The organism is Gemmata palustris (assembly GCF_017939745.1).
GTDB classification, from domain to species: Bacteria; Planctomycetota; Planctomycetia; order Gemmatales; family Gemmataceae; genus Gemmata; species Gemmata palustris.
The window spans coordinates 230,542-287,090 of record NZ_JAGKQQ010000001.1 but is presented as its reverse complement, the minus strand read 5'-3'; the positions used below and the strand labels follow the sequence as shown (position 1 = coordinate 287,090).

50 protein-coding genes and 1 pseudogene (2 of these 51 only partly in view) are annotated in these 56,549 nt (G+C 65.0%); 33 read left to right on the top strand and 18 right to left on the bottom strand.

What is annotated here, in order from left to right:
• Together J8F10_RS01255 and J8F10_RS01250 are read right to left on the bottom strand one after the other, a co-directional pair.
• Positions 1-1,886, bottom strand: the 5' portion of a protein-coding gene (locus J8F10_RS01255) for an efflux RND transporter permease subunit (protein ID WP_210651917.1). The gene continues 1,513 nt to the left of window position 1, outside the view; only the first 1,886 of its 3,399 coding nucleotides appear in the window; it begins with the start codon at positions 1,884-1,886; its stop codon lies beyond the left edge, outside the window.
• 307 nt (positions 1,887-2,193) lie between these two features.
• Positions 2,194-3,510, bottom strand: a complete 1,317-nt coding sequence (locus J8F10_RS01250) for an efflux RND transporter periplasmic adaptor subunit (RefSeq protein ID WP_315854055.1) — start codon at positions 3,508-3,510, stop codon at positions 2,194-2,196.
• 427 nt (positions 3,511-3,937) lie between these two features.
• Here J8F10_RS01250 and J8F10_RS01245 point away from each other — a divergent pair, with 427 nt between their 5' ends.
• The 3 genes from J8F10_RS01245 (at position 3,938) to J8F10_RS01235 (ending at position 5,564) form a co-directional block, all read left to right on the top strand.
• Positions 3,938-4,756 carry an MBOAT family protein gene (locus tag J8F10_RS01245; RefSeq protein ID WP_210651913.1) on the top strand — a complete coding sequence of 273 codons (819 nt, stop codon included), beginning with the start codon at positions 3,938-3,940 and terminating at the stop codon, positions 4,754-4,756.
• A 10-nt stretch (positions 4,757-4,766) separates the two neighbouring features.
• Positions 4,767-5,174, top strand: a complete 408-nt coding sequence (locus tag J8F10_RS01240) for a hypothetical protein (RefSeq protein ID WP_210651912.1) — start codon at positions 4,767-4,769, stop codon at positions 5,172-5,174.
• A gap of 111 nt (positions 5,175-5,285) precedes the next feature.
• Complete coding sequence (locus J8F10_RS01235) at positions 5,286-5,564, top strand: GlsB/YeaQ/YmgE family stress response membrane protein (RefSeq protein WP_210651911.1); 279 nt, start codon at positions 5,286-5,288, stop codon at positions 5,562-5,564.
• Positions 5,565-5,604: 40 nt separating this feature from the next.
• On the opposite strand, the gene J8F10_RS01230 is transcribed toward J8F10_RS01235, so the two are convergent.
• Positions 5,605-6,543, bottom strand: a complete 939-nt coding sequence (locus J8F10_RS01230; protein ID WP_210651910.1) for a hypothetical protein — start codon at positions 6,541-6,543, stop codon at positions 5,605-5,607.
• Positions 6,544-6,895: 352 nt separating this feature from the next.
• On the opposite strand from J8F10_RS01230, the gene J8F10_RS01225 reads away from it, so the two are divergent.
• Entirely contained in the window at positions 6,896-8,269 is a 1,374-nt protein-coding gene (locus J8F10_RS01225; RefSeq protein WP_210651907.1) for a DUF1501 domain-containing protein, read from the top strand.
• Between the two features lie 188 nt (positions 8,270-8,457).
• Positions 8,458-8,922 carry a hypothetical protein gene (locus J8F10_RS01220; protein ID WP_210651901.1) on the top strand — a complete coding sequence of 155 codons (465 nt, stop codon included), beginning with the start codon at positions 8,458-8,460 and terminating at the stop codon, positions 8,920-8,922.
• A gap of 2 nt (positions 8,923-8,924) precedes the next feature.
• On the opposite strand, the gene J8F10_RS01215 is transcribed toward J8F10_RS01220, so the two are convergent.
• Positions 8,925-9,728, bottom strand: a complete 804-nt coding sequence (locus tag J8F10_RS01215; protein WP_210651899.1) for a PhzF family phenazine biosynthesis protein — start codon at positions 9,726-9,728, stop codon at positions 8,925-8,927.
• Positions 9,729-9,795: 67 nt separating this feature from the next.
• On the opposite strand from J8F10_RS01215, the gene J8F10_RS01210 reads away from it, so the two are divergent.
• Positions 9,796-12,843: a PQQ-dependent sugar dehydrogenase gene (locus tag J8F10_RS01210; protein WP_210651897.1), complete on the top strand. Its 3,048-nt coding sequence runs from the start codon at positions 9,796-9,798 to the stop codon at positions 12,841-12,843.
• Positions 12,844-12,975: 132 nt separating this feature from the next.
• Here the strand turns inward: J8F10_RS01210 and J8F10_RS01205 are convergent, their stop codons facing one another.
• Positions 12,976-14,043: a TlpA disulfide reductase family protein gene (locus tag J8F10_RS01205; protein ID WP_210651895.1), complete on the bottom strand. Its 1,068-nt coding sequence runs from the start codon at positions 14,041-14,043 to the stop codon at positions 12,976-12,978.
• A 437-nt stretch (positions 14,044-14,480) separates the two neighbouring features.
• On the opposite strand from J8F10_RS01205, the gene J8F10_RS01200 reads away from it, so the two are divergent.
• The 3 genes from J8F10_RS01200 (at position 14,481) to J8F10_RS01190 (ending at position 17,837) form a co-directional block, all read left to right on the top strand.
• Complete coding sequence (locus J8F10_RS01200) at positions 14,481-16,916, top strand: sigma-70 family RNA polymerase sigma factor (RefSeq protein ID WP_210651893.1); 2,436 nt, start codon at positions 14,481-14,483, stop codon at positions 16,914-16,916.
• A gap of 139 nt (positions 16,917-17,055) precedes the next feature.
• Entirely contained in the window at positions 17,056-17,538 is a 483-nt protein-coding gene (locus tag J8F10_RS01195) for a GNAT family N-acetyltransferase (RefSeq protein WP_210651892.1), read from the top strand.
• The gene (locus J8F10_RS01190; protein WP_210651891.1) at positions 17,535-17,837 is read left to right on the top strand and encodes a hypothetical protein; all 303 of its coding nucleotides are present in this window, start codon (positions 17,535-17,537) and stop codon (positions 17,835-17,837) included. The genes J8F10_RS01195 and J8F10_RS01190 overlap by 4 nt, the downstream gene beginning before the upstream one ends.
• On the opposite strand, the gene J8F10_RS01185 is transcribed toward J8F10_RS01190, so the two are convergent.
• Positions 17,826-18,584 carry a HisA/HisF-related TIM barrel protein gene (locus J8F10_RS01185; RefSeq protein ID WP_210651890.1) on the bottom strand — a complete coding sequence of 253 codons (759 nt, stop codon included), beginning with the start codon at positions 18,582-18,584 and terminating at the stop codon, positions 17,826-17,828. The genes J8F10_RS01190 and J8F10_RS01185 overlap by 12 nt on opposite strands.
• Positions 18,585-18,796: 212 nt before the next feature.
• Between J8F10_RS01185 and rpsB the strand changes: the two genes are divergently transcribed.
• The 3 genes from rpsB to rpsT all read left to right on the top strand — a co-directional run bounded on the left by rpsB (position 18,797) and on the right by rpsT (position 21,058).
• A complete protein-coding gene (gene rpsB, locus J8F10_RS01180; RefSeq protein ID WP_210651889.1) occupies positions 18,797-19,690 on the top strand; it encodes a 30S ribosomal protein S2 in 894 nt (297 codons plus the stop codon).
• 137 nt (positions 19,691-19,827) lie between these two features.
• Positions 19,828-20,685 (top strand): translation elongation factor Ts, encoded by an 858-nt coding sequence (gene tsf / locus J8F10_RS01175; protein WP_210651883.1) that lies wholly within the window; start codon positions 19,828-19,830, stop codon positions 20,683-20,685.
• 82 nt (positions 20,686-20,767) lie between these two features.
• Positions 20,768-21,058: a 30S ribosomal protein S20 gene (gene rpsT, locus J8F10_RS01170; protein ID WP_210651881.1), complete on the top strand. Its 291-nt coding sequence runs from the start codon at positions 20,768-20,770 to the stop codon at positions 21,056-21,058.
• A 109-nt stretch (positions 21,059-21,167) separates the two neighbouring features.
• On the opposite strand, the gene J8F10_RS01165 is transcribed toward rpsT, so the two are convergent.
• Entirely contained in the window at positions 21,168-22,790 is a 1,623-nt protein-coding gene (locus J8F10_RS01165; RefSeq protein WP_246522744.1) for a sigma-54-dependent Fis family transcriptional regulator, read from the bottom strand.
• A 209-nt stretch (positions 22,791-22,999) separates the two neighbouring features.
• Between J8F10_RS01165 and J8F10_RS01160 the strand changes: the two genes are divergently transcribed.
• The 5 genes from J8F10_RS01160 (at position 23,000) to J8F10_RS01140 (ending at position 26,526) form a co-directional block, all read left to right on the top strand.
• The gene (locus J8F10_RS01160) at positions 23,000-23,569 is read left to right on the top strand and encodes a carboxymuconolactone decarboxylase family protein (protein ID WP_210651878.1); all 570 of its coding nucleotides are present in this window, start codon (positions 23,000-23,002) and stop codon (positions 23,567-23,569) included.
• Between the two features lie 64 nt (positions 23,570-23,633).
• On the top strand, positions 23,634-24,107 hold the full coding sequence (locus J8F10_RS01155) for a nuclear transport factor 2 family protein (protein WP_210651876.1): 474 nt from the start codon (positions 23,634-23,636) through the stop codon (positions 24,105-24,107).
• A 46-nt stretch (positions 24,108-24,153) separates the two neighbouring features.
• Positions 24,154-24,747 carry a DUF417 family protein gene (locus J8F10_RS01150; RefSeq protein WP_210651874.1) on the top strand — a complete coding sequence of 198 codons (594 nt, stop codon included), beginning with the start codon at positions 24,154-24,156 and terminating at the stop codon, positions 24,745-24,747.
• 171 nt (positions 24,748-24,918) lie between these two features.
• On the top strand, positions 24,919-25,884 hold the full coding sequence (locus J8F10_RS01145) for an alpha/beta fold hydrolase (protein WP_210651873.1): 966 nt from the start codon (positions 24,919-24,921) through the stop codon (positions 25,882-25,884).
• 18 nt (positions 25,885-25,902) lie between these two features.
• Positions 25,903-26,526, top strand: a complete 624-nt coding sequence (locus J8F10_RS01140) for a pyridoxamine 5'-phosphate oxidase family protein (RefSeq protein ID WP_210651868.1) — start codon at positions 25,903-25,905, stop codon at positions 26,524-26,526.
• A 25-nt stretch (positions 26,527-26,551) separates the two neighbouring features.
• On the opposite strand, the gene J8F10_RS01135 is transcribed toward J8F10_RS01140, so the two are convergent.
• Positions 26,552-27,091, bottom strand: a complete 540-nt coding sequence (locus J8F10_RS01135) for an MgtC/SapB family protein (protein ID WP_246523781.1) — start codon at positions 27,089-27,091, stop codon at positions 26,552-26,554.
• A gap of 246 nt (positions 27,092-27,337) precedes the next feature.
• Here J8F10_RS01135 and J8F10_RS01130 point away from each other — a divergent pair, with 246 nt between their 5' ends.
• Positions 27,338-28,273, top strand: coding sequence for a catalase family peroxidase (locus J8F10_RS01130; RefSeq protein ID WP_210651849.1), 936 nt, complete (start codon positions 27,338-27,340; stop codon positions 28,271-28,273).
• A 203-nt stretch (positions 28,274-28,476) separates the two neighbouring features.
• Here J8F10_RS01130 and J8F10_RS01125 read toward each other — a convergent pair whose 3' ends face one another.
• Positions 28,477-29,982 carry a leucine-rich repeat domain-containing protein gene (locus J8F10_RS01125; RefSeq protein ID WP_210651848.1) on the bottom strand — a complete coding sequence of 502 codons (1,506 nt, stop codon included), beginning with the start codon at positions 29,980-29,982 and terminating at the stop codon, positions 28,477-28,479.
• 222 nt (positions 29,983-30,204) lie between these two features.
• Positions 30,205-31,743 (bottom strand): HEAT repeat domain-containing protein, encoded by a 1,539-nt coding sequence (locus J8F10_RS01120; protein WP_210651847.1) that lies wholly within the window; start codon positions 31,741-31,743, stop codon positions 30,205-30,207.
• Positions 31,744-32,146: 403 nt separating this feature from the next.
• Between J8F10_RS01120 and rplC the strand changes: the two genes are divergently transcribed.
• A complete protein-coding gene (gene rplC, locus J8F10_RS01115) occupies positions 32,147-33,067 on the top strand; it encodes a 50S ribosomal protein L3 (protein WP_210651846.1) in 921 nt (306 codons plus the stop codon).
• Between the two features lie 101 nt (positions 33,068-33,168).
• Here the strand turns inward: rplC and J8F10_RS01110 are convergent, their stop codons facing one another.
• Complete coding sequence (locus tag J8F10_RS01110; protein ID WP_210651844.1) at positions 33,169-33,756, bottom strand: ankyrin repeat domain-containing protein; 588 nt, start codon at positions 33,754-33,756, stop codon at positions 33,169-33,171.
• Positions 33,757-33,825: 69 nt separating this feature from the next.
• On the bottom strand, positions 33,826-35,412 hold the full coding sequence (locus J8F10_RS01105; protein ID WP_210651842.1) for a catalase: 1,587 nt from the start codon (positions 35,410-35,412) through the stop codon (positions 33,826-33,828).
• A 400-nt stretch (positions 35,413-35,812) separates the two neighbouring features.
• Between J8F10_RS01105 and J8F10_RS01100 the strand changes: the two genes are divergently transcribed.
• From J8F10_RS01100 to J8F10_RS01085, 4 genes are all read left to right on the top strand, one after another.
• A complete protein-coding gene (locus J8F10_RS01100; RefSeq protein WP_210651840.1) occupies positions 35,813-36,199 on the top strand; it encodes a DUF4288 domain-containing protein in 387 nt (128 codons plus the stop codon).
• 366 nt (positions 36,200-36,565) lie between these two features.
• Entirely contained in the window at positions 36,566-37,543 is a 978-nt protein-coding gene (locus J8F10_RS01095) for a glycoside hydrolase family 16 protein (RefSeq protein WP_210651838.1), read from the top strand.
• 64 nt (positions 37,544-37,607) lie between these two features.
• Positions 37,608-38,105, top strand: a complete 498-nt coding sequence (locus J8F10_RS01090; protein ID WP_210651836.1) for a TIGR02996 domain-containing protein — start codon at positions 37,608-37,610, stop codon at positions 38,103-38,105.
• On the top strand, positions 38,054-38,512 hold the full coding sequence (locus J8F10_RS01085; RefSeq protein WP_210651834.1) for a hypothetical protein: 459 nt from the start codon (positions 38,054-38,056) through the stop codon (positions 38,510-38,512). The genes J8F10_RS01090 and J8F10_RS01085 overlap by 52 nt, the downstream gene beginning before the upstream one ends.
• A 21-nt stretch (positions 38,513-38,533) precedes the next feature.
• On the opposite strand, the gene J8F10_RS01080 is transcribed toward J8F10_RS01085, so the two are convergent.
• Positions 38,534-39,949 carry a redoxin domain-containing protein gene (locus J8F10_RS01080; RefSeq protein WP_210651833.1) on the bottom strand — a complete coding sequence of 472 codons (1,416 nt, stop codon included), beginning with the start codon at positions 39,947-39,949 and terminating at the stop codon, positions 38,534-38,536.
• 256 nt (positions 39,950-40,205) lie between these two features.
• Between J8F10_RS01080 and lspA the strand changes: the two genes are divergently transcribed.
• The gene (lspA, locus tag J8F10_RS01075) at positions 40,206-40,856 is read left to right on the top strand and encodes a signal peptidase II (RefSeq protein WP_210651830.1); all 651 of its coding nucleotides are present in this window, start codon (positions 40,206-40,208) and stop codon (positions 40,854-40,856) included.
• Positions 40,857-40,999: 143 nt separating this feature from the next.
• Here lspA and pfp read toward each other — a convergent pair whose 3' ends face one another.
• Positions 41,000-42,286: a diphosphate--fructose-6-phosphate 1-phosphotransferase gene (gene pfp, locus J8F10_RS01070; RefSeq protein ID WP_210651829.1), complete on the bottom strand. Its 1,287-nt coding sequence runs from the start codon at positions 42,284-42,286 to the stop codon at positions 41,000-41,002.
• A 157-nt stretch (positions 42,287-42,443) separates the two neighbouring features.
• On the opposite strand from pfp, the gene J8F10_RS01065 reads away from it, so the two are divergent.
• Positions 42,444-43,208: a two-component system sensor histidine kinase NtrB gene (locus J8F10_RS01065; protein ID WP_210651827.1), complete on the top strand. Its 765-nt coding sequence runs from the start codon at positions 42,444-42,446 to the stop codon at positions 43,206-43,208.
• A gap of 263 nt (positions 43,209-43,471) precedes the next feature.
• Positions 43,472-43,912 carry an Hsp20/alpha crystallin family protein gene (locus J8F10_RS01060; protein ID WP_210651825.1) on the top strand — a complete coding sequence of 147 codons (441 nt, stop codon included), beginning with the start codon at positions 43,472-43,474 and terminating at the stop codon, positions 43,910-43,912.
• Positions 43,913-43,987: 75 nt separating this feature from the next.
• Here J8F10_RS01060 and J8F10_RS01055 read toward each other — a convergent pair whose 3' ends face one another.
• A complete protein-coding gene (locus J8F10_RS01055; RefSeq protein ID WP_210651824.1) occupies positions 43,988-44,722 on the bottom strand; it encodes a hypothetical protein in 735 nt (244 codons plus the stop codon).
• Positions 44,723-44,889: 167 nt separating this feature from the next.
• Positions 44,890-45,894: a hypothetical protein gene (locus tag J8F10_RS01050; protein ID WP_210651823.1), complete on the bottom strand. Its 1,005-nt coding sequence runs from the start codon at positions 45,892-45,894 to the stop codon at positions 44,890-44,892.
• A 127-nt stretch (positions 45,895-46,021) separates the two neighbouring features.
• Here J8F10_RS01050 and J8F10_RS01045 point away from each other — a divergent pair, with 127 nt between their 5' ends.
• From J8F10_RS01045 to J8F10_RS01030, 4 genes and pseudogenes are all read left to right on the top strand, one after another.
• A complete protein-coding gene (locus J8F10_RS01045) occupies positions 46,022-46,582 on the top strand; it encodes an inorganic diphosphatase (RefSeq protein ID WP_246522742.1) in 561 nt (186 codons plus the stop codon).
• Positions 46,583-46,894: 312 nt separating this feature from the next.
• On the top strand, positions 46,895-47,311 hold the full coding sequence (locus J8F10_RS01040) for an organic hydroperoxide resistance protein (protein WP_210651822.1): 417 nt from the start codon (positions 46,895-46,897) through the stop codon (positions 47,309-47,311).
• A gap of 64 nt (positions 47,312-47,375) precedes the next feature.
• Entirely contained in the window at positions 47,376-48,089 is a 714-nt protein-coding gene (locus tag J8F10_RS01035; protein WP_210651820.1) for an SDR family NAD(P)-dependent oxidoreductase, read from the top strand.
• 21 nt (positions 48,090-48,110) lie between these two features.
• A pseudogene (locus tag J8F10_RS01030) lies at positions 48,111-48,322 on the top strand (tautomerase family protein).
• Between the two features lie 46 nt (positions 48,323-48,368).
• Here the strand turns inward: J8F10_RS01030 and J8F10_RS01025 are convergent.
• Complete coding sequence (locus J8F10_RS01025; RefSeq protein ID WP_210651816.1) at positions 48,369-48,830, bottom strand: NADAR family protein; 462 nt, start codon at positions 48,828-48,830, stop codon at positions 48,369-48,371.
• A gap of 88 nt (positions 48,831-48,918) precedes the next feature.
• Positions 48,919-51,243 carry a sigma-70 family RNA polymerase sigma factor gene (locus J8F10_RS01020; protein ID WP_210651814.1) on the bottom strand — a complete coding sequence of 775 codons (2,325 nt, stop codon included), beginning with the start codon at positions 51,241-51,243 and terminating at the stop codon, positions 48,919-48,921.
• Positions 51,244-51,539: 296 nt separating this feature from the next.
• Between J8F10_RS01020 and J8F10_RS01015 the strand changes: the two genes are divergently transcribed.
• The 3 genes from J8F10_RS01015 to trhA form a co-directional block, all read left to right on the top strand.
• Entirely contained in the window at positions 51,540-52,217 is a 678-nt protein-coding gene (locus J8F10_RS01015) for an ABC transporter ATP-binding protein (RefSeq protein WP_210651812.1), read from the top strand.
• A gap of 24 nt (positions 52,218-52,241) precedes the next feature.
• Positions 52,242-55,736: an ABC transporter permease gene (locus J8F10_RS01010; RefSeq protein WP_210651810.1), complete on the top strand. Its 3,495-nt coding sequence runs from the start codon at positions 52,242-52,244 to the stop codon at positions 55,734-55,736.
• A gap of 250 nt (positions 55,737-55,986) precedes the next feature.
• Positions 55,987-56,549, top strand: the 5' portion of a protein-coding gene (trhA, locus tag J8F10_RS01005; RefSeq protein ID WP_246523779.1) for a PAQR family membrane homeostasis protein TrhA. Its footprint extends 175 nt past the window's final position; 563 of the gene's 738 nt are visible here — the first part of the coding sequence; its start codon is at positions 55,987-55,989; the stop codon falls past the right edge of the window.

Sequence of the window (56,549 nt, the reverse complement as noted above, 5' to 3'; positions counted from 1 at the left end):
AACTCGCTGATGACCAGTTCGGTGTCGCCCCCGACCCTCGCCTTCACGTACTTCTCGACCGCTTCGATGTACCCCTCGGTCACCTCGATCCGCGTGCCCGAGTTGGCCCGGACGTAGATCTCGAACGCCCCCGCGTCCACTTCCGGGAAGAACTCGCGCCGCAAGTGCGGGCCGATCAGCACCACCACCGCGGCCAGGAGCGCGAACGAGCCGCCGATGACTAGTCCGCGCGCCCGCAGGACCACGCCGAGTAGTCGGGCGTACCCCTTGAAGACCGAATCGAGTAGCGATTCCCATTTCTCGAACAGCGCGCCGATCGGCCCGCGCGGGGCCGGGGCCTCGTGCTCGTTGCGGTGGCTGTAATCCGGCGCGTGCGCTTCGATCGGGTTTGCGTGGGCGTGGTGCCGCATCCACGCCGCGCACCGCGCCGGGACGAACGTGAGCGACACGAGGTACGCGACCAGCATCGCGAACGCGACCGCCAGGAACATGGGCTTGAAGAGGAACGCCCCCAGCCCGGGGATGAGGGCCAGCGGCGCCAGCACCAGGAGCGTGCAGAGCGTCGCGGCCAGGGCCGGCATCGCGACCTCGCTCGCCCCCAGGAACGCGGCCTCCCGCGGCCGCGCGCCCAACCCGAGGTGGCGGTGCGTGTTCTCCAGCACCACGATCGCGTTGTCCACGAGCGGCCCGATCGCGAGCGCGAGGCCCGCGAGCGTCATCACGTTGATGGTCTGCGACGCGCCGAAGAGGGCCGCGACCGCGCCGAGCACGGCGATCGGGACCGTCAGGACCGCGATCACCGTCATACGCCACTCGCCGAGGAAGAGCAGGATCACGAGCGAGCACAGGATCGCGCCCAGCACGCCCTCGTTCCGCAGGCTCTCGATGGAACTCTTGACGTACACCGACTGGTCCATCACCAGCTTCAGGTCCACGTCCGGGGTGGTGAGCCGGTCCTTCATTTCGGGCAGCTCGGTCCGCAAATTGTTCACCACGCCGAGCGTGCTCGCCCCCTGCTGCCGGTACACCGGGATGTACACCTGCCGGCGCCCGTCCACGCGCACGACGTTCGTCTGAATCAGGTTCGCGTCGCGGGGCGTGGCCACGTCGCGCAGGAACACCATCGTGCCGTCTTTGCCGGTCTTGATGGGCATATCGCCCATGCGCTCGATCAGGTCGTACATCGAGTTCGAGTCGAGCGCGTAGTCCACACCACCAAGTTTGGCCCCGCCCGCCGGGAGGAACACGTTGGACCGGTCGAGGGCCTCCATCACGTCGAGCGGCGAGAGCCCGCGGACCTGGAGCTCGTTTCGATTGAGGTACGCGAGCACGGTGCGGATCTTCCCGCCGTACACGACCGGGGCGTTCGCACCGGGGGACGCCATAATCATGCTCCGAACCTGATAGCGGCCGGTATCGAACAGCACCGATTCGCCCTGCGTTTTGCTGTTCAGCGCCACGATCGCGACGGGCGTGGAGGAAGTCGGATCGTAGGGCAAAATCACGGGCGGGAGCGTGCCGGGTGGGAGACTCGGGATGGCCGCTGTGGAGAGCGAATTGACCTGGGTGAGTGCGGCGCTCGGGTCCGTGTCGTCGGAGTAGTAGTTGCGGATGATGCTCGCGCCGATGATCGAGCGCGACTCCTGGTACCGGGTGCCGGCCGACTGGCCCACCCAGCGCTCCATGCGCGCGGTGATGTCGGCCTCCACGTTGGTGGCGGACATCCCGCCGTAGAACGTGAGCACCTGCACCGCGGGCGACTTGTACACCGGGAGGATGTCGGCCGGGATGCTCCCGAGTGCGGCCCCGCCGCCGATGGCGATGGTCAGCATCAGAACGGTGATCGCGCGCGGGTTGCCGAGGGAAAAGCGGATCAGCAGGTTCATGAAGCGGATCTCGGAAAGCAGCAAGGTGAACGGGGCGCCGCAACGCGAATTCGATCGTGCTCAGGAGAGTGTTGTCACATTGGACCGAGCCGCACCCCCCAGCAAACGAGCCGCGACCGCAAGGGAGCGGGCTGCGGCTCCCGTGAGGAATTGCACCTCTACATGGGGTCCGTTGTGCCCCCGCTCCCTTGCGGTCGCGGCTCGTTTGCCGAGTGCGGAATGACGCCTACGCGGGTCCGTTGTGCCCCCCGCTCCCTTGCGGTCGCGGCTCGTTTGTCGAGGGGCACCGCGATTTCCGCCCTCGTTCCTAGTGTCCGACGGGGGCCTGCTTCGCGCCGGACACGGCCACAACGGACCCGTCGTCCACCGGGTTACTGACACGGAGTACGACCCGGTCGTCGGCCGTCAGGCCGGTGAGCACTTCGATCTCGATGCCGTTGTCCGCGCCGAGAGTGACGGGAACAGTTTGGATGCGGTCGCCGCGCACCACGCGGACCGATCCCTTGCCCGCGCTGCGCCCGGTGACCGCGGCCGTGGGGACGCGCACCGCGGTCGGCGCCCCCGCTTGGAGCGTGAGCCGGGCGTGCCCGTATGCGCCGGAGAACAGGACGCCGTCCGGGTGGCCCGCGGTCGGCGGGTTGTCCACGTCCATCTCGACCCGCATCATGCGCGTCGAGGGATCTTGGTACTTCGCCAACCGGGAGATCCCGCGCGTCGGAAACACTACGCGCGTGTCGGAGGCGACCTCGAACACGGCCGGGTCACCGAGGCTGACGTAGGGCACGTCCCGGTCGGGCACCTGCACCACCACCCGCATCACGTCCGTCCGCGCGACCGCCAGGAGCGGCTGCGTCGCGCCCTGGTCCGCGGACTTGATGAAGGCGCCGATGTTGTACGTGCGGCGCGTGACGACCCCGGTGTACGGGGACGTGATGACCGCGTAGTCGAGGAACACTTGCGACCGCTCCAGGTCCGCCGTGGCGACCCCGACTTCCGCCTTGGCCTGTTCCACGTCCGCCCGCGCTTGAACGATCTTGGCTTTTGCCGCCGCCACCCGCTCGATGGCCGCACGGACCGCTTCCTTGGCCTCGTTCTCGCCCTCGAACGCCGACAGGTAGTAGTCCTCTTGCTCGTCCACCACGCGCTGCTCGATGGCCTTTTGGTCCGCCAGTTCGCGGAACCGGTTGAGCTGCTTCTCGCGGTACTGGCGGTACGCTTTCTTGGCCCGCACGAGCACGTTCGCCAGCGCGACCGACGCCTCGGCCGATTTCGCCTCGGACTCGGCGGCCGTTACGTGGGCCTCCATCTGCTGCACCTTCGCGCCCGCGGCCTTGACGCGCGCCCGGTCGCGCTCGACCTGCTTCTGGTACTCGGGTACCGCGATCCGCGCGAGCACGTCGCCCTTCTTCACCGCGCTGCCGATGTCTACCGTTTGCTCGGCCAGGAACCCGGACACCTTGGCGAACAGGTCCGCGGCCTCGAGCGGCTCGACGGTCCCCGGCTGGATGCACATGCGATCGATCCCGCCCGAGCGGGGGGAGACGACCTCGGCCGTGATTTGCGGTGCGGACTTCGACTCCTCGGAGTGCGGCGCTTCCTCGAACAACGGTTTCCCGCGCGCCACAGCGAACCACCCGCCTGCAGCGACGCCCGCAACGGCTAAAGCGAGGAGAGCGAGCCGGGACCAGCGGAAACGGGGGGGAGTGCGTGTCATGGCAGCGGGGGTGGCGTGAGTTCGGGGAGCGCAGCGTCGCTTATTAACGCCGATTGCAAGTCGCGTGCCGGGTGTTCGGGGCGAAAAATCGCCTGGGAAATGCCGAATTTGAGCAAGTGTAGAACAGTTAGCGGCCGGAAGTCCGAATGTGACGGTGAAACTTTTCGCAGAGCGGGCAACCGTTCACCGTGAAGTTCTTTCTGGGACAACTGCGGAAGGCGTGTGTCCCGGGTTCCGAACTCGCACCGCAGTAAACACCCCACCGGCCGAGATCGAATCGCGGTCCACATCTGTTGCTTACTCCCACTGCCTCGCGGTTGTTTAGACGGAGGGACCAATGTCGCTCGCCGCTCTCAATTCATGGCCGCCGTGGATCGTCATGTGGGCGGTCGCGGTGGTCATCTTTGTCGCGTGCAAGTTGCTTTCGTGGTGGCGAGCACTGCACGCCCCCGCGTGGCGGCACGTCGCGTACCTCGTCGCGTGGCCCGGGTTGGACGCGAAAGCGTTCCTCGACCCGCGCCCGCTCCCGCGCGACCAACGCCCGCGGGTCGGTGAATGGGGCTTCGCGTTCGCGAAACTCGGCCTCGGGATCGCGCTACTTTGGGGCGCGGTGCCGCTCATCCCGTCCGACTTACTGCTCCTACGCGGATGGGTCGGGATGGTGGGAGTGATCTTCGTTTTGCACTTCGGCGCGTTTCACGTGCTGAGTTGTGCTTGGCGCACAGCGTGCGTGAACGCAAAACCGCTGATGGTGTGGCCCGTGCTCTCGGGGAGCGTGAGCGAGTTTTGGGGGAAGCGGTGGAACACCGCGTTCCGCGATCTCACGCACCGGTTCCTGTTCCGCCCGCTGGCGGCGCACCTCGGGGCACGAGCGGGCGTCGCGGCCGGATTTTTGTTCAGTGGGGTCGTTCACGATCTGGTGATCTCGGTTCCCGTTCGCGGCGGCTACGGGTGGCCGACGCTGTACTTCGTCGTGCAGGGATTGGGGCTGCTCGCGGAGAAGTCGGAAGCGGGCAAGCGGCTCGGATTGGGACGCGGATGGCGCGGGCGCCTGTTCACGGCGTGCGTCGTGATCGGCCCCGCGTTCGGGCTGTTCCACCCGCCGTTCGTACTCGGTGTGGTCGTGCCGTTTCTCAACGCCATTGGCGCTGCGTGAGGGAACTTCAATGGAACTCGCTCTTGCGGACCTGATCCGAATCGCGGGCGCAGCTCAGTTGTCCGTGCTGATCGCATCGTCGCTGGTGCCGTTCAAACTGAACTGGAAGCGCGACCTCGCCTCGCTCCCCGCACTACACCGCCAGATGTACTGGACTTACGGCGGGTATGTTGTGCTGGGAATCGTCGCGCTGGGGCTAATGAGTCTCGTCTGTGCGGACGAACTCGCGTCCGGGGCACGATTGGGCCGAGCCGTGTGTGTTTATGGCGCGGTCTTTTGGGGCGTGCGACTGATGTTGCAAGCGGTCTTCGATGTGAAACCGCACCTCACCGTGTGGTGGTTGGCGGTGGGATACCACACGCTCACCGTGTTGTTCCTGTTCTTCGCGCTGGTGTACGGCTACGCGGCTCTCCGGTAACGCCCGAAACGGCACGCCAATTGCGAATAGCGATGGGTATCTGGTGACCCCAGTAATCGGGGCACTGATTACACATATTCGCCCGCGTGCGGGTGCTGAAAGGATCGAGTCATGTTGTCGCTGTTGAGCTGGGTGATTACGGGCTTGTTTGTGGGCCTCATCGCGCGTGCAATGGTGCCGGGCAAGCAGTCGCTGGGGCTCATTCTCACGATCGCTCTGGGCGTGGTCGGCGCGGCCGTAGGTGGCCTGATCTCTTCGACCATCTGGCCGACGTGGACGAACGACCCGAACGTGGACCAGATGTGGCCGGGGTGGATCATGTCCGTGATCGGCGCGATGATCGTGCTGTGGGGCTACATCGCCCTGACGCGCCAGAGCGAACGGGCCTGATCGGTGTTCGGAAGGCCGCAACTCAATCCGGGGAAGCGAACTACTGAGTTCGCTTCCCCGGGTCATTTTCGTTTCGCGCCGCGCTCACAGTTTCACGGCTGTCGCGTGCCGCAATTGCGTTGCGCACGATCCGATCCGCGACTGCGGGATGGGCTTTGAAGTGCTCGCGAAGAAACTGGGTAACGCCCGATGCCACAATACCCTCGACTTCGGGATTGTCCAGTTGGATTCGCGCCGCGCCCATAAACATTGCATCCGCCAGACGTACCGAAACAACGGCTGCTAATCCGGTACGAGCATCATCGCCTTTCACAACGCGCTCACCATGAATTCGTTCTCGAATAAAGCTATTGACCGCTTTGGTCACACCCGCGCGCATCCCATAAACGTGTGTACCACCCTCCGGCAGCCGGCGGTCGTTCGCAAACGACACTGTGACGTCGTCTCCCTCGCACCATTGCAGACCGACTTCGTAGCGGACGCCAGCCTCTTCTCCACGAATCACGATCACATCCGGGTGAATTGGCGTGCGGTCGGCGTTCAGCCACGCCACGTAAGCCCGGATGCCGTCGGCGAACTCGAACTCGTCGTGCGCACCGTCTGACTCATCGGTGAATGAGATGCGCACGCCACTGTGCAGGAACGCGCACTGCCGGAGCCGGTCGCGGATCGTTTCGCTGTCGAAACGCACATCGCCAAAGATGAGCGAATCGGGCCGAAAGCGGATCGTCAGTCCGCGGTCGTTTGGCGCGCCGCCGCTTTGCAGCACCGCGTGCGTGACGCCGCGCCGGAACGTGTGTTGGTAAACGCTCCCGTCGGTTCGCACGCGGACGGTCAGTTCCGCGGACAGTGCGTTCGCGGCCAGGTAAGTTCCCCAGTACCGCCCGTCCGCGCCGGGGCCGAGTCCGTGCCACTGAGTGAAGACGGATTCGAGCGAAAGTTCTCCGAAAACCGGGCTTCTGTCGTCGACGACTTCCACGGAGTGATCTGCGCGAAGGGTGACACTCAAAGCGTGTCCGCTCACTCGCATCATCTCGTCGAGCGAATCCGTGACTAGGCCGAAAAGGAGCTCATGCAACCCGCGCGAATCGACGCCGCCACTGTACATCTGGGGGCGTCGGCGGACCGTCTCAACGTCAGTGACGACGCGAATGTGTTCTTCCGTGTATTCCGCAGGGATTCGTTCCGGGCACATTATGAAGCTTCCATGAGGAGGCGTGAACGTGCTTTACGCTGATTCTGCTGGACACCGAGCGTGAATTCGGCGAAAAGTATTATACCTGCCTGCTCGTTGACTCCCACCGCATTGTGTCGCGTTGAAGGTGCTGCCTATGCTTTCTCTTTTCGGCGACCCGCACGCACGCGGCGGGTTCTGTGACGGCCTCAACCGGCGCGACTTCCTCACGGCCGGTGGGACGCTGTTCGGCGGGTGCCTCGCGCTGCCGCACCTGCTCGCGGCCGGGGCCAAGAGCGGCACGAAGACCTCGCACAAGTCGATCATCAACATTTACCTGCCCGGCGGCCCGCCGCACCAGGATATGTGGGACTTGAAGCCGGACGCGCCGAAAGAGGTGCGCGGCGAGTTCAACCCGATCCAGACCAAAGTGACCGGCATCCAGATCTGCGAGTTGTTCCCGCGCATCGCGCAGATGATGGACAAGTTCACGATCATCCGCTCGCTCGTCGGTAGCGCCGGCGACCACGACGCCTACCAGTGCATGACGGGCCGCCCGCGGACCCCGGCGAACCTCGGGCACTGGCCGTCGTTCGGGTCGTGGGTGTCGAAATCCCAGGGGCCGGCCGACCCCGCGGTGCCGGCGAACGTGTCGCTCATGTACCCGTGCGGCGAGAAGCGCTGGGGGTACCACGGCGACGGCGGGTTCCTCGGGATTCAGCACGCGCCGTTCCACCTGGTCGGGGGCCGCGACACCGGCATGAAGTCGGACAGCCTCACACTCAAGGGCGTGAGCCTCGACCGGCTCAACGACCGCATGAGCTTACTCAAGGGGTTCGACGACCTCGACCGCAAGATCGACGCGAAGGGCACGATGGACGGGATGGACTCGTTCAACCGGCAGGCGCTCGACATCCTCACGTCGTCGAAACTGAAGGACGCGGTGGACCTCTCGAAAGAGAACCCCAAGGTGCTGGAGCGCTACGGCGTGGACGACCCGGCCTTCGAGCGCGACGGCGCCCCGCGCATGGTGCGGAACTTCTGCGTCGCCCGGCGTCTCGTGGAAGCGGGCGCCCGCGTGGTGACGATGAACTTCACGCGGTGGGACTGGCACGGACCGGACGGCAAGAACTTCGTGCAAGCGCGTAAGGACTTCCCGCTCCTCGACCGCGCCGTCACGACGCTGATCGAAGACCTGCACGACCGCGGAATGGACCAGGACGTGTCGGTGATCGTGTGGGGCGAGTTCGGCCGCACGCCGAAGATCAACAACATGGCCAGCCGCGACCACTGGCCGCAGCTCAGTTGCGCGCTTCTCGCCGGCGGCGGGATGAAGATGGGCCAAGTGATCGGTTCGTCGAACCGGCTAGCGGAGCGCGCCGCGTCGCGCCCGGTGACGCACCAGGAGATCTTCGCGACGCTGTACAAGAACCTGGGCCTGGACCCGAACGCGGTGCGCGAGTACGACGCGAACGGCCGACCGCACTTCCCCATCGACGCCGACGCGCAGCCGATTCGCGAACTGGTGTGATGTCTTTTCCTGGGACCGCGGGCGTCTCGCCCGCCGGTCCCAGCGACGAATCGCTTCACGTTTAATCTGGAAGCCGAACACCCTGGTAGAAGCGGGCGGAACGCCCGCAGTCCCAGGAATAGGTTCCGGCCCTCGATTTGCTCAATTCTCCCGTAGCCCGTCGCCACTGTTCGTGTAAGAGGCTCGTCATGTCAGTCCGCAGAACCTTCATCTCTCTTGCGACGCTCACCCTTCTTGCGCCCGTTGCGAGCGCCCAACCCAGTCGCGTCGGGGCGCCGCCACCCGCGCCACTGTTCTTACCGCCCCCGGTCGTCCACCCGCAGGGGCTCGGTAGCATGAGTAGCCCGATTACCCCGCGGCCACTCGGGTACCACGTCGCACCTTACGGCGGCTTGGGCTACGGTCCGCTCGGTGATCGGACCGGCTACCCGGGGACCATCTACAACACGTATCGCGGATCGTACCTCACGGTTCCGACCGTTCCGCAACTCAAGCTGGAAACGCCGAGTAACATCCCCCTCAAAGCGGGAAAACTTCCTCCACTCGACGTGCTGTTCCCGAGCGTCCCCCCAATGGCAGAGCCGGCCGTTCCGCGCATGCCGGACCCGGTCCCGCCCGGACCCGTGGTGCCGGTCGGTGAAAAAGGTAAGTGAGCTTACATCGGAAGAGCAAGGAGCTGGCCGCGCGAGATCGTAATCGCGCGGCCGATGAGTTTGACGCGATCACCGGCCCTAACCACACGAACCACCCCGCCCCGTGTGCTCGCCTGATAGCCCGTCATTTCCACCTTGTTGAGCTTGTTTCCCCACCACACGGCCAAACAACAGTGCGCGGAGCCGGTCACCGGGTCTTCATCAATGCCGGATTGCGGTGCGAAGAACCGCGACACGAAATCGTAGCGCGCATCATCGGATTTCGCGGTGACGATCACCCCGCGGCACTCGATTCGCGCGAGCCGCGTGAGGTCCGGCGTCAGCGCACGTACTTCGGCTTCGGTGGCCACTTCCACGAGGTAATCGGACTCGTTGCGCGCGACCGCGATTGCATTCGCGCCGAGTGATTCGAGCAACCCCGCTGGTGTCGCACACGGAGTCGCGGGTTGGGCCGGGAAATCCAGTTCGATCTCGCCCGATGGGAGTCGGCGCGCGGTGAGAATGCCGCTTTTGTTGGTCGCAAATGTGAGCACGTCTTGTGTCGCAGCGCCCGATTCCCACAAGACGTGTGCGGAGGCGAGTGTCGCGTGACCGCACAGCGCGACCTCGACCGTGGGCGTGAACCAGCGCAGTTCGTACTCGCCGCCCGGGCGGTGGCGGAGGAACGCGGTCTCGGCGAGGTTCATCTCGCGCCCGACGAGTTGCAACCACTCGTTTGACGGCCAGGAATCGAGGAGGCACACTGCCGCGGGGTTCCCGCGAAACGGCGTGTCGGTGAACGCATCGACCACGGACAACGGAATCATGGCGGAACCTCCCAGTTCGAGTGTATACTCGCAACCCACGGGTTTCCCGGTTTCATGAGAGCTTGTCATGTCATCTCTCCCCCTCGCACGGACCGGCGCCGCGATCATCGGGTTCGCGGCCATCGCGCTCGTCCTCCAAACCAACTGGCACTCGCACGCGGCGGGCGACAAAGACCCGCCGAAGGCGAAAGCCGATCCCAACGCGCGCCAGCCGTGGACGACCTCGAAAGTGACGGGCAGCCCGGAACCGCCGCCGAAGTACAAGCCCGTGCGCGTGTTCCCGGAGGCGAAGTTCCATCACCCGCTCTTGATCGTGCGCTGCCCGGGATCGGAGCGCCTGTTCATCGGTGAGCAAGAGGGCGCGCTGTACTCCGTTCTGAACAAGCCGGACGCCAAGAAGGAACTCTTCTTCGACTTCAAGAAGGAACTGAAGACGATCGACAAGACGCCCGGCGCGGGCGGCGTCGGCGAACTGTACGGGCTGGTGTTCCACCCGGAGTTCGCGAAGAACCGGTACTGCTACGTCTGTTACACGCTCAACGCAAAAGTCCCACCGAAGGACGGCCGGTTCCCGGACGGCTCGCGCGTGTCGCGGTTCAAAGTGACCGACACCGATCCCCCGCGCCTCGACGCGGCGAGCGAGGAGATCGTTATCACGTTCGTGGGCGGCGGGCACAACGGCGGCGACATGCACTTCGGGCACGACGGGTTCCTCTATGTCTCGACCGGCGACGCTTCCGGTCCCAACCCGCCGGACACCGCCACTACCGGGCAGGACTGCTCGGACCTGCTCTCGTCCGTGCTTCGTATCGATGTAAACAAGAAAGATGAGGGGAAGAACTACGCGGTCCCGAAGGACAATCCCTTTGTGGGCATGAAGGACGTGCGGCCCGAGATTTGGGCCTTCGGGTTCCGCAACCCGTGGCGCATGAGCATCGATCGCAAGACCGGCGAACTGTGGCTCGGCGATGTCGGGTGGGAGTTGTGGGAGATGGTTCACCGGGTCGAAAAGGGCGGGAACTACGGGTGGAGCATTGTTGAGGGGCGGCAACCGGTGCGCCCGGATCAGAAGATCGGGCCGACCCCGATCCGCCCTCCGCTCATCGAGTTGCCGCACACGATCGCGGCGAGCATTACAGGTGGGTACGTCTACCGCGGGAAGAAGTTCCCCGAGTTGGTCGGCGCGTACATCTTCGGCGACTGGGAGACGCGGCGCATCTGGGCCGCGCGCGTCGAGGGCGATCGGGTCAAGGAAATGCCCGAGATCGTGAAGCCGAGCGTGCGCCCGTCGGCGTTCGGCGAGGACAACGCGGGCGAGATCTACTTCTGCGATTACGACAACGGGTCGATTTACACGTTCGAGCGCAACGATGGGGGCGCGGCCAATGCCAAGTTCCCCACCAAACTCAGCGACACGGGCCTGTTCGCGGACGTGAAGAAACTGGAACCGGCCGCGGGGGTGATCCCGTTCTACACGAACGCCCGGCAGTGGCAGGACGGTGCCACCGCGGACTATCTGCTCGCGCTGCCGGACCTGTCCACCATGAGCTTCTTCGAGAAGCCGCGCGCGCTCCCCGGGCAGGTGTTCTGGCACGAGTTCAAGATACAATTCCCGAAGGACGCGGTGCTGGTGAAGACGCTCGCGCTCGACGTGGTGACCGACAAGGGGCAGTCCGAGACGCGCGTCGAGACGCAACTGCTCCACTTCGACGGCGAAGACTGGCGCGGGTATTCCTATGCGTGGCGCGACGACCAGACCGACGCGGACCTCGTACCCGCGGATGGTGCGGAGAAGACGTTCCCGATTGCTGCGGGCGGTAAGATTGAGAAGGGCGCCTGGGTGCCTGTGGGTAAGAGGGAGCACGTGTGGACGTTCCACAGCCGCACGCAGTGCCTCAGTTGCCACAATGCGTGGTCCGAATATTCGCTCGCGTTCAACACCGCTCAACTCAACCGCGTGCCGCTGTTCGCCGGAACGGACAAAACCAATCAGCTCGTCAAGCTGATGAAGCACGGCTACGCCCGCCGCGTGGGACCGGACGACAAGGAGCTTCCGCCGTTCGACGCGAACTCCATCAAGAAACAGCCCGCGCTCGTTCCCCTCATCGGAGACGATCCACTCGAAGCGCGGGCGCGCAGTTACCTCCACGCGAACTGCGCCCACTGTCACCGATTCGGGGGCGGGGGCGGTCAGGTGGTGATCGAACTCGAAGCCGCAAAGCCGCTCAAGGAAACCGGCATCTTCGACGTGCGCCCGAAGCAGGGCGACTTCGGACTGGCGGACGCGCGCATCGTTGCGCCCGGTGACCCGTACCGGAGCGTGCTGTTCTACCGGATGGCGAAGTTCGGCCGCGGGCGCATGCCGCACCTCGGGTCCGAATTCCCGCACGCGCAGGGATTGGACGTGGTCGGGCAATGGATCGCGTCCCTCTCGAACCCGCCGAAGGAGTGGAGCGCGAGTCTACCGAACGTGAACCGACCGGACCTCGCATACGGGTCGTTCTCGGCCGCGTGGCCCTTCGCGCGGGCCTTCGCGCTGGGCAAATTCGACAGCAAGAGCACGAACAACCTGCCCGCGGAGGTGGTGAAACACGGTGCCGTGCCCGTGCGCGACTTGTTCGAGGGACACATGCCCGCGGACCCGAAGGGGCGCAAGCTCGGTGCGAGCCCGCGTCCCGCACCGATTCTGGCGCTAACCGGCGAGGCGAAAAACGGCGAGGCGCTGTTCTTCAACAAAGAAATGAAGTGCGCGAACTGTCACAAGGTCGGCGACCGCGGAACGACCCTCGGCCCGGACCTCTCGGCGATCGGCAAGGCGCGCACGCGGCCCGAACTGCTCGACAGCCTGCTGAACCCGTCCGCGCGCGTCGAGCCGCAATTCGCCGCGTACAACGTGAAGACGAAGAACGACAAGACGTACACCGGGATCATCGTGAAGCGCGACGAGAAGCAACTCGTCCTGCGCGACGCGGAGAATAAAGAAGTCGTGATCGCGGGGGACAACGTGGACTCGGTCCGCCCCTCGCGCCTGTCGCTGATGCCCGACGGTCAGATGAGCGGGCTCACGCCGCAAGAAGCCGCCGACTTGCTCGAGTTCTTGACGAACCGGAAGTGATTCCCGAGATCGGGGTCGTAGGCACACATACTTCTGTGCCTACGACCCCGGGCCTGTGCTGTGCGATCCCCTCACTCTCGAACACACGCCTACCTGCCCATCGACTGGTCTTCGCATCATTTCCCGATCGACTTACTTGCCCAGCAGTTTCTTGAGCGCGGCTTCGTATTCCTTGCGCTCTTCGCCGCTGGCTTCGGCAACCGCCTTTTGCCCGTATTCCGTCGCTTTGACCGTGTTGCCGGCGAAGGCGTGAGCCTCGGCGACGTGGAACAGGGCCGCGGGGTCGCGGTCGCCCTCGATCTTCAGTTCCGCCTCCGCCGCCTTCAGGGCCAGTTCCGGGTGCTTCTTGTCCGGGTTGATGAAGGACGCGGACCACATGAGCCGGACGCCGCTGACGAGGATCGGGTTCGCTAGTTCGGTCGCGGACCGGATCAGGGACTCGCTCAGTTCCCGGGCCGCGTCGAACTCTTTACCCAGCAGCAGGAGCTGGAGCTTCTTGATCTGGTAATAGTACCCCGCCGCCACCTTCGGGAAATCGGTCTCGAAGGCGGCGAATTCCTTGAGGGCTGCGGCCGGATCGGTCTGGGCCTTCTTCATGATCCCGGCGAACCGCCCGTAATCCTTGCGTATCTGGTCGATGTCGGGTTGCCCGCGCCACGTCCCGGCCAATACTTTCGGGATCACCAGGTCCAGTTCCATCGAGTGGCCGATAAACTCGATCTTTCCGGTCGGGCCGACGACGAACACCGACGGGATGCCCTGGAGCCCGGCCGCCGTCATGTAGGCGTCGTATGTCGTGCGGTCCTCACAGAAGGCGAAAGTATAGGCGTACCGCTTGCCCCGTTGGGCCACGAACGCCTCCACCGCCGCGGCCGAGTTCTTCTCGTCCTTCGCGGTGACGCCGACCACGGTCAGCCCCTTGTCTTTGTACTCGGTTTGAAGGGCGGTCAGGTGCGGCATCACCGCAATGCACGGGCCGCACCACGTGGCCCAGAACTCGACCACGTACACCTTGCCCGGCTCGAACCGCTTGACCTCGGTCCCGCTCAGCCATTTGCTGACCCGCAGCGGCGGGGCGGGGTCTCCGACGCGGAGCGCTGTGGGCTTACCCTCCGGCTTTTCCGGCGGCTCCCCTCCGGCCACGGGGTGCGGGAGGATTGCGAGAGCGATGGCGGCGATCGGAGCGAACGAGAATCGCACGGCGGTGTCTCCCATCGAACGGTGGGTTCGGATTTCGCGAAACCGGCTACTCGGCCGAACGAACAGACCGGAGTGCAACCGAGTATAGAACGCGCTCTGCGGCGTGAGAACGCTTGGGCCTTCACTTCTACTGGCTCCCGGCAAGGTTTTTCGGTTCCGACCGTGCGCGAACCCGTAAGAAATCAGAGCGGCAATTCGCCGCGTACAACGTGGACTCGGTGCGTCCCGCGCGCGTGTCGCTGATGCCCGACGGCCAGATGAGCGGGCTCACGCCGCAAGAAGCCGCCGACCTGCTCGAATTCCTCGCCACCAGCAAATAGCCCGGCGCGACGCACTCTCTCCCCACTGCGGGCGCCCGGTCGTTCCAACTATTTTTGCCACCGGAAAAATCGCGCATGCGCCGGGCCGGAGGGTGGCACCACTCTGGCAAGATGCCAATGATCCCCGTCCTTGCCGATCGGTCTCTTGGTCACGTCCCGGACGCGGACCTGCTCCTCCGGTTCGTCCGGGACGGGGACCGCGCGGTGTTCGAGTTGCTCGTCCGGCGGCACTGGCGACTGGTGTTCGGCGTGTGCCGGCGGGTCGCCGGGAACGTACACGACGCCGAGGACGCGGCTCAGGCGGCGTTCCTCGTTCTCGTCCGCCGGGCCGAAGTCGTTCGCGGTACGCACCTCGCGGCCTGGCTGGCGCGGGTCGCGTACCGGTGCGCGGTCCGCGTCCGCGCGCGACACCAGAGGCATCATTCGACCGACCTCTCGACGGTCCCGGCCCCCGAACCCGTCACTTCCGACCCGGACCTCGCCGCCGCCCTCGACGCCGAGTTGGACCGCCTGCCGGCCAAGTACCGCGTCCCCGTGGTGCTCTGTTACCTCCAAGGGAGGACCTACGAACAGGCCGCGGCGGAACTGAACTGCCCGGTCGGGACGCTGTCCGGGTGGCTGACGCGCGCGAAAGTGCTCCTGCGGACGCGGCTCGTTCGCCGCGGCGTGACGGTGAGTATCGGGGGCCTGACGGTTTTCCTGGACGGGCTGGGTTCGCGTGCTTCGGCGACGGACCACGCGATCCGAGCCACCACCGCAACGGCCGTTGCCTTCGCGCACGGGGAGGCGGTCCCCGGCCGGGCTTCAGCCATTGCCAACGGAGTGATTCAAATGATGACATGGAAGTCGAAGCTGTTACCCGCCGCGCTGGGGGCGGTCGCCCTCCTCGTGGGGTTGACCGCCGCCGCGGTCTCGTTTGAGCCACCGCCCGAGGCGTCGCGGGGGCCGGTCGCAGCCCGGCCCCCGGAAGCGAAGAGGGCCGACGCCGACGCGCTCCAAGGTTTATGGGTGTTCGACGCCAGTTCCGGGAAGAACGCATCACTCGGCATGGCCTGGCGCTCGCGCGTTGTCATCCGGGGCGATGCGGTCACCGTCGAGCCGTTCCTCGACGAAAAACTCGTTCTGCGAGGGAAAATCGAACTCGACCCGGCGGCCGAGCCGAAGCGGTTCGACCTGGTCCTTGAGGAACTCGACTTCGCCCCCGCCGGCGCCCCCCTCAAGATCGCGGCCGGGAGGTATCCGGGCGTGTATAAGCTGGACGGCGAGCGGCTGAGCGTCTGCTTCGCGACCGAACCGGGCGGCCCGCGACCCGCCTCGGTCGACGACCCCGGCGAGCGGCTGATTCGGGCGACGCTGGCGAAGGCGCCGCCGGGATTCAAGGAATTCCCAAAGGAGGTGACGGTGAAGGCGGTCGGGGCGGACGGCAAGCCGGTGGTCGGCGCGGTCGTCGCCCGATTGATGAACCGCCGCCCGCATTTCGAGCCACGGACGCCTGATGGCCGCCCGATTCCGCCCGAGAAGGTGACCGAGGAACAGCGGAAGCGGTGGGAACAATTCAACCGGGTGCCGGAAGGCGGCATCCGAGACCCGGAGACCGGGTGGACGTTCTTCAACGCCAGGACGACCGATGCCGATGGCACCGTGAAAGTACTCTTTGATGAATGGGCTTCTGACCAGATAGTGGTCCGAGATCCGGTAAGTAAGCGGGTGGGCAATGCACGTATGTCCCCCGCTATGTTCCTGGCGAGCAGCACGGTGACGGTGACGCTCCAACCGGAGTGCCGGGTTCTGGCGACGGTCCGGTGCGAGGAACTGACCAAGGCGGGCCGGACCGATTACTTCCACTCGATCATTGAAACGCCGGACGGGCGGCAAATCGCTAGTACCGGCAACGAGGCCGGGAAGCTGGAGTACCTACTGCCGCCGGGCGACTACACCCTGGCCTTATTCGGTACTGAATGGATGGTGTCCAAGCGGGTGAAGATTACGGTGCCGAAAGACCGGAACGAGCACGTGGTCGAGCCGGTTGACCTGCTGCCGAACGAATTGCTCAAGCTCCTCGGGCAGCCGGCGCCGGAGCTGACCGATGTGGCCGGGTGGAAGGGCAAGGAGGTGAAGCTGGCCGACCTGAAGGGGAAGTTTGTGCTGCTCGCGTTTTGCAGCTACGGGTGCGGGGATTGCATCGACAAGATGCCGGCGGTCATGGACCTGTACGACCGCGTCAAGGACAAGGGCGTGGCGATCGTCGGCGTCCACGTCGATGCGGACGGCGAGGTGGGCACAGCGAAAGCCTTCGATGAGAAACACGCGATTTACAAGAAGGACATCTGGAAGGGGCGCGATATTCCGTTCCCGGTGGCGCTGACATCCTTGAAACCGCCAGGCGGCGCCCAGAACGCGAGCCGCGGTGGACCGGTGGCGAAATACGGCATCAGTAGCTCCTTGAGGACCATTCTGATCGACCCGGACGGCAAGGTGGTCGGCCGTTTCGACGCCGCGGCCAAGGAAGCGGCCGAGCGCCTCGAAGAGCTGCTGAAGGAAGCGAAGAAGTGACGGCCGCCGCTGAGCTGGTCGGAAGCGTGAACGGCCGCTCAAATTCGGAAGGGTGAACGGGGCGGGGCAGAGTACACGAATCGGCACCACGGTGCTATTCGTGTACTCTGCCCTGCCCCGCCGTTCACCCGGAGACCCCATGATCCGCTCCGCGACGCCCGATGACGTGCCCGTGATTGCGAACCTGATCCGCGCGCTGGCGGAATACGAGAAACTCGCGCACGCGGTCGTGCTCCAGGACGCCGATCTGCACCGCCACCTGTTCGGCGCCACGCGCTACGCAGAGGTACTGCTCGTGGAGGATTCGGGCGCGGTCGTCGGGTTCGCGCTGTTCTTCCACAACTATTCGACATTCCGCGCGAAGCCCGGCATCTACCTGGAAGACCTGTTCGTGATCCCAGAAGCGCGCGGCAAGGGTCACGGCAAGACACTGCTACGCGCGCTGGCGAAGCTCGCGGTGGCGCGTGATTGTGCCCGCGTCGAGTGGTCCGTGCTGAACTGGAACGAGCCGTCGATCCAGTTCTACAAGTCGCTCGGCGCGAAGCCGATGGACGAGTGGACCGTGTACCGACTCACGGACGACGCGCTCACGAAGTTGGCTTCGTCTGGAGAAGGGCGATGAACCCGCCCCCGGTGCTCGACGGTGCTCATGTCCTGTGGTGGGCGTGGGCGGGTGAAGTACCGTTCGGTGAACTGCCCGGCGCGCAAGGTGACGACCTCCGCGTGTACGGATTCGCGGTGTGCCAGTACGCGACCGGGCAGTTGTATCGGTTCACCTGCAACGAACACTGGGAAGTCGTGCAAGATATGGATCACAACAACGAAGAAGACGCGAAGGCGGACATCCCAGGGCAATACGACGCGGATCGTGTTGTGTGGCACCGGTGGGCAGATCCGAACAGTGACGCTTCAATCGCCTGACTGGTCGGGTCCGCTCAATGTTCCGTCATACAGTGCAGACGCGACGAGTACGCCGGTCGCACCGGCTGCGCCCAAACGGTCCACGTCTTCCCAGGTGCGCACGCCGCCGCCCGCGATCAGATCGATATCCGGGAACTCGTTGCGAATCGCGCGGAGCAGGGGTTCCGTCCCCGCGCCGGTACCAGTACCCACGCGGGCGAGGTCGAGCACAATGAGCGCGCGAACACCCATTTCGATCACACGCCGGGCCAGGGGCACCACGTCTCGGTCGTTCTTAAGCTTCCAGGCACGCCAGTTGCCCACTAATATCCCGTTCTTGAGGTCGAGTGAAAACGCGACCGGTCGGCGGAGTGGTTCGGTGAGCGTTTCCCGGAGGATTTCCGGCACGCGACAGGTTTCAAATCCGACCACGGGCCGAATGTGAGGGGAGTCCGGGAAATCGAGGATATCCGTGCGCCCGATCCCGGCGTCCAGCCAAGTAGGTACCTCCCACGCGCTCAAGATGTCGCGGGTCGCACGAGAAACGGGCGATTTGCCGGTGATCGCGTCCAGGTCCGCAATGTACAACTCGTTGGCGCTTGCGAGTTTCAGGACGGCACGGGCGACGTCCGCGGGTTCACGGCTCCCGGAGAAGGGGCACGCGATCGGGCGATAGTTCTCGCGCACCCCACCGCGTGCGCGCACGACGACGCCGCTCATCACGTCCAGAACGGGAATCAGGCGCGGCCGAGCGTGTTCCGCTAACATCGGTGCGAAGAAAGCCGAGAACTGGGTTGGCCGATATTTCGTCGGAGATTATATTACTAGCTTCTGGGTTCCCGCGCCGTAATTTCGTGCGCGTTCGTACCCATTAACCGCCCCAGAAACCGTGTTGGGGGCGAATCTTTTCTCAGTTGGGGGATGTGCCTCGTCATGCCAAACCTGTGCGTGATCTGTGCGGTGTCCTCGAAGGAGTTGCTGTGGCTCTCGTAGACGTGAAAGTGCTTCTCGAAGCGGGCGTCCATTACGGGCACCGGGCCAGCCGGTGGAACCCGAAGATGCGGCCGTACATCTACGGCAAGCGGAACCTGATTCACATCATCGACCTGCGCGAAACCGTGCGAGGCCTCCTGCGTGCGTACCGCTACCTGGCTCAGGTGGTGGCCCGCGGCGGCCTCGTGATGTTCGTCGGCACGAAGCGCCAGGCGAAAGAAATCGTCGAGAAGGAAGCCGGCCGGTGCGGGATGCCCTTCGTCAGCGAGCGCTGGCTCGGCGGCACCCTCACGAACTACCGCACGATCCGCAACCGCCTGAAGCGCCTTCAAGAGCTCGAAGCCATGTGGCTCCCCCAGGGGGAGAACCCGAACCGCGTCGACCTCAACGCGCACATCGCCTCGCTGATGACCGAAGCGGGCAAGCTCGACCCGGCCCTCGCGCCCGACACCGCGGACATCCTCACGCACTCCAAGAAGATGATCTCGACCTTGAGCCGCGAACTGCTCAAGATCCGGCGCAACCTGATGGGCATCCGCGACATGATCAAGCCGCCCGATGCGCTGGTCATCGTCGGCCCGAACAAAGAACACATCGCGGTGAAGGAAGCCAAGCGGATGGGGGTCACCACCATCGCGCTCATCGACACCGACAGCGACCCGGACCCGGTCGACCTGCCCATCCCCGGCAACGACGACAGCATCCGCTCCATCGAGGTGATCCTGGCGAAGCTCGCCGACGCCTGCCTCGAGGGGCGCGCCGCGCTGCCGCCGGAACAACAGGGCATCCAGAAGACCCGCGTGCAGCCGCAACCCAAGGCGCCCGCGCCGCCGGCCCCGCCCGCACCGGAGTCGAACCCCGCTCCCGCCGGCGCTGTCTAAAAACATTGAGTTCCCGGTTCCGAGTTCCCCCTCCCCGGCCGCCGGTGCTCCCCGTTTGTTCGGGGAGCGGGACGGTAGCGGGTCGCGTGGATAACTTGGAACTTGGAACCCGCAACTAGGAACTTTGGGAGAGAGTTATGCCAGCCGTAACGCCGCAGATGGTCAAGCAGCTCCGCGACCGGACCGACCAGCCGATGGGCCTGTGCAAGCAGGCGCTGGACGAGAACGCCGGGGAGATGGAGAAGGCCATCGACTGGCTGCGCGAGCGCAGCAAGGGCGTGACCGCGAAGCGCGAGGGCAACGAGACCGCCGAGGGGCGGGTCGGGGCGTTCGTCGACAACGCCGCGAAGGTCGCCGCGATCGTCGAGATGCGGTGCGAGAGCGCGCCCTCGGCCAAGAGCGACCAGTTCATCGCGCTGGCCAACGACCTCGCGAAGCACGCCGCGGGCAGCAAGGCCGCGGACGCGCCCGCGCTGCTCGTGGAGCCGTTCGGTAGCACCGGCACCGTGCAGGACCGCATCAACGACGTCGTCGGCGTGATCCGCGAGAAGATGGTGCTGCACCGCTTCCAGCGGCTCGAGGGCGGCGTGTACGGCGGCTACGTTCACCACGACGGCACCGTCGGCGTGGTGATCGAGTGCAAGGGCGCGGCCGCGAACGACGAACTGCTCCGCGACGTGGCGGCCCACATCGCGGCCCTCAACCCGCCCTACGCGACCACCGCGGACGTGCCGGCCGACGTGGTGGAGAAGGAAAAGGGCCTCGTCAAAGCGGACATGGACGCCGACCCGAAGAACACCGGGAAGCCCGCGAACATTCTGGACAAGATCGCCGAGGGCAAGCTCCGCACGCGCCTGTCCGAAGTCGTGCTGAGCGAGCAGCCGATGGCGAACGCGGGCAAGTACCCGAACACCAGCGTGGGCGCCGCGCTGAAGAAGGCCGGGCTGGAGCCGGTCCGGTTCGTCCGCTTCAAAGTCGGCGCCGTCGCCTTGTAAATCACGTGCCCGTCCGGGCGCCCGCACCCGCGGGCGCCCGAACGGGTGATCCAATACCACCCGAGTAGCGAGAACACGAGACATGCCTCACACAGCCAGCGCGTGGAAGCGCCTCCGCAAATCCGAAAAGCGCCGCCGCCAGAACCGGGCCGCGGCCAAGAAGCTCAAGGGCCAGCGCAAGGAAGTCGCCACCGCGATCATCGGCACCGACGCGACCAAGACTACGACCGAGGTGAAGGCGACGCAGGCGATGCTCGACCGCGCCGCGACCAAGGGGTACATTCACAAGAACAAGGCCGCCCGACTCAAGTCGCGCCTGGTGAAGCGCCTCCGCGCTGCGGCGACCAAGCCCGCGGCCCCGGCCGCCAAGTAAGCACGAAAACAAACGATCGGCCGGCGTGAGTCCACGCCGCGCCGCTCACCACATCTGTAACACGCCCCGCACCACGCACATCGTTCCGGTTTCCCTCTTCGTGCCCGCGTCATCGCGGCACGAGCCCCAGAACTTTGATCCGCGACGCGAGAGTCGTCGGCTTCACCCCGAGCAGTTCGGCGGCCCCACCCGAACCGGACACCTTCCCCTTCGCTTGCCGCAGCGCGACGCGGATGTTGTTCGCTTCCAGTTCTCGCACCTCGGCATCGGTCAGCACGCGCTCGTCCCCGACCGCTACCGCCGTGGTTGGCGCTTTGCTCGCGGACCCGAGGGAACTCGTGGGCAGGTCAATGGTCAGGCGCGAGCCGTCGGCCGTAATGACCGCGCGCTCGATGACGTGCTGCAACTCGCGGACGTTCCCCGGCCAGTGGTACCGCTGAAGTTGCTGGACGTTCGCCAGTGTGAGTCGCGGCTTCGGGCGCCCGAGCTTGCGTGCGGTCAATGCGAGGAAGTGTTCGGCCAGAAGCGGGATATCTTCCCCGCGCTTGCGGAGCGGCGGCAGCTCCACCGGGAACACACTCAGCCGGTAGTAGAGGTCTTGCCGGAACCGCCCGGCCTCGGCTTCCGCACGGAGGTCGCGGTTGGTAGCCGCGATGAGCCGCACGTTGATTTTCCGGGTGCGCTCTTCGCCCACGCGCTCCAGTTCGCCTTCTTGAAGTACGCGGAGCAATTTCGCCTGAAGTTCCAGCGGGATTTCTCCCACCTCGTCGAGGAACAGCGTTCCGCCGTCGGCCAACTCGAACCGCCCCGCCCGGTCGCGCAGCGCGCCGGTGAACGCCCCCCTCGCGTGACCGAAGAACTCGCTCTCGTACAACTCGCGCGGCACCGCGGCGCAGTTCACTTTTACGAGCGGCCGAGCGGCTCGCTTGCTCCGGCGATGCACCTCTCGCGCGACCAGTTCCTTTCCGGTGCCGCTCTCCCCCAAAAGAAGAACGGCCGAATCCGTTGGCGCGACCAAGTCGATCTGGCGCGCGACCGCTTCGAGCGCCGGACCGCCCCCAACTAACTCGCCGAACGCGCCGGTCCGCGTCACTTCTTCGCGCAGGTACTCGTTCTCCAGCTCCAGTTTGGCGCGCAACTCCTCGATCTGCTCGAACGCCCGCGCGGTCGCAATTGCAGCGGCGGCGTGGTCGGCAATGGTCCGCAACCAGCCCATACACTCCGCGCCGATTCCCCCGCGTGCGAAAACCGCCAGTACGCCGAGCACCTGATCGCGGTGAACGAGCGGCTGACCGCCGAACCCCGCGATGCCCTCCGCTCGTACCCAGTCGGGGCGCGCGACCCACTCGGGCGGCTCGGGCGATGAGAGATCGGGAACCTCGATCGGTTCACCGGTCGCCGCGATCCGCCCGACCTTGCGCACACCCAGCGGAACGTGCTGGAACGCCCCATCGAGCCGGGTCCATTCGACCCCCGAATCGACCACGGATCGCCCCGCGCTCGCGACCAAATGGAGGCACGTGGGCCGACCGCTGCACTCGGCCGCCGTCGAGCACCCCGCACAGTCCGCGGTCCGCTGCACCAACCAGATTCGAGCGAGCGCCACCCGCGCGGACTCCGCCGTCCGCGTGACGACCATCCGCAGCAGTTCCGGCAACCGGTGCTCGCGGGCCATATCGAGCAGCAACCGCTTAGGATCGGCAAACAACGGAACGATTTGGGATATGCTCATTGCGACCTCTCAACGAGATTTCGCAACCATTTTACGATAATTCATGACGAAACGAAAATTCGTCAACCAGAAACGCGGCCACACTTTGCCGCAACCACCAGACTGATCGTGTGTTATGCGAATCGCTTCACGTTGGCACGGCGTGTGAATTAATTAGCCGCAACCTGCTCAATGATAGCGGGCCGACACAAAAGAAAAGGGCCACGATCATGTCCCGTATCAGCCAAATCCATCCCGACACTGCGACCGGCCGGGCCAAAGAACTACTGACAGCCGTGAAGGGGAAGCTCGGGCTGGTCCCGAACATGACCCGCGCGATGGCGAACTCCCCGGCGGTTCTCGATGGCTACCTGCAATTCAGTGGCGCGCTGAGCAAGGGCACACTGTCGGCCAAGTTCCGCGAACAAATCGCCCTCGCGGTGTCACAAGCAAACGGGTGCGAGTACTGCCTCGGAGCGCACTCCGCTGTCGGCAAGATGGTCGGGCTGACGACCGAGCAGATCCGTGATAGCCGACTCGGAACCACGGTGGACCCGAAGGCGGACGCGGTGCTCCGGTTCGCGCGCCGGGTGGTCGAGACGCGCGGTCGGGTCGATGTCAGCGACCTCAACGAAGTTCGCGAAGCCGGCTTCGGTGACGAGGTGATCGCCGAAGTGATCGCACACGTCGCGCTCAACGTCTTCACGAACTACTTCAACGAAGCCGTTAAGACGGACCTCGATTTCCCCAAAGCGGAAGCCCTGCCCGATCAACGGTTGCAGGCAAGCACCGCCGAATAGTTCGGTCCGCTCAACGCCCGCGGGTTCGTCGCGGGCTGTCACTCTCACCCGATCGGAGAATGCCATGAACCCGACTCCCGCTGTAATCGCTCCGCCGTTCACCCTGGAAACCGCCACTCAAAAGGTCCGACTGGCCGAGAACGCCTGGAACACCCGCGACCCGGAGCGCGTGGCGCTGGCTTACACCGAGGACTCGGTTTGGCGCAACCGGAGCGAGTTCCCGGTCGGGCGCGACGAGATCCGCGCGTTTCTCACCCGCAAGTGGGAGCGCGAACTCGACTACCGGCTGGTGAAGGCACTGTGGGCGTTCACCGCGGACCACATCGCGGTCCGGTTCCGCTACGAGTGGCACGACCACACCGGGAACTGGTTCCGCAGCTACGGCAACGAGTTGTGGGAGTTCGACGAGCGCGGGCTGATGCGCCGGCGCGAGGCGAGCATCAACGATCTCGCTATTCGCGAAGAGGAGCGGACGTTCTTCTGGCCCGCGCCCGGTCCCCGACCGGCGGACCACCCGGGCATCCCGGACGTGCGGTAACTCACTCCCCAACTTTTTCGACCGAGTGTTTCGCGGAGCATCTGTCATGAACCGGATCAACCAACTGTTCGAGCTGGCCGCGCGAGCGGACAAATTTGGTATCGCCCTGACCCGCGTCGGGCTAATCGTGGTGCTGGTGTGGATCGGCGGCCTCAAGATCTTCAAGTACGAGGACGAGGGAATCGTCCCGTTCGTGGCCAACAGTCCTCTCATGAATTTCTTCTACCAACAACCCGCGGGCGAATACCGTAAGCACATGAACCGCGAGGGCGAGTTGGTGCCCGCCAACCGCGAGTGGCACGAGCAAAACGGGACGTACCTGTTCGCCTACGGCCTCGGTTCGGTGATCGTCGCTTACGGAGTCCTCATCGCACTCCACCCGGTGTTCCCGGGAGTCTCGGCCGTCGGCAGCTTCTTGGTGTTCGTGATGTCGTTCGCGACGCTCTCGTTCCTGATTACCACGCCCGAGTGCTGGGTGCCACCACTCGGGAGCACGGAGCACGGTTTCCCGCTCCTGTCCGGCGCGGGGCGGCTCGTCATCAAGGACGCAATCATGATGGGCGCGGCACTGGTCACGATGGCCGATTCTGCAAAAGCGCATTTGCGAAAGCGGGACGCGAAGTCGGCAGTCGCGGCTTGATCCGGTCTTGACAACGAGCCGCGCCCGCAAGGAAGCGGGAGGCGCTACCGCTTCCTTGCGGGCGCGGCTCGTCCGAACCGCGCGTCCCGCTTTGTGGTCACGGGTCGTGCGAACTGATTCAGCAGTGTGAATCCCGAATCCCCCTCACGCCTTCAAACAGGAGACACGATCATGATCCGCCTGGCAGTATTCGCCCCGATTGCCGCCGTCGCGTTGACGGTCGGGCTGGCTGGTTCCGCCGTCGCTCAACAGCCGGCGCCTGCCGTTAAGGTGGCGCACAAGACAGTGAAAGTTGGTGACCTGGACATCTTCTACCGTGAAGCCGGACCGAAGGACGCCCCCGCGATCCTTCTGCTCCACGGGTTCCCAACCAGCTCGCAGATGTTCCGCAACCTGCTCTCGGCACTGGGCGATAAGTACCGCGTGATCGCGCCCGATTACCCCGGGTACGGCCACAGTTCAATGCCGTCGCGAGACAAGTTCAAGTACACCTTCGACAACCTCGCGGACGTGATCGATCAGTTCACCGAGAAAGTGGAGCTCAAGAAATTCGCCCTCTATGTGCAGGACTACGGGGCGCCGGTCGGATACCGGATCGCGGTCAAGTACCCGGACCGCATCACCGCGATCGTGGTGCAGAACGGTAACGCCTACGAAGAGGGTTTGGACAATGAGTTCTGGAAGCCCATCAAGGCGTACTGGAAGGAACCTACTAACAAGGACAAGCGCAATGCCCTCCGCGATGCCCTGACTTACGACACCACCAAGTGGCAGTACACGCACGGGGTCAAGAACCCCGAACTGGTCAGCCCGGACGGTGCGGCCCACGACCAGTTCCTGCTCGACCGCAAGGGGAACGATGAGATCCAGCTCGACCTGTTCCTGAGTTACGGCAGCAACCCGCCGCTGTACCCGAAGTGGCAGGAGTACTTCCGCAAGCACCAGCCGCCGGTGCTGATCGCGTGGGGCAAGAACGACCAGATCTTCCCCGCGGCCGGGGCCGAGCCGTACAAGCGCGACCTGAAGACGCTCGAGTTCCACCTCCTGGACGCGGGGCACTTCGCCCTGGAAACGAACGGGAGCGAGATCGCCGAACTGATGCGCAACTTCCTCGGTAAGCACGTGAACAAGAAATAACCCGATGAGGGTGTTCCCATGCGAGAATACGCGAGTGACGTCGCCTTCACCCCCGCGGTGAAGGCCGTTCAGGAACAAAAGGGTTCCCGAAAAGGGTACGCCCGGATGGAGCGCAGCGGCAGTTGGGAAACCACGGTTACGCCCGAACTGGCCGCCTTTATCGCCGAACGAGACATGTTCTACCTGGGCACCGCGACCGCCGACGGGCAGCCGTACATCCAGCACCGCGGCGGCCCGACGGGGTTCCTGAAAGTCATTGACGAACGCACGCTCGGGTTCGCCGACTTCGGCGGCAACAAGCAGTACCTTACGCTGGGCAACCTGTCCGAGAACCCGAAGGCGTTCATCTTCCTGATGGACTACGCGAACCGCCAGCGCGTGAAGCTGTGGGGCACCGCGCGAGTGATTGAGGGCGACGCGGACCTGGAAGCGAAGCTCCGCGACCCGACGTACCCCGGCAAGGTGGAGCGGGGGATCCTATTCACGGTTGAAGCGTGGGACGGTAATTGCCACCAGCACATTCACCCGCGGTACACGAACGAAGAGATCGCCCCGGTCGTCGAGAAGCTCCAGACGCGAATCACGGAACTGGAAGCCGAAGTCAAACGGTTACGCGCGGCCGCTCCCGCCAGCCCTCAGTGAGCCGCCCACCGCGCATAAGCGGTGCTCACTTTTTCGACTTGGCTTTGCCCTGGGGCGGTGGGGACTGCGGGGGCGATCCGTTTTGGTGGCCGAATGACTGCGTGAGTTTGGGAACCGCGTACAGCACGAAGAGAGCCAGCGCGGTCGCCAGCACCGCGGTGGCCTCGCGCCCCATGCCCGCGGCAACTCCGATCGCGGCGGTCAACCAGATGCCCGCCGCAGTCGTCAGACCTTTTACGTCCTCCTGCCCCGTTCCCCGGACAATGGTCCCGGCACCCAAGAACCCGATCCCGGCAACGAGCCCCTGCAGCACGCGGGTGAGGTCCGCGTCCGATACTTTGGCCTGCTGCGGGATCAGCACGAAGAGGGCCGCGCCGATCGCCACCAGCATGTGCGTCCGGGTTCCCGCCGCGCGTCCCTTGGATTCCCGCTCGTACCCCAATACCCCGCCCAGCACCGCGGCGATCACCAACCGGAGTATGATGCGGGTCACCTGCGCGACATCGGAAATGTCTGAGAATTCCTCACGAATGGTGTCCCAAATTTGTTGCCCCCACCCGCTCATAACTGGCACCGCTTTCCCGTGATGACGTTAGCTCGCGCTTCGGACTGCACGAGTTCTAGCAACCGTCACGCCGCGGGACGACCATATGTTGGTTCTGGCAAAAACCCGACGGGGCACGAGCCGCCCCACGAGGCCGATACCGAATTGTGTGCAGCCTCTCCGCTTCCATAAGTTGGGCGGTATCTCCGCTGCGCATTTCAGGCCGTGACCCAATACGATTCACCCACGATCCCGGAGACCCGTAACATGCCGTCCGCACTGATTACCGACCTGCTCGACGTCCTCGACAAACTCTCCGGAGGCGCGCACGCCGGGTTCCGACCGGCGCACGCAAAGGGGTTCCTGTACTCCGGCACCTTCGCTCCCGCACCCGAAGCCGCAAAACTGACCCGTGCGCCGCACGCGAACCGGCCGTCCACTCCTATTACTGTGCGGTTCTCGCTGTCCGGCGGAATCCCGACCCTGGCCGATAACGATCCGAAGGGGTCGAGTCCGCAAGGGTTCGCGGTCCGGTTTCACCTGGCCGACCACGTCCACACGGACATCATCGCCCACTCGCACAACGGCTTCCCGGCCCGAACGGGGGAAGAGTTCCTGGAGTTCCTGCGTGCGGTCGCGGCCAGCGGTCCCGATGCGCCCACGCCGCCACCGGTCGCGCAGTTCCTCGCCACGCACCCCCTGACGAGGAAGTTCGTCGAAGCCCCGAAGCCGATCCCGTCGAGTTTCGCCCGACAAGCGTTCTTCGCCGTGACCGCGTTCAAGTTCACGAATGCGGATGGAGTAAGCCGATTCGGGCGGTTCCGCCTCGTGCCGGACGCGGGGACGGAGTTCCTGAGCGCTGAACAAGCCGCGACGAAGACCACGGACTTCCTCGTGGCCGAGCTTTCGGAGCGCTTAACGAAGGGTGCGGTCACGTTCCGCGTTGTGGTGCAACTGGCCCAAGACGGGGACGAGGTGACCGACGCGACGGCCGTGTGGCCCGAGTCCCGCGAGCAGGTTCCGTTCGGAACACTCACCATTACGGAACGGGTCGATGAACTGGACCCGGAAATGCGGAAGGTTATTTTTGACCCGATCCCGCGCGTGGACGGAATCGACTCCGCGGGCGACCCGCTCACCGACGTCCGGTCCGATATCTACCTGCTGAGCGGTCGGCGCCGCCGGGCGGCCGCAGCGAAGTAAGAGCGTACCGGGACTGAAGTGCGTTTTTCGCGCGCACGCGACATTGCGCCGGTACGAATGCCGGCGCATTTTGTGGGGGGGGCAAGGCTCTTTGCAGGCCCATCATGCCTTTCTGGGCCACGAACGCGCTCAAATTCCCAAGTGGTCACATCAGATTCGACACCACAACCCGCCTCGAATGGGCGGGTTGACTGCGCCACGCCTTAAGGTGAAAGTTGACTCTTGAACAAAGTGCCACTAGCTCCGAGATACGCATCTATTGATATATCGATGCGACATTTCGGCAAATTCTTATTGAGTTCTTTGATACCAGCATCTGTCACCGAGGTCTTCCAGAGCGCTAAATAAGTCAGCTTCTTCATTTTGGCGACATCTCCGAGCCCGGCGTCGGACACTTTGCATTTGGTGACGAGTAAACACTCGAGTTTCACGCACTTAGCCAGGTGTTTCAGTCCCTCGTCCGTCAGGCGAGTGTTGTCCAGACCGAGCGTGGCGAGAGAAACAATTTCGCCGAGATGCGCGGCACCTTTATCGGTGATCAAAGTCGAATCAAGGTTGAGAGCAACGAGTTGCCCCTTGTACGATGCCAGAGTCTTAAGCCCCTCGTCGGTCACCTTCGTAGACGCAAGATCCAATTCCATTAAATTCGCCAGCAGAATAAGGTGACCAACCCCCTTGTCCGTTACCTCCGTCGAGTCGAGTGAAAGGTGCGCGAGGCGTTTGAACTGGAGCAGGTGTTTTAGCCCGGCATCGGTAATGTCCGTCGCGCCAACCTTCAGCGATTTCAGGCCCCGTAGTGGCGCCAGCTCCTTCAGCCCGAGATCAGAAATCCGTGTGCTGTGCAGGTCGAGAGAGGTGAGACGAATGAGCGGTGCAAGAGATTTGAGGCCCTCGTCGGTCAGAGCTGTATCAGCGAGTTGCAAGTTCGAGAGCGTTGTGATACGGGCGCACTCCTTCATGCCGTCATCGGTCACGCCGGTGCCACTGAGAATCAGCGTCTCCAGTTTTTTGAACGCCGCCACGTATCGTAAGGCATTGTCCCCCAAGTCACCGTTATTGCTCACGTCGAGGTAAGCGAGGTTACTGAGCGAAACGAGGTGCTTGAGACCGAGGCTCGATACGCTCGTTAGACTCAGGTCCAAGGCCACCAGACGATCGAGCGAACTCAGTTGCTTTAATCCGGCGTCCGACACTGCGGTATTCGCGAGTTGCAAACGGGTCAAGCTCTTGAGGCGGGTCAAGCTCTTGAGGCGGGCGTCGGTTATCGACGTGTCCGAGAGATTGAGAGAAGTCAGCAACTTCATGGACGAGAGCGTTTCAAGCACGTCGTCGGCGATGAGATTCCCGCTGACATCTAATGACGTGAGGGCCGGCAACGCGGTCAGTGCCTTGAGTCCGGTGGCCGTGATGCCGGTGTAGTGAAGATTTAAAGCGGCGAGTTGCTGAAACGACGCCAGGTACTTCGCTCCGTCGTCTCCGATCGTGCTGCCGTAGAGGTCCAGTTCTTGGAGTGAAGTCAGCGCCGGAAGGGATTTGAGAGCCGTCTCGTCGAGCTTAGCGCGTTTGAGAACAACCCGCACCACCGCTCCCTTCGGGCCGTAATCCACTCGCCCACCCAGCCGTTCAACGATGTGAACGGTGCCGCGTTCGCGTTCGACCGCGGGAGCGCCTTGCCAAGCCAACAAAGCAATAATAACGGCGAGCTGCATAAGTCACCCGGAAAAGCGCAGCGCACCTGCTGTGTTTCGTTTTCACCGACGCAAAAGAGCGGGTGGACGTGTCTCGTGAAGTGGGTCCAGGCTTTGCGCAGGCCCACAAGCCCGTCTTGGGCTGGTAGGCGATCCGAGGCGCGCGGCCTCTGTTCGTGTTAACGTTACCCTGGAAGACGGTGGGCCTGCGCAAAGCCTGGGCCCACCTGACAAGACGCCCACTTATGGCAACTGCACGTTTTCCATCACGAAGGGCACTTCGACGATCACCGGGCGCGGGCCGACGAGGACCACCTTCGCCGGCGCGCCGGCGTCCTTGCGGAACGTCATGGTGATGTGCTGGAACATCATCGTCCCGTCGTCGCTCGAGTCGTTGTAGTCGCCCGTGCTGCGCTGGGTGAGCATCTGCTTGCCGCTCGCATCGTACGCCTGCACGGTCGGGGTCTGGGTCGCGCGCGGCGATTCCGGCCAGATGCCGCCCGGGTTGAACCCGCGGCGCGCGTTCACCGCCCACGGCGAGGGGTATTCCAACCGCAGTTGCACCGTGACGCCCGCGTTCCCCTTCGGCTCGCCCACCGCCATCACGGTCAGGCGCGTTTGCCCGGCGCCGTCGAACGCGGTCCCCGTGTTCTTCGCCGGGTTGGTGATCGTGATGAGGTTCTGGTTCGGAACCTGGATCTCGCCGAGCACGTAGCCCTCTAATCGCTTAAGCGTGCGAGCGTTCGGCGTGCCGAGCTTGAGCGGCACGCTCACCATCCGCGGGTTCGGGAGCGTTTCGGGCGGGATCGGCATCCCGGTCCGCGGGTCGAACCGGCCGAAGCCGCCCCCGACGAACCCCATCCCCCCGCCCCACGCGACGACGCCCTCGAACTCGCCGTTACCCTGCGCGAACGGCCGGGCGGTCCCGGCCCCGCCGGTGCGCCCGGCGTCGTCCACGAGTTTGTGGATCTTCACCCCCACGACGTCCTGCCAGTTCAGCCCCGGGATCGGCGCGACGTCGAAGCACAGCGTCGTGTCGCCCGTACCGAGGGTAACGCGGTGGCCCGGGAACTTACGTGGCATCACGAGAACACGAACCGCGGAGTCGCGGGCACCGGGCAGGCGCTCGCCCGAGCCATCAATGAGCACCACGGGCACCGCGTCCGGGGCCGGCGGGGCCGGCGGGGGGACGTACACCCGGCGCCCCTGCGGTTGCTGCTTCGGCACGTCGAGTTCGAGCCGGTGGGCCTCCCGCAACCCGGCCGCGGCGCAGAACTGTTCGAGCGCCTCCCACACCGGAACCTCGCCCGCGGTCACGCACGTGACTTTCCGAAGCGGGTCCGCGATTCGGGTGGTGTCGAGCGCAAGGTTCAGTTTGGTGCGCGCTTTCAGATCGTTGATCGCGCTGCCGAGGGGCGTGTCGCGGTACGCGAGCGCGATTTTCTTCGGAACCAGCAGGGCCGCACTGTCGACGTTCCGCTCGAGGCGGAAGAGGATGCCGGCGGCCCGGCGCCGAACTTCGGGGTCGTCCGATTTGGTCGCGTCGCGCAGGAGCGGGATCGCGCCGGGACCGGACTTCTCCAGTTCCGCAACGGCCGATTCGCGGTCGCGGAAGTCCTCGGCCCCGAGGCGCGCAATCAGTTGAGCGACCCGCGACGGGACCGCGGGCGCGCCCGTGGATACGTTCGCCCCGGGCGCGGGGGACACAGGAGCGGGTGGGTTCCCCCCCGCGACGCCGACGGCCAGCCCGCAAGTTCCGATCGCCGCGAACAACCGCCTCATATTGTGCCCCTTCAGGATGTGGAGAAGCGACTCAATAGTACCCGCGAAGTCAAGCCGTCCGCAACCGGCCAGATCGCGCGCGTTACGATTCGTGTGAACCGGTACCGCCTGTGAGCCCCGGCGCGGCGCGAGCGATTATTACGCCCCGGTTCCCCGGCGCCGCCCCCGAACCCCCTGCTTCTCCAGCCGCAATCATGACGCCGGCCCCGCCGATGTCCAACGCGCCATTTCGCCCCCGCGTTGGCGCCGGCGGGTACGCACTGGCCGGCACCGACGCGACCGCTACAATTTGTACTCCTACACGCTCGGCACCAAATACGACTGATGCGCGCCGCGGTTCCGCGTCGGGTGCAGGTCGGCCGGGGTGAACAAGTGCCGCTACGCGCGGCCGAAAGGTGTTACGATGTCTCTCGGACTGATCGGCCACAAAATCGGGATGACCCAGATTTTCACGGCCGAGGGCAAGGCCGAACCCGTCACGGTTCTGCAACTCGGGCCGTGCCCCGTGCTCCAGATCAAGTACCCCACCGCACAGAGCGAGAAGACCGGCACCGTCCGCAAGGACGGGTACGCGGCGGTGCAGATCGGGTTCAAGGACAAGAAGCGCAAGAACGCGACCCGCCCGGAACAGGGCCACGTCGCGGCGGGGCTGAAGTCGAAGCGGAAGGACGCGCGCCAGAAGGCCGGCGTGGTGCTCCCCCCGAAGGCGGACTGCGAACCGCAGCGCGTGATCCGCGAGTTCCGCCTCGACGTGGGCGGGGCGTTCGTGGACACCGCCTCGGTGAAGGCCGGCCCCGCGGAAGCGAGCTTCAAGGTCGAGCGCATCAAGGTGTCCGGCGAGGGCGCGACCAAGAAGTTCGAGGCGTACAGCGAGGACATGACGGTGAAGGTCGGCGACAAGCTGACCATCGACCAGGTGTTCAAGGACGTGCTCGCGGTGGACGTGATCGGCACCACGAAGGGGCGCGGGTACTCGGGCGTTATGAAGCGCCACAACTTCGACGGTATGCCGGCCGCGCACGGCTCGAAGAAGAACCACCGGCAGCCCGGTTCGACGTCGTCGCTCGCCAGCAACCGTGGTAGCGGCCGCCCGAAGAAGGGCCGCAAGTTGGCCGGTCAGTACGGCAACGAGCGGGTCACGATCCGCAACCTCACCGTGGTGAAGGTGGACCTCGAAAACAACCTGCTGCTGGTCCGCGGCGGCATCCCGGGGTTCCCCGGCGCGGTGGTGATGGTGCGCCCGACGAACAAGGTCGGCCCCGGCTCGCCGAAGGCCAAGACCAAGCAGCGCGAGGCCCCCGCGGTCGCGGCCAAGAAGAAGTAACGCGCCCCTAAACGCGCGACACGCGGCCCACCCGTTTTCGGGTGGGCCGCGTGCGTTTATGGGTAACTGAGAGCGTACAGGGCGGATGCCCGCGCGCTCGGCTAATTCTTCTTCCCCGCGCCTTCGAGCAGCTTAACGACCTCCTTCGCACCCTGCGTGCGGGCCAACGAGAGCGGCGTGTTACCGGCCGTGTCCGCCGCACCGGGTTTGGCCCCGGCGCCCAACAGGTACTCGACCATCTCCGTCCGACCCGTGAGCGCAGCGAGCATCAATGGCGTCTTGCCCGCGTCACTCGCGCCGTTCACGTCCGCTCCGGCCGCGACCAGTAACTTCGCGAGCGGCACGGTCCCCTTGAATGCGGCCCCGTCCAGTGCAGTGAAACCCATCTTGTTGCGGTGCCCCAATCCCACTTTCGGCTGCTTCAAGATGACCTCGACCGCGTCCGCGTGCCCGTAGTAGGTCGCGAGGATCAGTAACGTGTCGCTGCGGCTATTGGCCTCGTCTGCGGCGAACCCGGCGGCAAAATACTCCTTGAGCGTTTTGGCGTCCCCCTCGCGCGCGGCCCGGAACGCGACCTCCTTGAGTTTGGCACGGGTCGCGTCGTCGAGCACGACCGGCGCAGCGGGCGGAGGTGCGGGTGCGCCGGGCGGAGCGGCGAGCGCGGTCGACAGAATCAGTGACGCGAACATGGTTCGACCCTCGGGTGTGGGTGAGAAGGGGAACCGGCGGGCACTCGGCCCGCCGGCGCGGGTGGGGTGCTACTTCGCGGCCAGCGTCTTCGCGATCACTTCGACGTCGGAGACTTCGACCCCGACCGCCTTTGCCAGCCGGGTGCCGTAGTCGGCGTCGGCCGCGTAGAAGTGGGCCACCATCTTCTTCTTCACGTCCGCGTTCTTCACTTTGCCCAAGTCGCCCGCGAGATTCTTAATCAGGTTCGTCTTTTCGGTGTCGGTGAACGACCGGTACAGTTCGCCCGCTTGCCGGAAGTTCAGCTCCTTGGCGATCGGCTGTTGCTGAACGGACCCGCTGAGCGGGAGCTTGCTGTACTCGGCCGCCGCAGTGTCCCGGCGCCCGCCGACCACACTGGGCTCGTAATTCACATCACTCGCGGTGTGCCCGAAGTTCATGGCCCCGGCCTGGTTGTTGCTCGCCACGGGCGCGACCGGGCGGTTCACCGGGAGCATCAGGTAGTTGGTGCCGACGCGGTACCGCTGGGTGTCCGGGTAGCTGAACAGCCGGCCCTGGAGTAAGCGGTCCTCGCTCGCCTCGACCCCCGGCACCACCATGCCGGGCGCGAACGCGGCCTGCTCGGTGAACTCGAAGAAGTTGTCCGGCACCTTATTTAGTGTCAGCGTGCCGAACGTCACCTCCGGCACCCCGGTCCACACCTTCGTCGCGTCGAGCGGGTCGAAGTCGAACTTACCCAAGTCCTTCGGGTCGAGCATCTGAACGCCCAGATCCCACGACGGGAAGTTCCCGGCCCGGATGTTCTCGTACAGGTCCTCGGTGTGCCCGCTGTGGTTCTTGGCGCTGGCCGCCGCCGCTTCGTCTGAGGTCGCGGGCTTGTGGCCCTGCTTCGAGCGCCAGTTGAACTTCACGTAGGTCACCTCGCCCCGCGCGCTCACCAGTTTGAACGAGTGGACCCCGAACCCGTCCATCTGCCGCAGGTTCGTCGGGGTGCCCTGGTCGCTGTACACGAACGTGAGCATGTGTGTCGATTCGGGCTGGTGGCTGAAGAAGTCGAAGAACCGGTTGGGGTCCTGCTGGTTGGTGACCGGGCTGGGTTTGAGGCTGTGGACCATGTCCGGGAACTTCATCGCGTCGCGGATGAAGAACACGGGCAGGTTGTTGCCCACCAGGTCCCAGTTGCCCTCCTCGGTGTAGAACTTCACGGCGAACCCGCGCGGGTCGCGGAGCTGCTCGGGCGAGCCGCCCGGGTGGATCACGGTGCTGAACCGGAGGAACACCGGGGTCTTCTTCCCCTTCTCGGAGAACAGTTTGGCCTTCGTGTGCTGCGAGAAATCGCCGGCGCTCACGAACTCGCCGTGCGCGCCGACCCCGCGGGCGTGGACGACGCGCTCCGGGATGCGCTCGCGGTCGAACCGCGCGAGTTTCTGGATGAGGTGGAAGTTGTCCAGCGTGACCGGACCGTTCGGCCCCGCCGTGCGGCTGTTCTGGTTGTTGCCGACCGGTTGCCCGCCGTCCTCGGTGAGCGGTCGGCTCGTTGCGGGCGCGGCGGGCGCCGACGCACCCCCGGGCGGTGCGGGCGGTTGGGCCTGGGAGTACGCCACCGCGCCGACCAGGGCGACAGCGAGGGCCGGGCGGAAAACACGTGCGATGGACATGGACGCCTCCGGGGTGGAGAAACGGGCCGAGTGGCCTCTGCAGCCCAGGATAGCCGACCGCCGATCAAGTTAAACCCGATTCATCCATCGCAATTCATTGGAAACGACTATGCTAAGAGCGCCCCGCCTGGTTCCGTGATCCCTGTTGCGGGCCGCGACCGCAGGGGAGCGGGAGGCGCAACAGGGTCTTTGCAGTCCCCGTTCAACACATGGCGCATCGGCACCTCACAGTTGCGGCTTATTAACGCGCGACGACGATCCCGAATAGTCCCAACGAACAAGTAGAACGTTACGACAACTCAACTGCCTCGCGAGCGCAACGGGCACTTGCGAGGCACTCCGAAACGTGGAAAAATCAGCAGACGTTGTGTGCCGGCTCCATCGCTTCAAGGATACGTCCATGTCGTGGTTCGCGGCACACGCCATCATGTACTACCAACTCACCGACGGCCCGCAGGACGGGTTCCAGGTGTACGAGAACATTTTCCTGGTGCGGGCCGATACACCGGACGAAGGATTCGCAAAAGCGCGCGAGTTCGCGAAACGCGACGAGGGTGACAGTTCCGGCTCGTTGCGCGTCGGCGGGCGCCCAGCCACACTCGTGTTCGGCGGCATCCGCAAACTCATCACCGTTCTGCAAGAGTCCCCGGACCGGCCCCCCGACGACGGCGATGAGATCACCTATTCCGAGTTTGTGGTAAACGACCGCGACGCGCTCCAGCGGCTGATCGCCGACAAAAATGTCGATATCGAATACATTGGCCGGCACCCGTTACCGCCATTGTAAATTTGTCCAATATGAACTCAAAACCAGACACCTAGTGTGGTACAATAAAAACATTGCGATCGGTGATCCTGTGCGCGCCAATTACGAGGTAAAGGCCCAGCAGCGACATGCATCTGACTGACCGTAAACGACTACTCCATTTGCAATTACGGCATTTGGCTAACAATCAGTTCCCCCCCAAATGTTAGCGTTTGTTAGCCGTCGTTAGCGACCAGCCAATTTCATCGGGTTCAAGCAACAGATTCGCGCGCAATTAAGGTCGCGTGCCGAACCCATGGAAATACAAACACCTGTGAATGGAACACGCCGCGCTCACCGGCTCACCGCGACCCGAATCGCAGCGCGTTCCCAACAGGAGATCTCGCAATGCGTGTCCCTCGCGTCCTGGGGCCGATGTCGTGTGCGCTGCTCGCCGCGGTGGTCGCGCCCACACTGCTCCCGAAAGCCGCCGAACCCGCTCCCGCGCCGGAGGGGTGGAAACTCGCCTGGAGCGACGAGTTCGACGGGAAGGAAATCGACAAGTCCAAGTGGGACTTCGACCTCGGCAACGGGTTCTACAACTACGACGCGAACATGTGGATCAGCGGGTGGGGCAACAACGAGTTGCAGTATTACACGCGCGAGCCCGAGAACGCTTTCGTGACAGATGGGGCGCTGCACATCCGGGCCATCAAGGAGTCGTACAACGGCTGCGGGTACACCTCCGCCCGGATGAAGTCCCGCAAGCGCGACGGGAGCGAACTGTTCAGCAAGAAGTACGGCCGGTTCGAGTTCCGCGCCAAGCTGCCGACGGGTCAGGGCGTGTGGCCGGCACTGTGGATGCTCCCGCAATCCGACAAGTACGGCACTTGGGCCTCCTCGGGCGAGATCGACGTGATGGAGGCACGCGGCCAGGAGCCGACAAAGGTGCTCGGCACGCTCCACTACGGCTCGCGCTGGCCGAACAACGCCCACACCAGCAAGACCTACGAGTTCCCGGAGAAGGGAACGATCGCGGACTTCCACGTGTACGCGCTCGAGTGGGAGCCGGGGCAGATCAGTTGGTCCGTGGACGGCAAAGTGTACGCGACCCAAACCTCCTGGTGGAGCAGTAGTAAGTTGGACGGCGATAAGGGAGTGAAGCCGCGCCAGGAGTCGGACCTCAATGCGTGGCCGGCGCCGTTCGACCAGCCGTTCTACCTCGTGATGAACATCGCGGTCGGCGGCAAGTTCCTGGGCAACCCGGACAAGAACACGAAATTCCCGGCCGAGATGGTGGTCGATTACGTTCGGGTCTACGACAAGGTGGGCGGGTACGGTGCCACCAAGCCGCGCGGCTCGGGCGCGTTACCGTTCGGGAAGTGAGCGGCAAACACGATACTCGGCGACGCGAGCAACTTCGGCTCGCGCAGGCCCTGGAGAGTGCCACATGAACGACGATGCAGCATTCATCGCGGCCCTCGTTGCCGACCCGAACGACGATGCCACGCGACTCGTGTACGCGGATTGGCTGGAAGAACGGGGCGACATGCGGGGCGAGTTCCTTCGGCTCCAACACCAACTGGCGTCCGTCCTGGAACGCATCCAACACGTGCGTCCCCAAGTCGAAACGGAATGGGCCAGCAGCGTTGCGATTCGGCGCGATCTGGTTATTCGTGCCTTCGATGCAGATCAACGCCACGCGGTGACGAAGCTCGCCCGGTTGCACACTGACATGATGCTCGAACAGGCACGGGCGCTACTATCCAACCTACCCGCTACGGTGCTGCGAGATCTGCCACTGGAAAAAGCTGAAGCGCTGCGCCAGGAGTTCGCGAAGGTCGCTATTGTTACGATAGAACGGCCCGCGCTGAAACCAGAGCCAGAGGAACGCTCGTGGCCCGAAAGCGAATCGGCGGCCGGCCCGCCCGGTACTCCTTCATCCTGAACCCGTACTCCGACGTGCGCCTGAGCAAGTGCCCGCGGTGCCAGAAACTGACGCACATGCGGAAGTTCCCTCTCTTGATCGACATCACAGAGTACGGTCCGCTCGCGCTCGGTAAGACGTGCCGGTACTGCTCGAAGTGCGAGCTGATTATGGCTCACAAGAACGAACTCGACGCGGAAATCAACAACTCCATGTCGCGCCTCGCGCCGGCCGCGGTCGGGAAAGAGTACTTGGTGCTGGGAACGATAGAGCGAATAGTGTGGCAACAGGGACTGGAGCACAGTCAGCCGTTGGCCGACGCGCTGGAGCACTTCGCCGAATTCAAAAAGGTGTTGGTGCTCGAAGTCGAACCGGGCGGCTGGTTCCCGCCCGAAGTGCCGGGCACGACACGGGGGCGCCGGGATTGACCGGGCGCCCCGCCTGCCACTCTACTTCGAGAGTCCTTGCTTGATGGCCGCTTCGAGTTTAGCCGTCTCGCCGGGGTGCCCGTTCCACAACACCTTACCAGTCGAGTTGAGCAGAACCACCGTCGGGTAGCGCTCCACGCCCAAACGGTCACGGACACTGCCCGCCTTCACCGGCTCGATGAAGACCGCGTAGTTCAGGTTGTAGTCTTGCGCGTATTTCCCGGCGGCCGCGGCCCGCTCCTTCTGGGGCAGGTCGTCGCACAGCACCCCCACCACCTGGAGCCCGTTCGCGCCGTAGCGCGACTGCAGATCCTTCAGGATCGGGATCACCTTGGGGCAGTGCTGGCACGAAGCCGTCATGAACTCGAGCAGCACGAGCGAGCCGGCGTCGGTCGAGTCCGAGTCCCAAATGCGCTCGATCGGGTCGAGCAGCGTGAACTTGTCGATCGCGCGCACACCGTTCGTGCCCATCGAAGACCCGCTCCCGCCCACCGGGTTGATCGGCGGCGGTAGCTTCGGCAACTTCGGGACCGGCGGCGGTCCCTCCGGGTTGGGAATATTCGTGACCGGCGGCTTGAACGGGTCTTTCGGACCGTCGGCGGTGGATTCCGGTCGCACCGGCTTCGGTGAGGGCACCAGGTCGTCCGGTTGCGGGACTACGCTGCTCGGAGGCGCCACGCTGGGCGGCTTAACGGGCGGCGTGCCACCGGTCCCGCCAATCGTCGCGGGCGGCACCCCGGTCGTCGGGCCGGCCGGCCCCCACGCTCCACCCGAGGGTTTGGGTTGCGCGGGTGCCGAGGTGCCGCCCATCGGCGGAATGTAGTCGCTCCCCTTCTCCGCCGGCTTCGGCTCGGGCGGGAAGGTACCGGCCGGGGCCAAGGTATCGTCGCGCAGGAGGAGCAAAAGTGTGGCGTTGGGTGCTTTGGTCTGTGCGCTCCCGGACAGCGGCTTCCCGTCCAGTTTCGCCGAGGCCGTGACTTCGTAGCTCTTCCCCGGGAGGAGACTGTTCGAGAGGAAGTAGCCCCCGTTGTCCGTGTAGACCCCGATCTCGAACGGGTTCGCGGGTACGCCGAGTTGCTCGATGCGCACGTAGACGTTGGGTGCCGGTTTGCCGTTGGGGTCGAGGACGCGCCCGCCCAGCGCGCCCTGGGCCGCGGTCCGCGGGTCGAAGTTCGGGTCTTTGGGGTTCGTGGAGCCGGTGGATTTGGGCACGCCGGTGCCGGCGCCGGGCAACCGGTCCATGTTCTCGAGCCACGTCGGGGGGGTGTTCTTGGCCAGATCGCCCTTCGTATCCCGACCGTCCTTGTTCGCGTCTTTGGTCTTCAGGCGCCCGGCCCCGAGACCGGTCGGGGACTTGTCGCCCGATTTGTCCGCGGTCTTGCACCCGGCGAGGGCCAGTATCGCGGCGACGATCAACCCGGTACCGGCGAGCCTCATTGAACACATCCTCCTCGGCACCGGGCGGGCGGGCGGCTCGCGCGTAAGAATTACACCCAGCGCATCATTCCCGCGCGCCCCCGGCCGGTCAAGGCCACCCGCGGCCCGGGCCACCCGCGATCCGTGTTGAGTCTAACGGTGCGAGCGGGTATAGCGGTTCCTCCGGCCCATTCGCGATTCTTGACGGCTCCGAAGAACGGGCGTATCGTTAGATTTGGACCGTCAACGATCAAACACTGCCCGGACGGAAGTTCTCATGGCCGACCGCACGTACCGCTGGCTGCTCGTCACGTTGGCCGTACTCGGGCTGAGCGCGGACCAGGCGAGCAAGTACGGGGTGTTCAAGTGGCTCTACCGGGACGGCGCTCTGACCGCCGGCATCGGTAACGAGCACGACGTGGTGCCGGGGTGGTTCAAGTTCATTGCCCAGTTCGACCCCGACGCGCCGCTGTGCGACTGCGGGTTCTCCGGGCTGCAAACGTGGAGCGCACCGATCATGCCGCGCGTGAACCACGGCGCGCTGTTCGGATTGGGTCAGGGCCAGAAGGGGAACGCGAACGGGTTCTTCGCGATCGTGAGCGTCGCGGCGGCGATCTCGATCGTCGTGTGGGGCACGCGCCGGCACACGGCGCGCGAGCGGGGCCTGATGGTCGCGCTGGGGCTGATTCTGGGCGGCACTGTTGGGAACCTGTACGACCGCCTCGTGTTCGGCGGAGTGCGGGACTTCCTCTACTTCTACCGCATCGAGTGGCCGGTGTTCAACGTGGCCGACTGTTGCCTCGTCGTCGGCGCCGCGCTCCTGCTAGTGCAGGCCGTATTCGTTTCGCCCGCACCGGAAGCTGCGGCCCCGGCACCTGTGCCAAGTGAAGGTACCACACCCGTAGTCGTCGAGGCTCCAAAAGCCTAACAGGTGACCCCGCCCGCAAGGGCGACAGTGGAACCCGCACTTTTACGCTAACAGCCGGGGAGCAGACAGATGTGCTGTTTGCTCCCCGGCTGTTGGTATTTGTCGACACCCGCCGCCCGTGCGGGCGGCGGGCGCCCGATGTGTCACTTCACCAAGTAGCCGAAGCGTTCGCGGAATTCGGCCGGAGTCAGTTTCACCACGGCCGCGAGGCGCTCGATGCGGCTCGCGTCGTCGAAGTCGCTCTGTTCCAGGCGGATCATGTAGCGCCGGGCGACCTCGTAGTTCTCGCCGCTGATGTCCACGAGCCGCGCCCGCATCTTCTTCGTGGCCGGGTCGATCATCTCCTGGAACGGGCACGGGACCATGTTCCCGCCCACGAACGTGATGACCACGCCGTTCTTCTCCGCGGCCGGCGACAGCAGGAACTTCACCGCCCCGTACCCGAGGTTGCGGGTGTACTCGGCGTCGAACGGGATCGGGTCGGCGCACCGCAGTTCGTAGCCCAGGTCCTTGTCCACCATGTCGAACTTCAGGCCCAGGTCCTTGAGCCGGCTCGCGATCGTGGTGCGGATCATCCGCCCGAACTCGATCTCGCCCAACCGCAGGTGCCCGAACGCATCGAGCTCGATGTTCCCGAACTTGCCCGGGTTCTTCTCCATCATCTGCCGCAGGCGGTCCTCGCCGATCTCCTCCAGGAGCCCCTCGGCCAGCACCGCGACGCCGTAGCTCTTGCCCTGCGCCTTACGCTTAATCATCGAGCCGATGACCACGTCGCAGATGAGTTCGAGCGAAACGTCCTTGCCCTTCAGTTCTTCCGCGATCAGCGTGACGGTGGCGGCCGACGCCTTACCGATGCCGAGCGCCAGGTGCCCCGCGGCGCGGCCCATGCTCACCAGGATGTACCAGCGCGTGGTGGTCTTGGCGTCCTCGTGCAGGTTCCGCGCGACCTGCACACCATAGTGCCGGGCGGTCTCGAACCCGAACGTGGGGATGCCCGGGGGCAGCGGCAAATCGTTGTCGATCGTCTTGGGCACGTGCGCGACCTTGATCGCGCCCTTCGCGTGGGCGTACACCTGCGACCCGCTGTACGCGGTGTCGTCGCCGCCGATGGTGACCAGGTACTTGATGCCGAGCTTGTTCAGCCCGTCGAGCACGGCGGCCATGTGGTCCGGGTTCTTCGCCGGGTTGGTGCGGCTCGTGCCGAGCAGCGCGCCGCCGCGCTGGTAGTAGGGCGCCACGTCCGGGATCGTGAGCGGGCGCACCTGGGATACATCGCCGGCCGCCAGGTTCTTGAACCCGTCGCGGATGCCGACGACCTCGAGCCCGCGGTTGATGGCCTCGATCGTGACCGAACTGATTACGCCGTTGATGCCGGGCGCCGGGCCGCCGCCGACCACGATACCGAGCTTGCCGCGAGTGGAATCCGCCATGATGGGGGTCCAAGTTGTGGAGACCGAAATGGCCCGGAGTACAGGGGACAAAGAGAGGCCGGGCCGACACGGAATAGGATTGGAATCCGCGGGGCGTTTTCAAGGGCGCCCCGGTGCCCCCGGGTGCGTAGATTAGGTGAGCAGAGGAGGCCCCGCCATGAACGATCCCGCGGTCCTCGACGCCCCCGGCGCTCCGTGCGAGAACACGTGTCCCGACCCCGCGCCGGGAGCCGGCCCGCGCGCAGGCGAGATCGCGGAACTCGCGGCCGGGTTCATCCACGAAGTCAAGAACCACATCGGCACGCTCTCGCTGAACTTGCAACTGCTCGCCGAGGACTTCGAGGCCGCCGAGACCCCGCGCGAGCGCCGCGCGCTCGACCGCGTGTCGCGGCTCTCGGGCGAGTGCCGTAAGCTCCTCGATCTGTCAAACGACTTCCTCCGGTTCGCGCACCTGCGCGAGTTGCACGCGCGCCCCGTCGCGCTCGAAACGGTCGTGTCGCGCATGATCGACTTCCTCGGCCCGACCGCGGTGCCGCGCGGGGTCGAGATCAAGTGGTTCTCGGACCCCGACCTGCCGCTCGTGTGCCTCGACTGCGACCTCTTCGAGCAGGCGCTCCTGAACCTCATGCTGAACGCGGAACAGGCGATGCCCGATGGGGGCACGCTCACGCTCATCGGGCGCGCGGACGGCGCGCGGGTACTCCTGCACGTGATCGACACGGGCGTCGGCATCGATCCCCGATCAATTGCGAAGCTGTTTCGGCCGTTCCACACCACGAAACCCGACGGGAACGGCCTCGGGCTCGCCACCACGCGCAAAATCGTCGCCGCCCACGGCGGGACTATTGACGTACAGAGCGAGCCGGGGCGCGGAACGAATTTCACCATTGCCCTTCCGGTCGCGCCGGGCCAGCCGAACTGACAACTTGACAGTTAGTGCGCGCCGGCTACTTGCGTCTCGCGCAAGTGCTCTCGTCGCTGTATCTCTTCGATTTTTCTGCGATTCCGTCGCGTCAGCCCGTCCCGTTCCTAGCGACGGAGTGAATTGGCACGCGGATTGAATATTAGGTTTTCGCTGCCTCGCGGAGAAAGGACCGAATCCTTTCCCGTGTGCCGCACTCGAAACTAGTGCTCTTGGGAACACGCACCGCGAGGCCCTTAACCACTTAATCTCGAGGACCGACCATGACCCGCAACCGCCGCAACCCGCTGGGAGTTTTCCTGCACGAGATGACCGCCGCGGGCGACGAGTTCGCCGCGCTCTGCACCCGGCTCGCCGGGCAAGACGCGCCCGCCGCGACCTTCCCGATCAACGTGTGGCAGGACGAAAACGCCGTGTTCGTTGAAGGCGACCTGCCCGGCGTCGACCGTGCGACACTGGAAGTCACCGTGACTGGTGGCGACCAACTCGCGATCCGCGCTGAACGCGCGGCCCCGACCGAAGTCGAAGGCACGACGTGGCTCCGACGCGAACGGGCCGCCGGTAAGTTTGCCCGCGTCCTCGGCCTGTCGACTCTGGTCGATGCCGAGAAGGTTGAAGCGAGCTACGTCAACGGCGTCCTGAAAGTCACGCTGCCGAAGGTCGCCGCCGTCAAAGCCCGGACCGTGCCAATCAAAGCCGAGTAATCAGCGGAAGTAAAGTCGAACGGCCGGGCACGTGCCCGGCCGTTCGCGTTTTGAGTCACAATGAGCCGGTTCTCCTCACTGACTCCGGCGGTAATCCACTTTGACCCGCAACCGGTCCCCGAGCAGCTTTTTGAGTGGGTGAATCGCCTGTTCCAGATCTTTGGCCGTGGCAATTGCTAGAGTTCGCCGCTCGCCCGCTGCGTTCAATCGGAGCAAACCAAATTGTGGGACCTGAGCGTGATTGAGCCGGAACCAGAACGAGGGCCGGACCACCTCCGCGTCATCAACGTCCCCGGCGGTAATAGCAAAGTTGTGCGGGTGGGTGTCTCGGATCTCTTCCAGTGGCCTGGATTCCAGTTCGTCCTGCCGGCGCTTGTTCTTGGCCGCGTTCTTGGCCGCGATCACCCCACCAATCAGCCCGCCGATCAGTCCTCCTCCGGCCCCGACCGCTAAGGCCAGATCGTTTCCCTTCCCGATCCACACGCCGACGAGTTCGTCCCCGGCGACGTACACCCGGTACATCCGGTTCGTGGTCCAGACCCGCGGTTCAACGGCTGTGAAGTACGCCGGGGCCGCGTTCACCCACTTCGGAGCGGGCCGGTCGTCTGCCGCGTAGAAATCGAACGGATCGTTCTCGGCCGGTGGAACCGGGAGCCGGATTGGTACCGGAAGTGCAGCCGGGATCTCAGCCGACACCGAGAAGTCCGCCCGACACGACGGGCAGCGGACCCGCTTCCCGGCCGCCGACGACGGCACGCGGAGCCGCTTCTGACATGATGGGCACTGCTGCATCGCCGGTCCAATACCCATCTGCGCTCTCCCTATGGTCGGCCCAGAAGTTCGGCGGGTCGGGCGAGGTGTCGATCGACCCAGCACCCGATCAGATCACTGCGAGTACCGCATATTCTGACCAGCTCCCCCGGTTCTGTCAACCGCCCAAACGGGACTCGCGTGTGGGCGTCGGGCACACTACGAAGCTACTTCTTCGGTCCCTCGTGCGTGAACGTGTAAGCAATACTCCACTTCGTCTGCTCGCCCGGCTTCAGGTCGATCGCCATGTACGGTTCCGGGCAGATGGTTGTGACGATGCCCCACACATTAAGTTTGGCGAACGGATAGCTGTGCCCGACCGTGACAGTGACACCGCTCGACTCGTGGCGCATTTCAAACTGGCGGTCGGCTTTCGCTTGTGGGTCGAACCCGGTGAGGCCCGCCATCACGAAGTCCGCGTTCGGGATCTTACCCTTGAAGCGGAACTCCTTATTCTTCAGTTCCACCAGATCGGCGAACTTGCCCTTGAGTTCCTTTGCCTTCGGTTCCCACGGGAACGCGAACGAGTAGTTCGGTCCGACCGCGTCGCCGTCCACGTTGAAGAAATTGTGGTTGTAGAAATCGGTCGTGATCCGCTTCTCGCCGGTGTTCTCGAGTGTGTATTCCGAGGTAATCACCGTTCCCTTCTTGTCGGCAACGAACAGCGTTTTGGAAAAGCGGTACCCGTAACCGTTGGCCTTCTGCTCCGTCGTCCACTTCTGCACCAATAGCCCGTCCACAACGGGTTCGCTTCGTTTCCACTCGAGCGGCTTCACGATCTTGTACTTGTTTGCGAAACTGTATTGCGCCTCTTGGGGCTTCTCCAGTTCCCCCACCCCGATTTTGAGGAACGTCTCGCCGACCTTTGCGTCGTCGTAGCCGAGCCCCTTCTCGATGCCGAACTCGTCGCACGGACCGACAATATCGTCGTGATTGGTCGGGTCGTGCGAGTCCTTCCAGGGGCCGAAAATCTTGTGCCCCGCGAATTCGACGTGGCCGAACACCCCGGCGTGGTCGAACCGCGTTCCGCGGTAGAACCCCCGCTTCGCGTCCGCTTCGTACAGTGTGAACTTCAAGTTTTCGTTTTTCAGAACGATGTGCGGCGGTTCGGCCGCTGCCGCCCCCGGCACGAAAAACGCCAGTGACACGAGAGGGACGAACATCCGGCGCATCGGGAATCCTCCGAAGGGTGCCGCGAGTGTACCGCGCTCGCGGCTGCGGTACACCTGCCTTTCGGCCCGCGGGCGCTTACTCTATATCCCTACGGCGAGAACTCCGGAACCAAAGAAGGAACGACGCATGTTCGCTCGGCGCGACTACATCCGCGACTACATGATGATCCCGCCCGGCACCGGCGAGGCCGCAGTGGTGAACGTGATCGTCGAGATCCCGAAGGGCAAGCGCAACAAGTTCGAGGTGGACAAGGTGACCGGGCTCATCAAGCTCGACCGCTACCTCTACAGTTCCGCCGTGTACCCCGGGGACTACGGGTTCATCCCGCAGACGCTCGCGGAGGACGGCGACCCGCTCGACGCGCTCGTCATGGTGAACGAGGCGACGTTCTCGGGGTGCCTCATTGAGGCCCGCGTGGTCGGCATCTTCCGAATGAAGGACAAGGGGTTCAACGACTTCAAGGTGCTCGCGGTCCCGCACAAGGACCCGCTGTTCGCGCACATCAAGAAGCTCGAAGACGTACCCGTTCACTTCGTCCGCGAGGTCGAGTTCTTCTTCACGACCTACAAGCAGCTCGAGGGCGTGTCGGTCGAGCCCCTCGGCTGGGCGTCGGGCGAAGAGGGGACGGCCGAGGTGCGGTCGTCGGTGGACCGGTTCCGCTCGTCGCTGGGCAACGTGCGCGACTAACCGGCGCCCCTTCGGTCCCGTTCGGAATGATGGGCCGTTAGCCACACGAGCCGCCAAAGTTTGGCGGCTCGTGCCATTTCACGTGGATTCGTCCGCCCATCGCCCACGACATTCAACGGCCGCGCCGGGCAGCCGTCCGCCGCGAAAATCGTGGGATTCATAAGCGCTTATCACGAATCTGCGTTTTAGTTGCAAGGTGCAACCTCGCCTCGCGTATACCTCGTTAGTTGCGAATCGCAACCAGATTAAACGAGTTTGATTCACCAGGGTTTGATTTCCCAAAAAATCTCACTCCTGAAAAAGGAACGTGTCATGACCACGCTCGACAAGGTACTCTACACCGCCAAAACCCACACCACCGGCGGGCGCGATGGGGCGTCCCGCACCTCGGACGGCCGGCTCGACGTCAAGCTCTCGTCCCCGGGGACTTCCGGGACCGGGACCAACCCCGAGCAGCTCTTCGCCGCCGGCTGGTCGGCCTGCTTCATCGGGGCGATGGGGGTAGCGGCCGCCCAGAAGAAGATCGCGCTCCCGCCCGACCGGGCCGTCGACGCCGAGGTGGACCTGGGCACGAACGAGGGCGGCTACCTGCTCCGTGCCCGACTGAACGTCAGCCTGCCGGGGCTCGACCGTGAAGTGGCGCGGGAAATCGTGGACACCGCCCACCAGATCTGCCCGTATTCCAAGGCCACGCGCGGCAACATTGATGTCACGATCAACCTCGTCTAAACCGGAACCGCCCGCTCGATAACTCCGGGCGGGCCGTCTCGCTCACAATTCCAGGGGATTCGTCATGAGTACCGAGCGCAAGGTGGTCGTCATCACCGGGGCGTCGCAGGGGATCGGGGCCGGTCTGGTACGCGGGTACCTCGACCGCGGGTACCGAGTCGTCGCCAACTCCCGGTCGATCAAAGCCGATGCCTCGGCGGACGTGCTGGCCGTAGCCGGCGACATCGCCGATCCGAGCGTCGCCGACCGGGTAGTCGGCGAGGCGGTCGCGAAGTTCGGCCGGGTGGACACGCTGGTTAACAACGCCGGGATGTTCATCGCCAAGCCGTTCACCGAGTACACGCCGGACGACTTCGCCACCAAGATTTCGCTGAACTTGGCCGGGTTCTTTTACGTCACCCAGCGGGCCGTCCGGCAGATGCTCGTGCAGGGCGGCGGGCACGTCGTGAATGTGACCACGACGCTCGTGGGCCAGCCCGTGAAGGGCGTGCCGTCGGCGCTGGCGTCGCTCACCAAGGGCGGGCTGGACGCGGTCACTCGCTCGCTGGCGATCGAGTACGCGGACAAAGGCATTCGTGTGAACGCGGTCGCCCCCGGTGTCATCGAGACGCCGATGCACAAACCCGAGACGCACGCCTTCCTCGCCGGGCTGCACCCGGTGGGGCGGATGGGTACCATCGACGAGGTAGTCGAGGCGGTACTGTACCTGGAGTCGGCCGGGTTCGTGACCGGCGAGACACTACACGTTGATGGCGGCGCGCACGCCGGCCACTGGTAACCCACACTTGAGGAGACGACCGTGCCGATCGTGACGATCCAGATCACGCGCGAGGGGACGACGCCCGAGCAGAAGGCGCACTCATTCAGGGCGCGACCGAACTACTTGCCAACGTGCTGAACAAACCGCCGGGGCTGACCTTCGTGGTCATCGAAGAAGTGGGCATGGAGAACTGGGGCGTGAACGGCCTGCCCGCGGCGGAATACCGTCGGCGGGCCGCGTCACCCGAGTAGCGGGTGGGATTGTGCTTCTTCAAGTCTGCTGCGGCCGCGGCGATTCTTACTTCTCGGCCGCGCGCAACTCGGTCCGCAGTTGCATCAAGAGTTGCCCCAAGCGGTTCTTGCCAGTCCCGTCACCCCCATCTGCCCAGTACGAGTCGTTCTCCGTGTGCTCGACCAGTTTCGCGTCCCCGGTACCGAGCAGAATCGCCTTCAGGTCTTCGTGCTGCGTGAACTTCGCGCGCAGCGCGTCCATCATGATCCGGTCCTTCGCGCTCTCCCAATCGCGCCGGAGCGGGAGCTTGCGCGACCGCCCCATGTTCGCCGCCTCGCTCGGCTTCTTGCACATCCGCACGGCCTCCTCGTGCTCCGTGCCCGCGAACTTCTGGGCCTGGAAATAGTGTTCGGTGGTGGGCCAGCGCTTCCCCTTCAGGTGGATCGAGTGCCGCGAGAAGTTCGAGAAACAGCCGTAATCACTGGTGACGGAATAGAACTCGATCACGCTCGGAACCGGCTCGCTCATGACGACGCTCCCGTGTTGAGGAGTGTAAACACTACCTCACCGGAGGATCGGACGCCGAAGTCGGTTCGCGCAGCGCTGTGGGCCGCGGCTATTTCGCCATTCGACCGAGTTCTTCGGCGTGTTTTTTGAACTCGGTCGTTTCGACGAGCGTGCCGAGCAAATCCCGAAGAGCAGCGGTTTTATCGTCGCGTCGCGCGAGTTGAGACACCAGCGTGCGGGCCTCCACGTCCGTGGGGAACCGACCGAGGGCCGCGAGGAACAGTGCTTCGATCCGCCGAGCGTCCGTTACCCCTTCGCCTGCCAAGTCGCGGAACAGCCCCTGGAACCGGGCCGGCGCCTCAGCACCTCCTGGCGCTTTTGCAACGGGCTTAACAGGTTCGGGTTCGAGCGCCGGCAGGTGCCCCCAAATCGCGATCATTCTTGAAGATCCGTCGGCTTGTGCAACGAGGAATGACCCGTCGGGGCTGAACGCAATGGCGGAGTAGTCACGAATAGTCTCTTTGTCCATCAGTCGTGCCCGTTCGCGGCCAGTGACGGCGTCCCAGATGACCACTTCGGAGGGGGCCGCAATAACATCATCCTTGCCCACGCCCGCCAATAGCCCGGTGGCAGCGGCCACGAGTTTCCCGTCTGGAGAGAACGCAACGGCCTTAATCGGCCGACGGAACGCCGGGACGCGGAACCGGTCCTTGCCCGTCTCCGGGTCTAGAAACCGGAGCTCGTATTGGGCGTAGTCCGAAAGGACGAGCGTCTTCCCATCGGGCGAGAGTGGTTCGGAGCGCATCGGCGCGAGCGTGGCCCCGGCCACCTCGATCGGTTTTCCGACTACCCCACTAGCGGCATTAGTAACCGTAAAGCGGCGAGACTTGATCGCCGGCCGACCTCCCGAATCGGTCTCGAACATCCCCTGTGTCTTGAGCATGAATCGCCCGTGCCCGGCTAATGTGTACACGGGCAGCGTCGCGCCCCCGGCCTTATCCGTCTGGGCCGGATAACCGATTTCCTTTCGCGTTGCCACGTCCCACACCGATACGCGGGTAATTTTGGTGAGCAGCGCAGCCTCACCCGAAGGGCCCTTCGGGAACTCGCCCTTCACGCGGACCGGGTTATCCGTCCGCGTACACAAAGTAATTAGCTTCGCTCCATCGAAAGTGAACGCGACCTGCACAGCGGGCAATTCGCCCTCGGGCCAGAGAGCTTCAATAACCCGCCCCGTGGCCGCGTCGCGAAGTTTTACACCATTTGCGCCTTCGGCTGTGGCAAGGTACTTGCCGTCCGGCGATACGGCCGCCGCCAATATCGTGTTCTCCGAAGTAGCGATGGACGTTCCGGCCTTGCCAACAAGCGAGATCCCGTAGATCCGGTTGGAATTATAGAGCAGGAAGATCGATTTTCCGTCGGGTGCGATACCGAATAGGTTCCCGCCTTGCCCTTGGATTTGCTTCGCGAGCGGCCATGCTTCAGCCCTCGCCGCGGGTTCACCGACCGGGGTCGGTGGCGGGGCGACGGCGGGTTCCGGCGCCACTGGTGCCGCCGCCACGATTTCTCGTTCGGCGGGTGGGCCAGCGGGCCGGTTCGCCCAACCCACGCCCGCGGCCAAGCCGACCAGGGCGACGCCCAGAACGGCGACAACCCATGTCCGCGTCTTCGTCATCGCTAGCCCCCTTTCGGCCAGTTTCACGGCCGGTTCGCCGACGATTCCAATTGCGGCCCTGAGTCCGCGGTCCGCCGCCAACACACCGGCTCTTGTCACCGTCGCGACCGCGTCCGACCCCAAAACCGAGTTTGTCGCAAGTAGTGCCAGGATGCCCACGGGCAGCGCAACCCGCTGACGCGACAGGCGGTGCCGCAGTTCACGGCGCGCGGCACTGAGGCGCGATTCGATGGTCCCCACCGGGCACCCGAGCACCCGGGCCGCGTCCGCGTTCGATAGCCCTTCGAGGTAGCACAACACGAACGCCCGACGGTACGGCTCCCGGAGCCGATCGATTTCGGCATCGAGCAGGCCGCGAAGTTCGCTCTGTTCGACCGCGTCGGGCGCGGGCCGGGCTGGTGGTTCGGCGACAAGGGCGACCGTCGCTCGCCGTTTCCCCGCGGCCCGCTGAGCGATCCGCACGGCAACTCGGTGCAGCCAGGCCGGAACCGTAACGCCGCTCCGGACCGTGGCCGCTTTTCGAGCTAACACCAGGAACGCGGCCTGGAACGCATCTTCCGCATCCTGCTGGTGCCCCAACACGCGCCGACACGCGGACAGGACCATTGCCCCGTGCCGCCACACGAGCAACTCGAACGCGGCGTTGTCGCGCGTGGCCGCGAAGCGCGCGAGGAGATCGGCGTCGGAACACGCGCCCAAATCGGGCGTTACGTCCCGTCGCAGCCTGCGCACCAGTGCGGCCAACCGCGTCCCCGCCATACCGGTCCTCCACCTCCGCCAGTATAAGAGACCGGTTCGCCGGAATACCCGCGCGGAATTTTGCCGATTCGGGAAGCCGGACGGCGGTAAGCCCCGGCGCCGGCAGTGGTAACCCTCGTGGGGTTCGTGCGTAGCGGCGCGCGACGCATTCATCGGGTAGTTCGCGGGTGAACGCGGGGCGTCAAAGACGTATACAAGCTCGGCACACGTGTGCGCGTGGGACTTGTGTCGGACTGATTCCCGGGAGCACGGCTCCCAATCGATGCGGCCGGGCGGCCGCGCTCACAGAAACCGTCATGTCACTCGTCGTCGAAAACGTCTCGAAGGAATACCCGACGCGCGGTGCAACCCCGCTCTCGGTGCTCCGCAACGTGAGTTTCACACTAGATCGCGGGGACGCGGTCGCGGTCATGGGGCCGTCCGGTTCCGGGAAGAGCACGCTACTCCACATTCTCGGCACCCTCGACCGGCCCACGGGCGGTAAGGTCTCGCTCGACGGAACTGATCCGTTCGCGCTGCCCGAAGCGGAACTCGCACAGTTCCGCAACGCGCGCATCGGGTTCGTGTTCCAGGACCACCACCTGTTGCCGCAGTGCTCCGTTCTCGAGAACGTGCTGATCCCGACGCTCGTGAGCAAAGCCACGAACGCGAGCGAGACGGAAGCCTACGCGCGGCAACTGCTCGACCGCGTGGGCCTCGGCGGGCGCCTCGATCACCGCCCGGCGGAACTCTCCGGGGGCGAGCGCCAGCGCGTGGCCGTCGCGCGGGCACTCGTGTTGAAGCCGACACTGCTGCTCGCGGACGAACCCACCGGGAACCTCGACCGCACCAACTCCCAGTCCGTCGGCGAACTGCTCCTCGAGCTGCACAAGCAGGAACGAACCGTTCTCGTTGTGGTCACGCACAGCGCGGACCTCGCGAAACTGTTCCCGCGCCGCTACGAAATGAACGACGGCGCTCTCCAACCCGCCTGACCCACACCCCAGATCACCCTCACGATGCTTACGTTCACTCGACTCGCGCTGCGGAACCTCGCGTACCACGCGCGCGGGAACCTCGCAGTGATGCTCGGCGTCGCGGTCGGGTCGGCCGTGTTCACCGGCGCGTTATTGGTCGGCGACTCGCTCCGGGGGAGCCTGCGCGAGCGCGTCGAGCGGCAACTCGGGGGCGTCGATTCGGTCGCGTTCTTCCCGCGCCCCGTGCGCGCGGGCGTTGCCGACGGGATGCCGGGTAAGGTCGCGCCGGTCCTCCTGCTCCCGGGCTCACTCCAGGGGAGCGGCGAACCCGCGACCGCGCCGTACCTCGGCAAAGTGACCGTGCTCGGTGTGGACGCCCGGTTCGCGCCGGCGAGCATTTCGGGTGTCGATTGGGCCGGCACCAGCAAGCAAATTGTGCTGTCGCACCGGGTCGCGGAAAAGCTCGGCGCGAAGACCGGCGAGAAGGTGAAGCTTAGCGTGGAACGGTTCTCGGACCTTCCGCGTTCGTCCTCACTCGGGAAGCGTGCGACCGACGACACGACCGCGCTCGAAGAACTCACGGTCGCGGCGGTGCTCGCGGCGGATGCGAGTGAGAACGACTTCAACCTCACACCGAACCCGGCCGCACCGCTGAACGTGTTCGTCCCGATGCGCGTGCTTTCCCGGATGGCGACCGGGGACGCGGTCCCGACCGCAACCGTATTGCTCGCGAGTGGCACCTCGAACGACGACCTCAACACCGCGCTCCGCGAGCGCCTTCGAGCGGAAGACTTCGGGCTCAAGTTCCGCGAGATCGATTTCGACAAACGCGCCGGGCGCGGCGGGTACCTCAGCGTCGAATCCGCGGAACTGATTCTCACGCCCGCAACGACGAAGGCCATCGAAGCCGCGGCAACCGATCTCGGGCTCCGGGCCGAGCCGACCGTCGTGTACGTGGCGGACACACTCGCGCACGAGAAGAAGGAGATCCCCTACCCCATCGTCGCGGGTCTGAACCCGAGCGCGGCCGCGCCGCTCGGCCCGTTCCTTCCGAGAGGCGTGACCGCGCTCGCCGATAACGAGGTGATCCTCCTCGATTGGCCCGGCTCCGAGTTGAAGGGCCTGTCCTCCGGCGCGAAACTGCGAATGACGTACTTCGACCCCGAAGTCGAAGGCGAGGGGCGGCTCAAGGAAGCGGAACTCACGTTCCGTGGGCCTGAGTACCTCCCGCTCACAGGTGCCGCACGCGACAAAGACCTCACGCCCGAAATTCGCGGTGTAACGGACGCGCGCGCGAACCTCTTCAACTGGGACCGCCCGCCGGTGCTGCCCGGCGACAAGATCCGCGCCCGCGTGCCGGAGAAACCGACCCCGCACCCGCGCGGCACGTTCTTCAACACGAACAAGGCCACGCCGATGGCCTACGTCAACCTCGCTACCGGCCGAAAGCTGTTCGGCAGCCGGTTCGGTTCGGATACGTCCGTCCGCGTTGCCCCGGCCAAAGACGAGTCACTGGAAAAGCTCAACGAGCGAATGCACGCAGCGCTCCTGAAGCACCTCGACCCCAAAGCGAACGGCCTCGTCTTCGACCCGATTCGCTCGCGCCTCCTCACGGCCAGTAAGGGAGGCACCGACTTCGGCGGGCTGTTCCTCGGTTTCAGCCTGTTTCTCATTGCCGCGGCGCTGATGCTCGTGGGATTGCTGTTCCGGCTCGCGCTCGATCGGCGCGCGAAGGAAGTCGGGCTGCTCCTCGCCACAGGCTTCGCCGTGAAGCAAGTGCGGCGCCTGCTCCTGGCAGAAGGGCTAGCGGTAGCTGCGGTCGGGGCGGTCCTCGGGCTGGCTGCGGGGGTCGCGTACAACCGACTGCTGCTCGCGGTGCTGCTCGACCTCTGGCCGGACGAAGGCGTGAAGGCGTACTTCCGCCCGCACACCTCCACGCTCAGTTTCCTGCTCGGGTTCGGTACCACTGTCGTGATGGCGTTCGCCGCGCTCTGGTGGGGCCTCCGCGGGCTGGTCAAAGTCACTCCGCCCGCGCTGCTTCGTGGTGAAACGGCGGTGGCGCGTGCGGGAAGTGACGGCCCGCCGCGCGTGGCGAAGCTGATCGCGATCGGCTCGCTGATCGTCGGCATCGGCCTTATTGCCGTGGGCGGTAAAGTGAGTAACCCGGACTTCCGGGCAATGACGTTCTTCGGCGGCGGCGGGCTGCTCCTCACCGCGGCGCTCGCGGGGGCGTGGGTGTGGATGCGCCGAACGCGGCACGGCGTCGTGAACGGGCGCGGGTGGCCCGCACTCGCGCAACTCGGCGCGCGAAACGCGGCCCGCAACCCGGCCCGCAGTTTGCTCACGGCCGCGTTACTTGCGTCCGCAGCGTTCCTGCTGGTTGCGGTGGAGAGCTTCCGCCGGCAGCCGGACCGCGAGTTCTTGGAAAAGACCGGCGGAAGTGGTGGCTTCAACCTCGTCGCCGAAGCCGATGTGCCGCTGTTCCAGTCGTTCGACACCGGCCTCGGCCGCGCGGATTTGGAGAAGCAACTCAAAAAAGCCTACGCTCTCCCGGGCAGGGACGCGGACGTACTGGAAGAAACGCCCGCATACATCACGGCAAAAGCGGAACTCGATGCCGGGTTAGAAGAAGTGTTCCCACTCCGATTGCGGGGCGGCGACGACGCGAGCTGCATGAATTTGTTCCAGGCCGCGCGCCCGCGGGTTCTGGGAGTGTCGGACGCACTCGTCGCGCGCGGCGGTTTCAAGTTCTACGCGACTGAGGCGAAAACGAACGAGGAGAAAGCGAATCCCTGGCTGCTCCTCACGAAGCCCGCACCCAACAACGCGGTGCCGGTGTTTTGCGAGAACAACACCGCACAGTGGATGCTGAAGAAGGCCGTGGGCGACGAGTTCACAATGCCCGGCGACGGCGCGGACGTGACGTTCCGCATCGTCGGCACGCTGGTGGACAGCCCCTTCCAGAGCGAAGTGATTACGGGTGAATCGGAGTTCGCACGGGCTTTCCCTCAACAAAGTGGCTACCGCGCGTTCCTGATTCGCACACTACCCGGGAAAGAAGTTCCCATCTCCCGCATCCTCGAAGTCGGCTTCCGCACGAATGGCTTCACTGCAACTCCGGCACGCGATCGGGTCGCATCGTTCCAGGCGGTCATCGGCGCGTACCTCTCTACGTTCCAGCTCCTCGGCGGCTTCGGGCTGCTGCTCGGGGTACTCGGCCTCGCGGTGGTGGTGCTGCGCGGCGTGTGGGAACGGTTGGGCGAACTGGCCCTCCTCCGTGCCGTCGGGTACCGCACGCGGGCACTCCAGTTCCTGGTGATCGTGGAACACGCTTTGCTTCTGCTCATCGGGCTCGGGAGCGGCGTGCTGACCGCGCTCGCGTCGGTGGCGCCGCACGTCGCGAGCGGAGCGGCGATCCCGTGGGTGCGGCTCGCGGGGATGTTGGGGTTAGTGTTGGCCGTCGGGTTCTTGGTGGCGTCTGTAGCCACGGCGGGCATTCTGCGCGTTCCGGTGATCCCGGCGCTGCGACGGGAGTAGCGTCCGCACGGACGCTCCAGGCGAACGGCCGGTGTGAGCCGGCCGGTGCGGGCGACAACAAAGTTCGGAGCGCCAGCGCTGGCAGCCCGGGAGCCCGCACCGGCCGGCTCACACCGGCCGTTCGCCCGAAATAGCTGTCGGCCTCAATTGTGAAGGCGGCCCACACCGCACCTACCCCACAACCTCGTGTCCGGTAACAACGGTTATCGATAAGATTAATCAACTCGCCTCCGGAGACCCAAGCGCCGTGATGTTCCTGCGCGACCCGATTAGTTCCTCATCGCACCTGCTCACCGCGGTCTGGGCCGTCTTCGCGACGCTCGTGATGTACCGGCTCACCGCGAACCGGCCCGGGCGCCTGCTCCCGGTCGTCGTCTACGGGCTGTCGATGGTGATGTTGTTCCTCGCCAGTGGTACGTTCCACGGGCTGCACTACGACACCCCGGACCAGCGCCGGCTGTTCCAGAAGATCGACCAGTCGGCCGTTTACCTGCTGATCGCGGGGACATACACGCCGATCCTGTCGGTGCTCCTTGTCGGGGCGTGGCGCGCGTGGTTCCTGCGCATGGTCTGGGTGCTCGCGGTCGCGGGCGTGTCGTGCATGTGGCTGCTGCCGAAGGCCCCGCACTGGGCGATCGTGGGCATTTATCTGGCTCTGGGGTGGATCGGGCTCCTCCCCCTGCCGCTCTATTACCGCGCGATCGGGTGGCGCGCGATGAACTGGGTGTGGGTCGGTGGCGGGCTGTACAGCCTCGGCGCGATCTGCGAACTCACCCAGTGGCCGATCATCGTACCGGGCGTGTTCCAGTACCA

What these genes read in the sequence shown, in the direction of transcription:
- J8F10_RS01245 (WP_210651913.1), top strand. Translation starts at nt 3,938, where the DNA reads ATGTCGCTCGCCGCTCTCAATTCATGGCCGCCGTGGATCGTCATGTGG.
- J8F10_RS01240 (WP_210651912.1), top strand. Translation starts at nt 4,767, where the DNA reads ATGGAACTCGCTCTTGCGGACCTGATCCGAATCGCGGGCGCAGCTCAG.
- J8F10_RS01235 (WP_210651911.1), top strand. Translation starts at nt 5,286, where the DNA reads ATGTTGTCGCTGTTGAGCTGGGTGATTACGGGCTTGTTTGTGGGCCTC.
- J8F10_RS01225 (WP_210651907.1), top strand. Translation starts at nt 6,896, where the DNA reads ATGCTTTCTCTTTTCGGCGACCCGCACGCACGCGGCGGGTTCTGTGAC.
- J8F10_RS01220 (WP_210651901.1), top strand. Translation starts at nt 8,458, where the DNA reads ATGTCAGTCCGCAGAACCTTCATCTCTCTTGCGACGCTCACCCTTCTT.
- J8F10_RS01215 (WP_210651899.1), bottom strand. Translation starts at nt 9,728, where the DNA reads ATGATTCCGTTGTCCGTGGTCGATGCGTTCACCGACACGCCGTTTCGC.
- J8F10_RS01210 (WP_210651897.1), top strand. Translation starts at nt 9,796, where the DNA reads ATGTCATCTCTCCCCCTCGCACGGACCGGCGCCGCGATCATCGGGTTC.
- J8F10_RS01200 (WP_210651893.1), top strand. Translation starts at nt 14,481, where the DNA reads ATGATCCCCGTCCTTGCCGATCGGTCTCTTGGTCACGTCCCGGACGCG.
- J8F10_RS01195 (WP_210651892.1), top strand. Translation starts at nt 17,056, where the DNA reads ATGATCCGCTCCGCGACGCCCGATGACGTGCCCGTGATTGCGAACCTG.
- J8F10_RS01190 (WP_210651891.1), top strand. Translation starts at nt 17,535, where the DNA reads ATGAACCCGCCCCCGGTGCTCGACGGTGCTCATGTCCTGTGGTGGGCG.
- J8F10_RS01185 (WP_210651890.1), bottom strand. Translation starts at nt 18,584, where the DNA reads ATGTTAGCGGAACACGCTCGGCCGCGCCTGATTCCCGTTCTGGACGTG.
- tsf (WP_210651883.1), top strand. Translation starts at nt 19,828, where the DNA reads ATGCCAGCCGTAACGCCGCAGATGGTCAAGCAGCTCCGCGACCGGACC.
- rpsT (WP_210651881.1), top strand. Translation starts at nt 20,768, where the DNA reads ATGCCTCACACAGCCAGCGCGTGGAAGCGCCTCCGCAAATCCGAAAAG.
- J8F10_RS01165 (WP_246522744.1), bottom strand. Translation starts at nt 22,790, where the DNA reads ATGAGCATATCCCAAATCGTTCCGTTGTTTGCCGATCCTAAGCGGTTG.
- J8F10_RS01160 (WP_210651878.1), top strand. Translation starts at nt 23,000, where the DNA reads ATGTCCCGTATCAGCCAAATCCATCCCGACACTGCGACCGGCCGGGCC.
- J8F10_RS01155 (WP_210651876.1), top strand. Translation starts at nt 23,634, where the DNA reads ATGAACCCGACTCCCGCTGTAATCGCTCCGCCGTTCACCCTGGAAACC.
- J8F10_RS01150 (WP_210651874.1), top strand. Translation starts at nt 24,154, where the DNA reads ATGAACCGGATCAACCAACTGTTCGAGCTGGCCGCGCGAGCGGACAAA.
- J8F10_RS01145 (WP_210651873.1), top strand. Translation starts at nt 24,919, where the DNA reads ATGATCCGCCTGGCAGTATTCGCCCCGATTGCCGCCGTCGCGTTGACG.
- J8F10_RS01140 (WP_210651868.1), top strand. Translation starts at nt 25,903, where the DNA reads ATGCGAGAATACGCGAGTGACGTCGCCTTCACCCCCGCGGTGAAGGCC.
- J8F10_RS01135 (WP_246523781.1), bottom strand. Translation starts at nt 27,091, where the DNA reads ATGAGCGGGTGGGGGCAACAAATTTGGGACACCATTCGTGAGGAATTC.
- J8F10_RS01130 (WP_210651849.1), top strand. Translation starts at nt 27,338, where the DNA reads ATGCCGTCCGCACTGATTACCGACCTGCTCGACGTCCTCGACAAACTC.
- J8F10_RS01125 (WP_210651848.1), bottom strand. Translation starts at nt 29,982, where the DNA reads ATGCAGCTCGCCGTTATTATTGCTTTGTTGGCTTGGCAAGGCGCTCCC.
- J8F10_RS01120 (WP_210651847.1), bottom strand. Translation starts at nt 31,743, where the DNA reads ATGAGGCGGTTGTTCGCGGCGATCGGAACTTGCGGGCTGGCCGTCGGC.
- rplC (WP_210651846.1), top strand. Translation starts at nt 32,147, where the DNA reads ATGTCTCTCGGACTGATCGGCCACAAAATCGGGATGACCCAGATTTTC.
- J8F10_RS01110 (WP_210651844.1), bottom strand. Translation starts at nt 33,756, where the DNA reads ATGTTCGCGTCACTGATTCTGTCGACCGCGCTCGCCGCTCCGCCCGGC.
- J8F10_RS01105 (WP_210651842.1), bottom strand. Translation starts at nt 35,412, where the DNA reads ATGTCCATCGCACGTGTTTTCCGCCCGGCCCTCGCTGTCGCCCTGGTC.
- J8F10_RS01100 (WP_210651840.1), top strand. Translation starts at nt 35,813, where the DNA reads ATGTCGTGGTTCGCGGCACACGCCATCATGTACTACCAACTCACCGAC.
- J8F10_RS01095 (WP_210651838.1), top strand. Translation starts at nt 36,566, where the DNA reads ATGCGTGTCCCTCGCGTCCTGGGGCCGATGTCGTGTGCGCTGCTCGCC.
- J8F10_RS01090 (WP_210651836.1), top strand. Translation starts at nt 37,608, where the DNA reads ATGAACGACGATGCAGCATTCATCGCGGCCCTCGTTGCCGACCCGAAC.
- J8F10_RS01080 (WP_210651833.1), bottom strand. Translation starts at nt 39,949, where the DNA reads ATGAGGCTCGCCGGTACCGGGTTGATCGTCGCCGCGATACTGGCCCTC.
- lspA (WP_210651830.1), top strand. Translation starts at nt 40,206, where the DNA reads ATGGCCGACCGCACGTACCGCTGGCTGCTCGTCACGTTGGCCGTACTC.
- pfp (WP_210651829.1), bottom strand. Translation starts at nt 42,286, where the DNA reads ATGGCGGATTCCACTCGCGGCAAGCTCGGTATCGTGGTCGGCGGCGGC.
- J8F10_RS01065 (WP_210651827.1), top strand. Translation starts at nt 42,444, where the DNA reads ATGAACGATCCCGCGGTCCTCGACGCCCCCGGCGCTCCGTGCGAGAAC.
- J8F10_RS01060 (WP_210651825.1), top strand. Translation starts at nt 43,472, where the DNA reads ATGACCCGCAACCGCCGCAACCCGCTGGGAGTTTTCCTGCACGAGATG.
- J8F10_RS01055 (WP_210651824.1), bottom strand. Translation starts at nt 44,722, where the DNA reads ATGGGTATTGGACCGGCGATGCAGCAGTGCCCATCATGTCAGAAGCGG.
- J8F10_RS01050 (WP_210651823.1), bottom strand. Translation starts at nt 45,894, where the DNA reads ATGCGCCGGATGTTCGTCCCTCTCGTGTCACTGGCGTTTTTCGTGCCG.
- J8F10_RS01045 (WP_246522742.1), top strand. Translation starts at nt 46,022, where the DNA reads ATGTTCGCTCGGCGCGACTACATCCGCGACTACATGATGATCCCGCCC.
- J8F10_RS01040 (WP_210651822.1), top strand. Translation starts at nt 46,895, where the DNA reads ATGACCACGCTCGACAAGGTACTCTACACCGCCAAAACCCACACCACC.
- J8F10_RS01035 (WP_210651820.1), top strand. Translation starts at nt 47,376, where the DNA reads ATGAGTACCGAGCGCAAGGTGGTCGTCATCACCGGGGCGTCGCAGGGG.
- J8F10_RS01025 (WP_210651816.1), bottom strand. Translation starts at nt 48,830, where the DNA reads ATGAGCGAGCCGGTTCCGAGCGTGATCGAGTTCTATTCCGTCACCAGT.
- J8F10_RS01020 (WP_210651814.1), bottom strand. Translation starts at nt 51,243, where the DNA reads ATGGCGGGGACGCGGTTGGCCGCACTGGTGCGCAGGCTGCGACGGGAC.
- J8F10_RS01015 (WP_210651812.1), top strand. Translation starts at nt 51,540, where the DNA reads ATGTCACTCGTCGTCGAAAACGTCTCGAAGGAATACCCGACGCGCGGT.
- J8F10_RS01010 (WP_210651810.1), top strand. Translation starts at nt 52,242, where the DNA reads ATGCTTACGTTCACTCGACTCGCGCTGCGGAACCTCGCGTACCACGCG.